The organism is Allomuricauda sp. ANG21 (genome assembly GCF_040705235.1).
Lineage (GTDB): Bacteria > Bacteroidota > Bacteroidia > Flavobacteriales > Flavobacteriaceae > Flagellimonas > Flagellimonas marina.
On record NZ_JBFCVT010000015.1, the window covers coordinates 1 to 49,083 of the forward strand.

General features: G+C 43.2%; 45 protein-coding genes and 1 tRNA gene. 20 read left to right on the plus strand and 26 right to left on the minus strand.

The annotated features are described in order from the left end of the window. The coding region (locus tag AB1A65_RS15910) for a DUF4136 domain-containing protein (RefSeq protein WP_366590921.1) at positions 1 to 245 on the plus strand (245 nt) is incomplete at its 5' end. A gap of 100 nt (positions 246 to 345) precedes the next feature. After that, a complete protein-coding gene (locus tag AB1A65_RS15915) occupies positions 346 to 2,103 on the plus strand; it encodes an aromatic amino acid hydroxylase (RefSeq protein ID WP_366590922.1) in 1,758 nt (585 codons plus the stop codon). Here AB1A65_RS15915 and AB1A65_RS15920 read toward each other — a convergent pair. Genes AB1A65_RS15920 through alaS form a run of 4 tightly spaced genes read right to left on the minus strand, consistent with a single transcriptional unit; the run spans position 2,071 to position 6,942 of the window. Then, the gene (locus AB1A65_RS15920) at positions 2,071 to 2,697 is read right to left on the minus strand and encodes a DUF4230 domain-containing protein (protein ID WP_366590923.1); all 627 of its coding nucleotides are present in this window, start codon (positions 2,695 to 2,697) and stop codon (positions 2,071 to 2,073) included. The two genes, AB1A65_RS15915 and AB1A65_RS15920, sit on opposite strands and share 33 nt — an antisense overlap. Positions 2,698 to 2,700: 3 nt before the next feature. Further along, positions 2,701 to 3,645 carry a GSCFA domain-containing protein gene (locus tag AB1A65_RS15925; RefSeq protein ID WP_366590924.1) on the minus strand — a complete coding sequence of 315 codons (945 nt, stop codon included), beginning with the start codon at positions 3,643 to 3,645 and terminating at the stop codon, positions 2,701 to 2,703. Positions 3,646 to 3,660: 15 nt separating this feature from the next. Next, positions 3,661 to 4,317, minus strand: a complete 657-nt coding sequence (locus AB1A65_RS15930) for a hypothetical protein (RefSeq protein WP_366590925.1) — start codon at positions 4,315 to 4,317, stop codon at positions 3,661 to 3,663. A 3-nt stretch (positions 4,318 to 4,320) separates the two neighbouring features. After that, positions 4,321 to 6,942, minus strand: a complete 2,622-nt coding sequence (alaS, locus tag AB1A65_RS15935; protein WP_366590926.1) for an alanine--tRNA ligase — start codon at positions 6,940 to 6,942, stop codon at positions 4,321 to 4,323. A 123-nt stretch (positions 6,943 to 7,065) separates the two neighbouring features. On the opposite strand from alaS, the gene AB1A65_RS15940 reads away from it, so the two are divergent. The 5 genes from AB1A65_RS15940 to AB1A65_RS15960 are packed head-to-tail and all read left to right on the plus strand — an operon-like array spanning position 7,066 to position 10,210. Next, positions 7,066 to 8,043, plus strand: a complete 978-nt coding sequence (locus tag AB1A65_RS15940) for a M23 family metallopeptidase (protein ID WP_366590927.1) — start codon at positions 7,066 to 7,068, stop codon at positions 8,041 to 8,043. Continuing rightward, positions 8,043 to 8,372, plus strand: coding sequence for a MerR family transcriptional regulator (locus AB1A65_RS15945; protein WP_366590928.1), 330 nt, complete (start codon positions 8,043 to 8,045; stop codon positions 8,370 to 8,372). The genes AB1A65_RS15940 and AB1A65_RS15945 overlap by 1 nt, the downstream gene beginning before the upstream one ends. 26 nt (positions 8,373 to 8,398) lie before the next feature. Next, complete coding sequence (locus AB1A65_RS15950; protein ID WP_366590929.1) at positions 8,399 to 8,998, plus strand: LemA family protein; 600 nt, start codon at positions 8,399 to 8,401, stop codon at positions 8,996 to 8,998. A gap of 2 nt (positions 8,999 to 9,000) precedes the next feature. Next, positions 9,001 to 9,438, plus strand: a complete 438-nt coding sequence (locus tag AB1A65_RS15955) for a TPM domain-containing protein (RefSeq protein ID WP_366590930.1) — start codon at positions 9,001 to 9,003, stop codon at positions 9,436 to 9,438. Then, positions 9,419 to 10,210, plus strand: coding sequence for a TPM domain-containing protein (locus AB1A65_RS15960; RefSeq protein WP_366590931.1), 792 nt, complete (start codon positions 9,419 to 9,421; stop codon positions 10,208 to 10,210). Before AB1A65_RS15955 ends, AB1A65_RS15960 begins: the two co-directional genes overlap by 20 nt. 3 nt (positions 10,211 to 10,213) lie before the next feature. On the opposite strand, the gene AB1A65_RS15965 is transcribed toward AB1A65_RS15960, so the two are convergent. Next, entirely contained in the window at positions 10,214 to 10,627 is a 414-nt protein-coding gene (locus AB1A65_RS15965) for a nuclear transport factor 2 family protein (RefSeq protein ID WP_366590932.1), read from the minus strand. A gap of 220 nt (positions 10,628 to 10,847) precedes the next feature. Here AB1A65_RS15965 and AB1A65_RS15970 point away from each other — a divergent pair, with 220 nt between their 5' ends. Next, the gene (locus AB1A65_RS15970; RefSeq protein ID WP_366590933.1) at positions 10,848 to 16,406 is read left to right on the plus strand and encodes an MG2 domain-containing protein; all 5,559 of its coding nucleotides are present in this window, start codon (positions 10,848 to 10,850) and stop codon (positions 16,404 to 16,406) included. Positions 16,407 to 16,416: 10 nt separating this feature from the next. Further along, positions 16,417 to 18,789, plus strand: coding sequence for a penicillin-binding protein 1C (gene pbpC, locus AB1A65_RS15975; RefSeq protein WP_366590934.1), 2,373 nt, complete (start codon positions 16,417 to 16,419; stop codon positions 18,787 to 18,789). Between the two features lie 3 nt (positions 18,790 to 18,792). Here the strand turns inward: pbpC and der are convergent, their stop codons facing one another. Beyond that, on the minus strand, positions 18,793 to 20,094 hold the full coding sequence (gene der, locus AB1A65_RS15980; protein ID WP_366590935.1) for a ribosome biogenesis GTPase Der: 1,302 nt from the start codon (positions 20,092 to 20,094) through the stop codon (positions 18,793 to 18,795). A 76-nt stretch (positions 20,095 to 20,170) separates the two neighbouring features. Here der and AB1A65_RS15985 point away from each other — a divergent pair, with 76 nt between their 5' ends. Next, the gene (locus tag AB1A65_RS15985) at positions 20,171 to 20,344 is read left to right on the plus strand and encodes a hypothetical protein (RefSeq protein ID WP_366590936.1); all 174 of its coding nucleotides are present in this window, start codon (positions 20,171 to 20,173) and stop codon (positions 20,342 to 20,344) included. Between the two features lie 79 nt (positions 20,345 to 20,423). Here AB1A65_RS15985 and era read toward each other — a convergent pair whose 3' ends face one another. Both era and AB1A65_RS15995 read right to left on the minus strand, forming a co-directional pair. Further along, positions 20,424 to 21,305 (minus strand): GTPase Era, encoded by an 882-nt coding sequence (gene era / locus AB1A65_RS15990; RefSeq protein WP_366590937.1) that lies wholly within the window; start codon positions 21,303 to 21,305, stop codon positions 20,424 to 20,426. Beyond that, positions 21,295 to 22,659: an amino acid carrier protein gene (locus tag AB1A65_RS15995; RefSeq protein ID WP_366590938.1), complete on the minus strand. Its 1,365-nt coding sequence runs from the start codon at positions 22,657 to 22,659 to the stop codon at positions 21,295 to 21,297. The genes era and AB1A65_RS15995 overlap by 11 nt, the downstream gene beginning before the upstream one ends. A 114-nt stretch (positions 22,660 to 22,773) precedes the next feature. Here AB1A65_RS15995 and AB1A65_RS16000 point away from each other — a divergent pair. Continuing rightward, a tRNA-Met gene (locus tag AB1A65_RS16000) sits at positions 22,774 to 22,846 on the plus strand. A 43-nt stretch (positions 22,847 to 22,889) separates the two neighbouring features. Beyond that, positions 22,890 to 24,170, plus strand: a complete 1,281-nt coding sequence (locus tag AB1A65_RS16005) for a site-specific integrase (protein ID WP_366590939.1) — start codon at positions 22,890 to 22,892, stop codon at positions 24,168 to 24,170. A 223-nt stretch (positions 24,171 to 24,393) separates the two neighbouring features. On the opposite strand, the gene AB1A65_RS16010 is transcribed toward AB1A65_RS16005, so the two are convergent. The 3 genes from AB1A65_RS16010 to AB1A65_RS16020 are packed head-to-tail and all read right to left on the minus strand — an operon-like array spanning position 24,394 to position 26,718. Continuing rightward, a complete protein-coding gene (locus AB1A65_RS16010) occupies positions 24,394 to 25,881 on the minus strand; it encodes a ThiF family adenylyltransferase (protein ID WP_366590940.1) in 1,488 nt (495 codons plus the stop codon). Next, on the minus strand, positions 25,812 to 26,168 hold the full coding sequence (locus AB1A65_RS16015; RefSeq protein WP_366590941.1) for a hypothetical protein: 357 nt from the start codon (positions 26,166 to 26,168) through the stop codon (positions 25,812 to 25,814). The genes AB1A65_RS16010 and AB1A65_RS16015 overlap by 70 nt, the downstream gene beginning before the upstream one ends. Positions 26,169 to 26,172: 4 nt before the next feature. Then, entirely contained in the window at positions 26,173 to 26,718 is a 546-nt protein-coding gene (locus tag AB1A65_RS16020) for a multiubiquitin domain-containing protein (RefSeq protein ID WP_366590942.1), read from the minus strand. 126 nt (positions 26,719 to 26,844) lie between these two features. On the opposite strand from AB1A65_RS16020, the gene AB1A65_RS16025 reads away from it, so the two are divergent. Genes AB1A65_RS16025 through AB1A65_RS16035 form a run of 3 tightly spaced genes read left to right on the plus strand, consistent with a single transcriptional unit; the run spans position 26,845 to position 28,614 of the window. Further along, positions 26,845 to 27,483, plus strand: coding sequence for a hypothetical protein (locus tag AB1A65_RS16025; protein WP_366590943.1), 639 nt, complete (start codon positions 26,845 to 26,847; stop codon positions 27,481 to 27,483). Positions 27,484 to 27,494: 11 nt separating this feature from the next. Beyond that, the gene (locus AB1A65_RS16030; RefSeq protein ID WP_366590944.1) at positions 27,495 to 27,821 is read left to right on the plus strand and encodes a hypothetical protein; all 327 of its coding nucleotides are present in this window, start codon (positions 27,495 to 27,497) and stop codon (positions 27,819 to 27,821) included. Then, positions 27,802 to 28,614 (plus strand): ImmA/IrrE family metallo-endopeptidase, encoded by an 813-nt coding sequence (locus AB1A65_RS16035; protein ID WP_366590945.1) that lies wholly within the window; start codon positions 27,802 to 27,804, stop codon positions 28,612 to 28,614. The genes AB1A65_RS16030 and AB1A65_RS16035 overlap by 20 nt, the downstream gene beginning before the upstream one ends. Positions 28,615 to 28,689: 75 nt before the next feature. Here AB1A65_RS16035 and AB1A65_RS16040 read toward each other — a convergent pair whose 3' ends face one another. From AB1A65_RS16040 to mobC, 3 genes are read right to left on the minus strand one after another with little or no spacing between them, the layout of a single operon-like run. Next, a complete protein-coding gene (locus AB1A65_RS16040; RefSeq protein WP_366590946.1) occupies positions 28,690 to 28,893 on the minus strand; it encodes a hypothetical protein in 204 nt (67 codons plus the stop codon). Between the two features lie 7 nt (positions 28,894 to 28,900). Beyond that, positions 28,901 to 29,935 carry a relaxase/mobilization nuclease domain-containing protein gene (locus AB1A65_RS16045; protein ID WP_366590947.1) on the minus strand — a complete coding sequence of 345 codons (1,035 nt, stop codon included), beginning with the start codon at positions 29,933 to 29,935 and terminating at the stop codon, positions 28,901 to 28,903. Then, the gene (gene mobC / locus AB1A65_RS16050; RefSeq protein ID WP_366590948.1) at positions 29,932 to 30,273 is read right to left on the minus strand and encodes a plasmid mobilization relaxosome protein MobC; all 342 of its coding nucleotides are present in this window, start codon (positions 30,271 to 30,273) and stop codon (positions 29,932 to 29,934) included. Before mobC ends, AB1A65_RS16045 begins: the two co-directional genes overlap by 4 nt. A gap of 418 nt (positions 30,274 to 30,691) precedes the next feature. Here mobC and AB1A65_RS16055 point away from each other — a divergent pair, with 418 nt between their 5' ends. From AB1A65_RS16055 to AB1A65_RS16075, 5 genes are read left to right on the plus strand one after another with little or no spacing between them, the layout of a single operon-like run. After that, entirely contained in the window at positions 30,692 to 32,593 is a 1,902-nt protein-coding gene (locus tag AB1A65_RS16055; RefSeq protein ID WP_366590949.1) for a hypothetical protein, read from the plus strand. After that, the gene (locus AB1A65_RS16060) at positions 32,590 to 33,681 is read left to right on the plus strand and encodes a hypothetical protein (protein ID WP_366590950.1); all 1,092 of its coding nucleotides are present in this window, start codon (positions 32,590 to 32,592) and stop codon (positions 33,679 to 33,681) included. The genes AB1A65_RS16055 and AB1A65_RS16060 overlap by 4 nt, the downstream gene beginning before the upstream one ends. Before the next feature lies 1 nt (position 33,682). Beyond that, positions 33,683 to 35,575, plus strand: a complete 1,893-nt coding sequence (locus AB1A65_RS16065; protein ID WP_366590951.1) for a hypothetical protein — start codon at positions 33,683 to 33,685, stop codon at positions 35,573 to 35,575. Then, entirely contained in the window at positions 35,572 to 36,729 is a 1,158-nt protein-coding gene (locus AB1A65_RS16070; RefSeq protein ID WP_366590952.1) for a hypothetical protein, read from the plus strand. The genes AB1A65_RS16065 and AB1A65_RS16070 overlap by 4 nt, the downstream gene beginning before the upstream one ends. Positions 36,730 to 36,734: 5 nt before the next feature. Then, a complete protein-coding gene (locus tag AB1A65_RS16075; protein WP_366590953.1) occupies positions 36,735 to 37,751 on the plus strand; it encodes a PfkB family carbohydrate kinase in 1,017 nt (338 codons plus the stop codon). Between the two features lie 91 nt (positions 37,752 to 37,842). Here AB1A65_RS16075 and AB1A65_RS16080 read toward each other — a convergent pair whose 3' ends face one another. From AB1A65_RS16080 to AB1A65_RS16135, 12 genes are all read right to left on the minus strand, one after another. Beyond that, positions 37,843 to 38,328 carry a hypothetical protein gene (locus AB1A65_RS16080; RefSeq protein WP_366590954.1) on the minus strand — a complete coding sequence of 162 codons (486 nt, stop codon included), beginning with the start codon at positions 38,326 to 38,328 and terminating at the stop codon, positions 37,843 to 37,845. Next, a complete protein-coding gene (locus tag AB1A65_RS16085) occupies positions 38,325 to 39,089 on the minus strand; it encodes a hypothetical protein (protein WP_366590955.1) in 765 nt (254 codons plus the stop codon). The genes AB1A65_RS16080 and AB1A65_RS16085 overlap by 4 nt, the downstream gene beginning before the upstream one ends. A 433-nt stretch (positions 39,090 to 39,522) precedes the next feature. Beyond that, the gene (locus AB1A65_RS16090) at positions 39,523 to 39,810 is read right to left on the minus strand and encodes a hypothetical protein (RefSeq protein ID WP_366590956.1); all 288 of its coding nucleotides are present in this window, start codon (positions 39,808 to 39,810) and stop codon (positions 39,523 to 39,525) included. Next, positions 39,807 to 40,103 (minus strand): hypothetical protein, encoded by a 297-nt coding sequence (locus AB1A65_RS16095; RefSeq protein WP_366590957.1) that lies wholly within the window; start codon positions 40,101 to 40,103, stop codon positions 39,807 to 39,809. Before AB1A65_RS16095 ends, AB1A65_RS16090 begins: the two co-directional genes overlap by 4 nt. Before the next feature lie 6 nt (positions 40,104 to 40,109). Next, on the minus strand, positions 40,110 to 40,889 hold the full coding sequence (locus AB1A65_RS16100; protein WP_366590958.1) for a PRTRC system ThiF family protein: 780 nt from the start codon (positions 40,887 to 40,889) through the stop codon (positions 40,110 to 40,112). Then, positions 40,879 to 41,586: a hypothetical protein gene (locus tag AB1A65_RS16105; protein WP_366590959.1), complete on the minus strand. Its 708-nt coding sequence runs from the start codon at positions 41,584 to 41,586 to the stop codon at positions 40,879 to 40,881. Before AB1A65_RS16105 ends, AB1A65_RS16100 begins: the two co-directional genes overlap by 11 nt. 1 nt (position 41,587) lies before the next feature. Beyond that, positions 41,588 to 42,643, minus strand: coding sequence for a hypothetical protein (locus AB1A65_RS16110; RefSeq protein WP_366590960.1), 1,056 nt, complete (start codon positions 42,641 to 42,643; stop codon positions 41,588 to 41,590). A 36-nt stretch (positions 42,644 to 42,679) separates the two neighbouring features. Next, the gene (locus AB1A65_RS16115) at positions 42,680 to 42,898 is read right to left on the minus strand and encodes a PRTRC system protein C (RefSeq protein ID WP_366590961.1); all 219 of its coding nucleotides are present in this window, start codon (positions 42,896 to 42,898) and stop codon (positions 42,680 to 42,682) included. Then, the gene (locus AB1A65_RS16120; protein ID WP_366590962.1) at positions 42,885 to 43,385 is read right to left on the minus strand and encodes a PRTRC system protein E; all 501 of its coding nucleotides are present in this window, start codon (positions 43,383 to 43,385) and stop codon (positions 42,885 to 42,887) included. The genes AB1A65_RS16115 and AB1A65_RS16120 overlap by 14 nt, the downstream gene beginning before the upstream one ends. A 383-nt stretch (positions 43,386 to 43,768) precedes the next feature. After that, the gene (locus AB1A65_RS16125; protein WP_366590963.1) at positions 43,769 to 44,806 is read right to left on the minus strand and encodes a nucleotidyl transferase AbiEii/AbiGii toxin family protein; all 1,038 of its coding nucleotides are present in this window, start codon (positions 44,804 to 44,806) and stop codon (positions 43,769 to 43,771) included. Further along, positions 44,799 to 45,419: a DUF6088 family protein gene (locus tag AB1A65_RS16130; protein ID WP_366590964.1), complete on the minus strand. Its 621-nt coding sequence runs from the start codon at positions 45,417 to 45,419 to the stop codon at positions 44,799 to 44,801. Before AB1A65_RS16130 ends, AB1A65_RS16125 begins: the two co-directional genes overlap by 8 nt. A gap of 102 nt (positions 45,420 to 45,521) precedes the next feature. Beyond that, positions 45,522 to 48,884 carry an SNF2-related protein gene (locus tag AB1A65_RS16135; RefSeq protein ID WP_366590965.1) on the minus strand — a complete coding sequence of 1,121 codons (3,363 nt, stop codon included), beginning with the start codon at positions 48,882 to 48,884 and terminating at the stop codon, positions 45,522 to 45,524. Positions 48,885 to 49,083 lie beyond the last annotated feature (199 nt).

Sequence of the window (49,083 nt, forward strand, 5' to 3'; positions counted from 1 at the left end):
ACCCTTGGGTCTGGGGTCCTGGTTGGGGCTGGGGCTGGGGTGGCAACAATGTAAGCACCCGCACCGAAGGTTCCCTTTATATTGATGTCATCGATGCGAACAAAAAAGAATTGGTTTGGCAGGGTCGTGGTGTAGGCACTTTAAACAACACTAAGAACATAGAAAGAAAAGAGGAACGTATCCGGGAGTTTGTCTCTCAAATTCTACAGGAGTATCCCCCTACAACGGCCGTCGCCTCGAATTAACATACAAACCGCTCGTTGAGCGGTTTTTTGTTTCCCACGCCTTGGGTTTTAGGATAGACCCATTTCGATTTTGTACCTTTAAAAAAAGGAAAACACGTTTATGAGCTACGAATCGAATCCCATATTGGACAAGTTGCCCAAACACCTCAAGCAGTTTATAAAACCACAGCATTATGAGGCCTATTCGCCTATTGATCAAGCCGTTTGGCGCTATGTGATGCGGAAAAATGTAGACTATTTGAGCCGGGTGGCGCATAGTTCTTATGTGGATGGGTTGAAGAAAACCGGTATTTCCATTGACCATATTCCCAATATGTACGGCATGAACCGGATTTTGAAGGAAATCGGTTGGGCCGCTGTGGCCGTGGATGGTTTCATCCCACCTTCGGCCTTTATGGAATTCCAGGCGTACAATGTGTTGGTGATTGCTTCGGATATCCGCCAGTTAGAAAATATTGAGTACACCCCGGCACCAGATATCATTCATGAAGGGGCAGGACATGCTCCGATTATTGCCAATCCGGAGTATGCTGAATATCTGCGGCGATTTGGGGAAATTGGTTGCAAGGCGATTTCAAGCGCAAAGGATTACGAGCTCTACCATGCTGTGCGGCATTTGTCTATCATCAAAGAAGCGGCCGGTACACCACAGGAAGAAATTGATGAAGCTGAGAAGCATATTGAGCACCTTCAAAAGAATATGGGCACCCCCAGTGAAATGGCCCTCATCCGAAATTTGCATTGGTGGACCGTGGAATATGGCCTTATCGGCACCGTGGAAAACCCAAAAATTTATGGCGCTGGTCTTTTGTCCTCCATCGGGGAAAGTGCATGGTGCATGACGGACAAAGTGAAAAAGCTTCCGTATTCCTTAGAAGCTGCACATACTGAGTTTGATATTACCAAACCGCAGCCGCAACTCTTCGTTACTCCTGATTTTGCCTTTTTGAGCCAGGTGTTGGAAGACTTTGCCAATACCATGGCCTTGCGTAAAGGCGGCCTTTCCGGGGTTCTAAAACTGATTAATTCCAAAGAACTGGGAACTATCGAGCTCAGCACCGGATTGCAGATATCTGGGAATTTTAACAAAGTCATGGAACACGAGGGCAAACCCATCTATATACAAACCAAAGGGCCAACGGCCTTGGCGTATCGTGAAAAAGAATTGGTGGGCCATAGCATTGCACAGCACCCTGAAGGTTTTGGAACGCCCATCGGTAAACTGAAAGGCATAAACATTGCCATTGAGGATATGGGTCCGCGGGATCTAAAAGCCTATAAAATTTATGAAGGGGAACAAATAATCCTGGAATTTGAAGGTGGGGTGACCGTAGAAGGTACCATCATCACCGGAACGCGAAATCTTAAGGGTAAAATTATTTTGGTGACCTTTCAAGATTGTACAGTGACCTACAACGGGGAAATCATCTTTAAACCGGAATGGGGATTGTACCACATGGCCGTGGGACAACAGGTGGTCTCCGCCTTTAATGGCCCTGCGGATTTAAACAGTTTTGACCTCATCACGCATGAGATTACCGAAACCACTATCAAACACAAGAAAAGTGCAGAGCGCCAACAGCTGGAGCAATACTATTTACAGGTAAGGGAGTTTAGGGAAGGAAAAAACACCACCATTTCCCGAAATAAGGTTTTTAAAGCACTAACAGAAAACCATCCCAACGATTGGTTATTGCCCGTAGAATTGTACGAATTGGCCAAAAAAGGAAATGATGAAGCCTTTCAGCAAGAAATTTTGGAGCATTTGGAGTCCATCAAACAAAACAATCCCAAAGTGGGGCATTTGATTGATGATGGTATTGAACTAATCGACCATAGCTTTACGGAGGTCAAGTAATTCTTCCGTGGAATTGATAGGTTCTTCCCCATACACCAAGGTCCAACCCAAGGTATTGGTCAATACATAAATTCGCGAAAGTTCACTGAGCAGTCGGTTTTCTGCATTTGAGACCAAGGTAGAGGCTTCAATCTTTTTCAATAACGACTGGTTGACATTTTTTTTAATCAAATTGTAATCCGCAGCCTTGAAGGGATTCAAATAATCCGCCGTAACATCATAATATTCAAAATCTGGGTTTATCTTGATTTCCGCCTCTGGAATTTGGGTAATCGTGATGGTTTTATTGGCCTCATCCACATCATAGGTAATTTTGGAAAGATCATATGCGATAGTGACCTCTGCATTGGCCACCACCAAGGCCTTTTTATCCGCCGTGACCAAAGAACCGAACAACTCACGCGAGTCTTTGTAGTTATAGACTTCCGTAAAATGACCTTCGGTAACAATGAGCTTGGAAACGTTCTTCAATTCCTGTTGAATAAGCATGGAACTTTCTTGGAGCAACGTCCTTTGTTCGCGCTCATCGGCACAGGATTTATAGATTAAAACCGAAGCTAGAGCAATGATGGCCCCAACGAGTACTTTCTTCATTTTTTAAAATTTCATGAAAGGATACCTCTCTTGAAGATACGTAATTTTTGACCGAAGAGATGTTTCAAACTTTTGGTGGGCCTCAGAATCTGGGTTAAATGGTAGGTGTAAAAGCCCTTTTTGGATACTATCGACTTCCTCCATTATGGAGTAACAACCCTCATCAATCCAAACGGATTTGAACTTTTCCCAAATATACGCTACCGCTAATGCGTTGGGATGCACTAAATCCTTTCCGTAAAAGCGATAATCACGCAGTTCATCCATCATGATTTCGTAGGCTGGAAAGTAGGACACATCGTGTCCTTTTAGTACTTTATGAACTGCTGAAATGAGATGGGACTTGCTCTGCTGATTTTCCACAAAACCATCCTTGAGGTGTCGTACGGGGGAAATGGTAAAAATCAATTGCGCTTCAGGATTTACTTCCGCAACCTTTTCTACCATATTTTGAAGACTGGTCGCTATTACCTCAATGGGCAATAATTCTTTGGTAAATTCCTTCTGGGGAACTTTATGGCAATTGGCCACCATATTATTTGTTGCTTTATGCCAATAGACCCATGCGGTTCCCAAAGTTATGATGACATGTGAGGCATTTGTTAGAGCGGCCTTGGTTTCATTCAACCTTTGATTGAGCAATTGCAACAAAACTTCCGGGTTTTTTGATCTTAAATCGGAATGGGCATCAAAACAATGCCAAATGCCATCACTTTCAAAAACTTCAGCTTCCTTATAATGACAATTTTCCAATGACCGTGCTACCAAGTTTTCAATAGCAACCGGATGAAATAGAATCCCAAAAGGGTTCTGTAGTTGTTGGAACTTGAAATAATCCAGTTTCCCTCCCATATTTTCCACAAAACAGGAGCCCATCAGCAGCAATTTACTCTTATAATCAACGGGATTCTCCGTCTTTTTTAAGGGAACTGTGGTTTGGAGTTTCATGAAACGTAAGATACGTTATTTACAGTCATCAATGCTTTCTAGCATATCCTTGTACTGCGTTTCCAACTGCTCTTCCAATTGTTTCATGATAGCCAAGGTGTTCATCAAATCCGGCATGGATTTATTTCGCAATGCTTCTGTAGCTTTGTTGAGTTCATTTTTCACCAAATCTTGGGTATTGTATAACTTCTGAAGGTCGTACAGACAATCGTACCCAAATTCATGGAAAATTCCTGTGGATTTGGATACATCCCAAGCAATACTGCTCAAGTCCGTGATTTCTAGATTGATGAAAGAATCGAGATTGTAATGGTAAAGTCCATTTCCAACAGAGATGGAATCTAATTTTCTGACAAATTCAGGATACTTTTTAACGAAGTAGTGCATAGCTTCGGGAGAAGCTATTATCGTTCCTTCTTCACTTTTGATACTGTCCATCTCGGCAAAAAAGGCAGGTATTTTTTGGTTGGATTCATGGTCTTTTACCAATTGCTCCAAGTTGTTTTCGATTTCCCCTTCAATTTTTTCCAGAGCGATTTCCTTGTTTTTCTGAATGGTTTTAGAGGCGTTCCAATCGTTGAACCAAATGGCCAAATTGATGCCCACAAACAACAGAAAAATCTCTCCGAAGATATACTTCCAGTTGAACTCTCTTATTTTGAAGAATCTCATACCTTATCTTGTTGCCCGAACTAGCTCCTCGGCATTGGCCAAGGCGGCTGGAATACCGCTGGGATTTTTACCTCCCGCAGTGGCAAAGAAGGGCTGTCCGCCCCCACCACCTTGAATGTGCTTGCCCAGTTCCCGTACAATGTTTCCAGCGTTTAGTCCCTTGTTGGACGCCAAATCTTTTGAAATGTAACAGGACAATATGGCTTTTCCATCATTTTCTGAGGCCAACAGCAAGAATAAATTAGTGACCTGACCTCCCATTTCAAAGGCCAAATCCTTTATGCCACCTGCATCCAAATCCACTTTTTTGCCCAAGAATTGAATCCCGTTGATGTCCTTCAACTCGGCAATCAAGTCATTTTTGAGCCCTTTGGCTTTGTCCTTCAACAATTGCTCCACTTGTTTTCTTAGACTAGCGTTCTCTTCTTGCAAACTGACAACAGCTTTCACAGGATCTTGGGAAGTATTCAATACATCCTTTATCTCGAACAACATCTGGTTGTTTTTAAAGAAGAACTCCTTGGCCGCTTCTGAGGTGATAGCCTCAATCCTCCGAATTCCGGCGGCAACAGCTCCTTCAGAAACAATTTTAAAATGCCAAATATCGGCTGTGTTCTTTACATGCGTTCCCCCGCATAGTTCAATGGATTGCCCAAAGCGGACCGTGCGCACCGTATCACCATATTTTTCACCAAAAAGGGCCATAGCACCTTGCTCCATGGCATCTTTTATGGGAATACTTCTATTTTCCTCAAAGGGGAGTTGACCCGCAATACGGGCATTGACAAAGTTTTCCACATCACGGAGTTCTACCGGGGTCATCTTGGAGAAATGTGAAAAATCGAATCGTAGATATTTGGAATGCACCGCTGAACCTTTTTGCTCCACATGGGTTCCCAAAATTTCCCGAAGGGCTTGGTGCAGCAAGTGTGTTGCGGTATGGTTGCAAGCGGTATGAAAGCGTTGTTCTTTATCTACCACCGCTTTAAAAGTTCCCGAAACATCCTTGGGAAGATCTTCAGCAAAATGCACAATCTCGTTGTTCTCTTTTTTGGTGTCCACGATGTAAACCACATCACCATTTGGGGCTTCCAAGTAACCTTTATCGCCCACCTGTCCACCGCCTTCCGCATAAAAGGGGGTCAGGTTGAACACCAATTGGTATTGGTCACCTTCTTTTTTACTGCTGACTTTTCTGTATTTCACCAGTTTCACGTTGGATTCCAAGGTGTCGTAGCCCACAAACTCCTGCTCAGCATCTTGCTGTAGCACTGTCCAATCGTCTTTGGACACTTCCGATGCAGCTCGGGAACGGTCTTTTTGCGCTTTCAAGGCTTTTTCAAAACCTTCAACATCCAGTTGGTATCCTTTTTCTTGAAGAATGAGCGAGGTTAGGTCAATAGGAAACCCGAAGGTGTCATAGAGCTCAAAAGCCTTTTCGCCATCAATGGTTTTGCTTTTTGATGAAGCAATCACAGAATCCAACAGCACCAATCCCTGTTCCAAAGTACTCAAAAACGAGTTTTCCTCTTCCTTAATAACATTTTCTATCAATTGATGATTTTTCGGAAGTTCCGGAAAAGCTTTCCCCATACGTTCACTCAATACGTTCACCAACCGATAAATAAAAGGTTGTTTAGTTTCCAAAAATGTAAATCCGTAGCGAATGGCGCGGCGCAATATCCTACGGATAACGTAACCTGCACCCGTATTGCTCGGCAACTGGCCATCGGCAATGGCAAAGGCCACGGCACGGATATGGTCGGCCACTACACGAATCGCAATATTGGTTTCTTCCTTTTTACCATATTTATGGCCAGTGATGGTTTCAATCTCGCGAATCAATGGAGTAAACACATCGGTATCGTAGTTCGATTTTACATTTTGAAGTACCATACACAAGCGCTCAAATCCCATTCCTGTGTCGATATGCTTTTCTGGAAGGTCCTCTAAGGATCCGTTGGCTTTTCGGTTGTATTGTATAAAGACCAAATTCCAGATTTCCACCACAAGCGGATCATCTTGGTTTACCAAAGACGCTCCAGGTACCTTGGCCTTCTCTTCTTTGGAACGGAGATCCACATGGATTTCGGAACAAGGACCACAGGGACCTTGGTCACCCATCTCCCAAAAATTGTCCTTTTTGTTCCCCATAATGATTCGGTCTTCGGGAACAATGGCTTTCCACAGATCATACGCTTCCTGATCCAGCTCCAAATTGTCGTCATCGCTTCCTTCAAACACCGAAACGTATAGACTATCCTTATCTATTTTATATACTTCAGTGAGCAATTCCCACGCCCATTGAATGGCCTCTTTCTTAAAATAATCCCCAAAACTCCAGTTGCCCAACATCTCAAACATGGTATGGTGATAAGTATCTTTCCCAACTTCTTCCAAATCGTTGTGCTTCCCACTCACCCGAAGACATTTTTGGGTATCGGTCACCCGTTTTGACTTTGGAATGGAATTTCCCAAGAAAAACTCTTTGAACTGGTTCATTCCTGCATTGGTGAACATCAAAGTGGGGTCATCCTTCATCACCATAGGCGCTGATGGGACTATTTTATGGTTTTTCTCCTTAAAAAAGTTCAAAAATTGCAATCTAACTTCTTGGGATGTCATTGAATTCCTAGGGTTTTCTTAAATTTAACACTTTAAGCAAAACAATTTTTATATTTGCTTGTTTTGATAAAAAGAGCCTGTCTTTTGGTAGACAGGTGAGCAAAAATAGGATAAAATCCCTTCATGTCTAAAGTTAAGTACTATTACGACCCGGATACACTTTCCTATAGGAAGATTGAGCCGAAGAAATCCAAAAGATACCGGAATCTCTTCTTATTTCTGGTAGGTTCGGCCTTGTTCGGTTTCCTCGGACTTATCATATTATTGAATACAAGATGGGTCAATACGCCAAAGGAACTTTCGCTGGAGCGTGAAGTTCGCAACTATGAACTCCAATACGACATCCTAAACCGAAAAATGGAGCAGATGGAGCAGGTTTTGGCCAATATAGAAGAGCGTGACAATAATATCTATCGCCTATATTTTGAGGCCAATCCCATTCCGGAAGAGCAACGTAGAGCAGGTTTTGGGGGAATCAACCGATATAAATCCCTGGAAGGATTCAACAATTCAGAAATCATCATAAATGCCACGAAGCGGTTGGACATCATTCAAAAGCAAATGGTGATACAGTCGAAATCGTTGGATGAAATTGCCAAATTGGCCGAAGAAAAAGAGAAGCTATTGGCTTCCATTCCGGCCATTCAACCCATTAGTAATGAAGACCTCACACGAATGGCCTCTGGTTATGGTTGGCGGTCCGACCCATTTACCAAAGCCCGTAAAATGCACTGGGGAATGGACTTTACCGCTCCCCGGGGAACGCCCATTTATGCCACAGGGGATGGAAAGGTTACACGTGCTGATAACAGATCATCAGGATATGGAAAACACGTCCGGATAGACCATGGCTATGGTTACCTTTCACTGTATGGACACATGAGCAAGTACAATGTTACCGTGGGCCAAAAGGTAAAAAGAGGAGATCTTATTGGCTTTGTGGGAAGCACCGGTCGTTCCGAGGCACCCCACGTCCACTACGAGGTATTCAAGGACGGCGAACGCATTAACCCCATTAACTTTTACTATGGAAGTTTAACGGCGGAAGAGTTTGACAATATGCTCAAATTGGCCAACCAAGAGAACCAATCCCTCGATTAATGTACGTAGAGCTTCCCGAAAAACGGTATTATGGCATTGGCGAAGTGGCCAAGGCCTTTGGGGTGAATACGTCCCTGATTCGTTTTTGGGAAAAGGAGTTTGATGTACTCCAACCTAAAAAAAATGCCAAGGGCAACCGGAAATTTACCCCGCAGGACATTCAAAATTTGCAACTGATCTATCATTTGGTGAAGGAAAGGGGATTTACGTTGGAAGGTGCCAAAATCCACCTGAAGGAAGAAAAACAGAAAACACTTTCCACCTTCGAGGTCGTTCAGAAACTTCAAAAAGTGCGAGCCGAACTGTTAAAAATAAAAGATCAACTTTAGTCAATAAACACTAAAACCATACGAAAATGAAAAAGTGGTTAATTCCCTTAATTATTGTTGTCGTTATCGTCTTTGGCCTATACCAATGGGCTGTAGGATTTAACAACAAAGCAGTTGAATATCAAGCTGACGCCAAAACGGCATGGGCCAATGTGGAAAGTACCTATCAACGTAGGAACGATCTTATCGGAAATCTGGTCAAAACTGTACAAGGGGCCGCCGATTTTGAAAGAGGCACATTAACTGATGTCATTGAAGCACGGGCCAAGGCTACCTCAACCACTATAGATGCAAACAATCTCAATGCTGAACAACTGGCAGAATTCCAGCAGGCACAGACCGGACTTTCATCGGCATTATCTAGACTTTTGGTAACAGTTGAGCGGTATCCCGAGCTAAAGGCCAACCAAAACTTTTTGGAACTACAATCCCAATTGGAAGGTACCGAAAACCGAATCAATGTGGCGCGGGACCGTTACAATGAAAAAGTAAACCTTTATGACATCCACACTACAAAATTTCCTGGAAAAATATTGGCTGGATGGTTCGGTTTTGAGGAAATGCCACGTTACCAAGCCGACGCTGGTGCAGAGAACGCACCGGAGGTTAACTTTGAGTTCGATTAGGTATGCCACACGTAGAGGAATTTTTAACGGCCGATGAAGAACAGGAAATCATCAATGCCATTTTGGAGGCCGAGAAGAACACATCGGGAGAAATCCGTGTGCACATCGAGGGAACCTCAAAAATAGATCATTTCAGCAGGGCCCAACAGCTATTCCATTTTTTGAAAATGGACAATACTAAGGAAGGCAACGGCGTGTTGATCTATGTTGCAGTGGATGACAAAAAATTTGTGATCTATGGCGATACGGGCATTGACCGCGCCGTTCCGAAAGGATTTTGGGACACCACCAAGGATGTCATGTCGGCCCACTTTAAAAAAGGGCAGTTTAAACAGGGTATTGTGGAAGGCATCTTGATGGCCGGAAAAGAACTGGAATCCCATTTTCCTTGGGACCATAACGACACCAATGAGTTGAGCGATGCTATATCCAAAGGCTAGCCTTTTTCTACTTGCTTTTTTATGTATTTCCATAAGTTGGGGGCAGCTCACCATACCAGAAAAGCCCCAAAAACAGACCAGTGTTTACGATTATGTAAACCTATTGTCCCCTTCGCAAAGCAATGCCCTGGAGCAAAAATTGATTCGGTATTCGGATAGCACCTCTACCCAAATTGTTGTGGCAATCATCAGTTCTACCGAAGGTGAAAACATTAACTATTTAGGAGCGCAATGGGGTCAGAAATGGGGCATTGGGCAAGCGGATAAAGACAATGGCGTGCTCGTCCTGCTGGCAAGGGACGATAGGCGGATTGCCATCAATACCGGCTATGGAACGGAAGGCACCCTTACCGATTTTATGTCAAAACGCATCATTGAATACATAATCATTCCTGAATTTAAAAAAGGGGATTATTATGCCGGACTAGACAAAGGCGCCGATGCCATTTTTCAAGTTCTGAATGGAGAATTTAAGGAAGAACGCAGCTTTGGCAGTGAGCAAAGATTTCCGCTTAGAGCACTACTGCCTTTCATCATTTTTATTGTCATCATGATCATTCTTTGGAGCCGCAAAAACAAGGGTGGTGGCAAAGGTGGTGGACGCCGAGGCAGCGGTTTGGACATTTGGGACATGATCATACTCAGCAACATGGGCCGTAGTTCCGGTTCCTCTGGCGGTTTTGGCAGTGGAGGATTCGGGGGCGGCGGTGGATTTAGCGGTGGCTTCGGCGGTGGTGGTTTTGGAGGCGGTGGTGCCTCTGGAGGTTGGTAGCCCTTACTCCACTTTTCTATAAAAAATCTTGCTCACAATTTTCCATTCCCCGTCAACTTTCAACAGGTTCATGAAATCAATAAAAGTAAAATCGGGATAGTCGATCTCCAAACGGGCATTGGCCGCATTCCCCGCAATGGTGATGTCCGCTATCCGGGTTTTCCTATTCTGTTTGGGGCCAGGCTTCATTCCTTTTTGAAAAAATTCTATGGCGTTCACCTCGGTGTAGCCTTCTTTTCCAATGAATTTCATGGTAGCCTTTTCATGGAATGCCTTTTTCAGGGTTTCAAAATCATTGTTGGTCCCTCCATCCAGGTAATAATTTACCGTCTGTTCAACCAGTTGGTAATCGGATTGGGCCTGAGCTGTTCCAAAAGCTAATACGGATACAAAAAGTAGAATGTGTTTTGAAATCATGACGTGATTGTTTTTTGATGGTTGTTGATGGAATGAATATATTTCTTTTATCATTTCATACTTCTTAGAGAAATCATAAATGTTTCACAATGAGACATCTTTACCAAAACATCCATCCGTAAATCCTAATGTACCATTCGTAAATCAGAATAAGCCCCCTACCTATTTTTAGCTATCTTGGCTATGGCGAATTTTATTGTCTAATTAATTTCAATCCGGCATGTCAAGGCTTTTCAGATTATCTATTGCTTTCTTATTGATTTTTGCTGTCTCCTGTAAAAACAAGACAGATCAAAACGATACGGACAATCTCTTTAAATTCAAAGATTACATCAGTTACCACACCCATGGAAACCAAAGCATCTCAACCCCCATTAAAATTGTTCTGGCGCAACAATTGACGCAATATGAGTTGAATCAAGAACTACCTTCGGAATACCTTAAAATTTCTCCAAATATTGAGGGAACCCTGATGATTGAAAATGGAAGGGAACTTACGTTTCAACCCTCGGAATATCTAAAACCGAATACGGAGTATGTGGTCACCCTCTCCTTGAACAGGCTCATGGAGGACATCGAAAGTGATTTTAAAAAATACACCTTCAGTTTTAAGACCATCATGCCCAATTTTAAAATCAACTTGGGTAACCTTCAATCCTACAGCCGTGAGTGGCAATATTTGACCGGGACCTTGGATGCCTCCGATGTTTTGGATGCCTCCAAAATAAATAACGTTCTTTCTGTACAGCAAGGCAACAAAACAATTCCAGTAAAGTGGGACAACACTTCTGATAATGCCCAATATTTCAGTTTCAGGATAGACAGTATTGCCCGGGCAACCGATGATAGCGAACTTACCATCAATTGGACAGGAGATGCATTGGGTATCGATAATGAAGGTTCAGAAACCTATCCCATTCCCGGGCTCAACAAATTTGTAATTGTGGATGCAACCAGCACGTCTGCACCCAATGCCGTTTTAAAGCTCAACTTTTCTGAACCCCTAAAGCAAGACCAAAACCTGAATGGATTGGTGACCATTGAGAATGCCGAGAGCCTCAGATATGAAATTGATGGAAATGTACTCAAAGTCTACCCTTCCAACCGCATTTTGGGTGAGGTACGGGTCAATGCCTTTGAAGGCATTAAAAGTGAATATGGTTTCACCTTGAGCAAAACCTTTTCAGAACTCGTCTCTTTTGAACAATTAAAACCCAATGTCCGGTTAATTTCCAAAGGGACCATTTTGCCCAATGCAGCTTCCACACCCATTTATTTTGAAACCGTAAACCTATCCGCTGTGGAAGTTCGGGTCATTCAGGTGTATGAAAACAACATGTTGCAGTACCTTCAAAACAATAATTTAGCCAACGAATATTTATCCGATTTAAGGCCCGTGGGTCGTAGAGTGGCCTATAAAGTCATTCCGCTGTCTGAAACCGGGGCAGAAAATTCCAGCTATTGGAAAGCCCACGCTTTGAACCTTTCCGAATTGATCAAGGTACACCCAGGATCTATGTACCGGGTGGAATTCAGCTTTAAAAAAGAACATACTACGTATGCCTGTGAAGCTGGGGATAGTGCTGAAGAAACCACTGTTGACTACGCCTCACAAAATTCTAGTGATGAGGCCTTGGAAGAGCAGTATTGGGACAATGAAATCTATTATTGGCGTAATTACGACTACAATTGGGAAGAACGTGACAATCCCTGCCACCAAGCCTACTACAATGATACCCGAATTGCCTTTACCAATCTATTGGGCAGTGACCTGGGCCTTATCGTAAAAAAAGGAAATAACCGCTCCTACCATTTTACGGCCACCAATTTATTGACCACCAAACCAGAGGCCGGTACTATAATAAAGCTGTACAACTACCAACAGCAATTATTGGGAGAGGTAACCACAGGCGCCTCTGGGTTTGCCATTTATGACGGAGACAAGACTGTTGCCTTTGCTGTGGCCAAAAAGGACAATAATTTTGCCTATGCCAAATTGATGGATGGAAATGCCCTTTCCTTGAGTCAATTTGATGTTTCTGGAGAAGAGTTGCAGAGCGGCCTTCAAGGTTTTATCTATACCGAAAGGGGAGTGCATCGCCCCGGTGATGTGGCTCACCTTACCTTTGTTCTGGACGATGCCGCCAACCCACTTCCAAAAGGTCATCCTGTAACGCTTGAAGTTACCGATGCACGAGGCAAATTGGTGCAGCGCAATGTACTAACGGAAGGCACTACTCCCGTGTCTGATGGCTTGTACGCCAAAAAAGAGGAAAAATTCTATTATTTTCCAGTTCCCACCCAAGCCAATGCCCCAACCGGAACATGGAATGCCAAAATTGTGGTGGGTGGAGCGCAGTTCAATAAAAGTCTAAAAGTCGCCACCGTAAAACCCAATCGCTTAAAGGTCGATTTTGCCTTTGATGATGACGTACTGACCGCCAATTCCAATAACCGAGGGAAAGCCACGGTGCAATGGTTGCATGGTGCACCCGCTCGAAATCTTAAAATCGATATTAATGCTACCTTAAGGCAAACCAATACCGCTTTCCCAAAATTTAAAGACTACGTCTTTCAAGATCCTGTGCGCAGTTTCAATGAGACTGAATTGCAGTGGATTTCTTCCAAATTGGATGCCAATGGGATTTTGCCTATAAATGAGAAAATAAATGTGAATGGCAATGCACCTGGCATGCTGCAAGCCACCTTCACCACCAAAGTTTTTGAAGGAGGCGGAGATTTTTCCATTGATGTATTTTCCAAGAATTTGGCCCCATTTTCCCATTTTGCGGGATTAAAATCGCCCGAAGCCAAGCAATATGGCTCCTTCTTGACCGATGAAAACACCTCATTTAATGTGGTCAGTGTGGATGCGCAAGGAAATGCATCCAGCAACCGAAAACTAAAAGTACAAGTGTTTAAAATTGAATGGCGCTGGTGGTGGAACCGGGGGTATGATAACCTCTCCCGTTATGAAAATGCCACCGTTCACCGTCCATTCAAGGAAATGAACATCACCACAGATGCCAATGGAAAAGCCAACTTCAACATCAATATTCCCGATGATGACGGAGGTAGATTCTTGATTCGGGTTATCGATGAAGTTTCTGGTCACGCTACGGGGCGTACCGCTTATTTCTACAGAAACTGGTGGCGAAGACCTGCTTCCAACGATGCAGAAAGTTCCAAAATCTTGGTTTTCTCGGCGGACAAAGAAGAATATAACCTAGGGGAAGAGGCCATCGTCACCTTCCCTTCAAATAGAGGGGGCCGTGCCCTTATCAGCATAGAAAACGGCACCGAAGTACTGTCCCAGCAATGGATAGAAACTTCGGCCAAAGAAACGAAAGCAACCATTCCCATCACGGCGGAAATGGCCCCGAATGCCTATATCAATATTTCATTATTGCAACCCCACGGGCAAGTAGCCAACGATTTACCCATTCGATTGTACGGAGTGGTTCCCCTTTTGGTGAATGACCCATCCACGTTCTTGGAACCCCAACTTTCCATGCCCGATGTGTTGGAACCTGAAAAATCCTTTAAAGTGACGGTTTCCGAAACCAATAAAAAACCCATGACCTATTCTTTGGCCGTGGTGGATGAAGGTCTATTGGATTTGACCCGATTTCAAACCCCAGACATCCACAGCTCATTTTATGCAAGACAGGCTCTTGGTGTAAAAACCTTCGATATTTTTGATGATGTCATGGGCGCTTACTCCATCAGTGTGGACAACATTTACGCAATTGGCGGTGGTGGCATTGGAGCTGGTGCCAAAAACCGAAAAGCACAACGATTTAAGCCTGTCGTCACCTATTTGGGACCATTTACGTTAAAACCCGGTGAAAAAGCTTCACACACCATCAACATGCCCAATTATGTGGGCTCGGTACGCACCATGGTGGTGGCTGGAAATACCAACAGTGCCTACGGCAATACCGAAAAAACCACGCCCGTGCGCAAACCGTTGATGGTGTTGACCTCAATTCCGAGGAAATTGTCTCCCGGAGAAACCGTAACCATTCCCGTAACGGTCTTTGCTATGGAGCCCAAAGTAAAGAATGTCAAAGTTTCGATCAATGCAGGAAAGGCTTTGGAACCCATCGGAGAAACCACCCAAAACATCACATTCAATTCGGTTGGGGAGCAGATTGTGAATTTTGATTTTAAAGTCAACCCTGCGGCGGCATTCCAAACCATAAAAGTGACCGCTTCGGGTGCTGGTGAAAGTGCCAGCAGTGAAACCGAAATTGATGTGGAAAACCCCAATCCCATCACCACAAGAAGCGAGTTGTATACTATTGATGCCAATGGTTTGCAGACCATTTCCATTGAAACTTTTGGTACTTCGGGCACTAACGAGGCCTTTATCGAATTTTCGACTTTGCCGCCCATGGATTTTTCAAAACGGATGGATTACCTGCTTCGCTATCCTCATGGATGTGTGGAACAAACCACATCAGCAGCATTTCCGCAATTGTTCTTGGCCGATGTGTTGGACATCACTTTTGAACGAAAAAAGGATATTGAGAAAAATATAAAGGTGGCCATCAACAGATTGGGGGATTTTCAAACACCAAATGGCGGGTTAAGTTATTGGCCCGGATATGGCAGTGCCGATGATTGGGGTACCTCCTACGCTGGTCATTTTATGTTGGAGGCCAAGCAACAGGGCTACCAATTGCCCCTGACTTTCTTGAGCAACTGGCTGCGCTACCAGAAAAACGCGGCCCGGCAATGGAGCAATGCCGCTACCAACTACAATAATGATATTGCACAGGCCTACCGTTTATACACTTTGGCGCTGGCGCAACAACCTGAATTGGCGTCCATGAACCGACTTCGGGAATCCAAAAACTTGAGCAATGAGGCCAAATGGCGACTGGCGGCAGCCTACGCTTTGGTTGGCAAGAAAGAAGTGGCACAAGCCATTGCGCAAAAAGCAAACATCAACTTTACACCCAACAATTACGATTATAGAACCTACGGTTCTGTGTTCAGAAATAGGTCCATGGCCTTGGAAACCATGGTTATTCTTGGGGATTCCAAACAAAGAGAACTGGCTGTCTCGTTGGCGAAGAACCTCTCGTCCCAAAGCTGGTATAGCACCCAGGAAACCGCTTTTGCCCTCTTGTCCATGGCTAAAATGGTGCAAAAAAATGGGGGTAAATCCATCGATTTAACATTTACCAACAATGGCAAGGAAGTTTCTGTAAAAACCGATAGGGCCATTGCGCAACGAGGTATTACCATTTCATCTTTTAAGGAGGATATTCAGGTGAAAAATAGGCAAGGAAACACCATTTACGCCACCGTAACACAGACTGGGAAATTGCCTGTAGGCGAAGAATTGGCCCAGCAGCAAAATCTGAACCTTTCTATTGCGTATTTGGATGCCATTGGAAATTCCATCAATGTGAATGAATTACGGCAAGGTACCGAATTGCAAGCGCAGATTACGGTTTTTAATAGTTCCAACGATTATGTGGATAACTTGGCCTTGACCCATATTGTACCTAGTGGATGGGAGATTGTGGATACTTCCTACGCCGATGGTAATAATCCAAATGCAACAAAAGCAGATTATGTGGATACCCGTGATGACCGTACCCATCTGTATTTTGATTTAGGGGCCAGAAAATCCAAAACCTTTACTATTAAATTGAATGCCTCTTTCTTGGGCGATTATTATTTGCCCGGAGCCCAAGCTGAAGCGATGTACGACAACAACTACCAAGCACGGAACAAAGGAAATTGGATTAAAGTGGTTCAGTGATGCGATGTGAATGAAGGATTTTTGGTCGCCAGTAATACAAAAAGCAGCTAAACACAAAATCAAGCTGGGGGTGTTGGGCACCCTTTTGATTTTGTGGTTGTTTTGCTTGCCCAAAAATCTGTTTGACACCCCTACCTCAACCTTGGTCAATGCCTCAGATGGCAGCCTGATAGGGGCACGCATTGCCGATGATGGGCAATGGCGATTTCCACAATTGGATTCCATCCCAACCCGCTTTGAGCAATGCATTTTATTGTTCGAGGATGAATATTTTTACAAGCATCCCGGCTTCAATCCTATTTCCATCATCAAGGCCATTGGGCATAATCTCACCAAAAAGACCCGAAGAGGTGGGAGCACCATTACGCAACAGGTCATTCGGCTCAGCCGAAAGAATAAAAGCAGGACCTATTGGGAAAAGTGCATTGAGATTTTTATGGCTACGCGTTTGGAATTTCGCCATTCAAAAGAAGAAATTTTGAATCTGTACGCTTCGCATACGCCTTACGGCGGAAACGTAGTGGGATTGGAAACCGCAGCATGGCGGTATTTCGGGATTCCGGCCCATGAATTGAGTTGGGGGCAGTCGGCAGCTTTGGCAGTTCTGCCCAATGCGCCCGCCTTGATTTTCCCCGGACGAAACGAACAAGAATTCCTCGAAAAACGAAACCGTTTGCTGGAAAAATTACAGGACAAAGGTATCCTAGATCAAACAACCTACGAATTGGCGGTGGCCGAACCACTACCCCAAAAACCCTTTCCACTGCCTGATGTAGCCCCGCATCTCACAGAACGTATTCGGATTGAACATCCAGGCGAACGTGTCACCACTTCCATCCAAAGACCGTTGCAGCAACAACTCAATCTGTTGACGGAACGCCATTATCAGCAATTAAAAAGTAACGAAATCCACAACTTGGCCATTTTGGTGATGGAGGTAGAATCCCGAAAAGTGTTGGGGTATGTGGGAAATTCCCCTTCGGGGAAAGCGCACGGCAATTACGTGGATATCGTCACCAAGAATCGGAGTACGGGCAGCACGTTGAAGCCCTTTTTGTTTGCCTCCTTGTTGGATGAAGGCCACGTATTGCCCCATAGTTTGGTGGAGGATGTTCCCACCGTCATCAATGGGTATAATCCACAAAATTTTGATAGAAAACATGTGGGTGCGGTTCCTGTGAGTAGGGCACTTTCCCGCTCGTTGAATGTTCCTGCAGTTCGATTGCTCCGGGAATACGGCCTACAAAAATTCTATAACAAGCTCCACAAAATGCAATTGGAATCCTTGGATAAGCCATCCTCCTATTATGGACTCTCTTTAATTCTTGGAGGAGCGGAAAGTTCCCTTTGGGAAATCACCCAGACCTACGCATCACTTGCCTCTACCTTGAACCATTTTGTAGGCAATAGCAGTACCTATTACCCAAATGAGTTTGTTCAGCCAACCTATTTAGTCAACCAAGTCCCAGATTTTAGCGAGCAACAGTTTGACCCTCCCATTTTGGGGGCGGGTGCCATTTTCAGCACCTTTCAAGCCATGTATGAGGTCAACCGCCCTGAAGGAGACGAGAATTGGCACTTTTTTGATTCTTCCCAACCCATTGCGTGGAAAACAGGGACCAGTTTCGGCTTTAAGGATGCTTGGGCGGTAGGGGTCACCCCAAAATACGCCATTGGGGTTTGGGCCGGAAATGCGGATGGTGAAGGAAGACCTGGATTGACAGGGATTACCGCTGCGGCTCCTCTCCTTTTTGATGTTCTGGATGCGTTGCCTCACAGTGGTTGGTTCCCAGAACCGTTTGATGATTTGGTGGAAGTAGAGGTGTGTTCCGAAAGTGGATATCATGCCTCCGTCTATTGTGATGAAACGAAAAAAGAGCTCGTCCCTACCCATGGCACCCGGAGCGGGCCTTGTCCCTATCATCAGCAATTGTTTTTGGATGCTACGGAACGGTTTCGGGTGAATTCAGATTGCTATCCCTTGGAAAATATGGTAGCGAAAAACTGGTTTGTGCTTCCTCCTGTTTTGGAATATTATTATGCATCTTCCAATCCCAATTACAAACCCTTACCACCCTATTTGCAAGGATGTTTCTCGTTGGAAAACCAACGTATGGAATTCATCTATCCGAAGAAAAATGAAACCGTACTACTTCCTAAGGATTTGGGCACTACTACTTCCGATGTTATCTTGAAATTGGCCCACCAACAATCTGATGCGATTGTATATTGGTATTTGGATGAAACCTATGTGGGCAAAACCGAAAATTTTCATGAACTGCTTTTGGACATTCTACCTGGGGAATACACATTAACGGTAGTAGATAGCGAAGGAAACCGTATTCAACAACAGATGGAGGTGCGGCGGGCTTCGGATAATTAGTTGCTATTTCTTCCGCATAAAAATCGTGATCGGCACTCCGGTAAAATCAAAATTTTCCCTGAGTTTGTTCTCCAAGAAACGTTTGTACGGGTCACGCACATATTGGGGCAAATTGCAGAAAAAGGCAAACTGTGGATAGGGTGTTGGCAGTTGGGTACAAAACTTGATTTTTACATATTTACCCTTGTAGGCGGGTGGCGGTGTATGCTCAATAATGGGCAGCATGATATCGTTCAGCTTTCGCGTCACGATTTTCTTTGAACGGTTTTTGTAGACCTCCACAGCAGTTTCAATGGCCTTGAAAATCCGTTGCTTGTTCAATACCGAAATAAAAAGAATGGGCACATCCTCAAAAGGGGAAATGGCTTCTTTGATCTTGGCAGTATACTCTTTCACGGAATTGGTTTCCTTTTCCACCAAATCCCATTTGTTGACGAGAATCACGATACCTTTGTTGTTTCGCTGGGCGAGCCAAAAAATGTTCTCCACCTGTCCGTCAAAGCCTCGATTGGCATCCAACATCAAAATACAGACATCGCAATGCTCAATGGCCCGAACGGAACGCATTACGGAGTAAAACTCCAAATCCTCCTTGACCTTGGATTTCCGTCGGATACCTGCGGTATCCACTAAATTGAACTCAAACCCAAACTGATTGTATTTGGTATCGATACTATCCCGAGTCGTTCCTGCAATATCGGTGACAATGTACCGGTCCTTCCCAATTAAGGCATTGATAAAAGAAGATTTTCCCGCGTTGGGTCGTCCCACCACAGCAAAACGGGGCAATTCACTATCTTCTTCAGGCTTTTCAGGAAGCACCTTGACCAAGGCATCCAACAGTTCGCCGGTTCCACTGCCATTAATACTGGAGAGGGTATAGTATTCGCCCAATCCCAAGGCATAAAATTCAACCGCATCGGCCATACGTTGGGCATTGTCAACCTTGTTCACGGTCAAAAAAACAGGTTTGTCCACCTTTCGTAACAGCTTGGCCACATCCTCATCCATTCCAGTTACACCAGACTCCACATCCACCATAAAAATAATGGCATCGGCCTCATCAATGGCCAGTTCTACCTGCTTATCGATTTCTTTTTCAAAAACATCATCGCTACCCAAGACATAGCCACCAGTATCAATCAAAGAAAATTCTTTGCCGTTCCAGTCGCTTTTTCCATAGTGACGATCACGGGTAACACCACTCACGGCGTCCACGATGGCCTCCCGGCGCTGAATCAATCGATTAAAAAATGTAGACTTTCCTACATTGGGTCTCCCCACAATGGCCACAATAGCTCCCATCTGCCTTTATTTTTGGCAAAAGTACCATTTATTATGAAGAAAAAATGATACCTTTTTTCATCTATTTCAATCTGTTATGAGCGATTTCGCCAATGAAATTGTATTGCGTCCCCGATTTCAGGTCGCCTTAAAAACCGATATCGACAAATTAAAAGCCGTTTTTGACCAATCGGAAGAAGAATCTTTTGTGGTTAAACGGTTGGACGATCACATTTATATTAAGTTCAAGAGCTTGAAAATTATATTTTGATTGCATAAGTAGGGGCCAAATGTAGCAGCTCAAAATGTTTATCCGACAAAAAATTTCAGGATTTCAGCAAGAATAGTTTTTAGCCGTTGTACCCAAATCGTCGAAGCTGCTGGGAGTTGCTACGCCAGTTTTTGTTGACCTTCACGTAGAGTTCGATATGGACTTGTTTGTCAAAGAATTTTTCCAAATCTTTTCGAGCCTCAACTCCTACTCTTTTTAAGGCACTGCCCTTGTGCCCAATGATAATCCCCTTTTGGGTATCGCGCTCCACCATGATCACCGAACGAATTCGGATAATGTCGTCATCTTCCATAAATTCCTCAGTCTCCACCTCAACGGAATAGGGAATTTCCTTTTTATAGTGCAGCAATATTTTCTCGCGAATGGTCTCATTGACAAAAAAGCGTTCCGGCTTATCTGTGAGTTGGTCTTTCGGATAGTAGGGAGGTGCTTCGGGCAACAACTCCAGAATACGATTGAACACTTCTTTTACATTAAAGTTTTCCAAGGCCGATATCGGATGAATTTCAGCCTTGGGCAATAAGTCTTGCCAATGTTGCATTTGTGCTTCCAAGGTTTCTTGGTCCGAAGTATCAATCTTATTCAACAACAACAAAACAGGAATCTTGCTGTTCTGTATTTTTTTGAAAAATGCCTCATCTTTCAAGGCCTTTTCCCCAATTTCCACCATGTAGAGCAGTACATCAGCATCCTCAAAAGCGGATTTCACAAAATCCATCATGGAAGTTTGGAGTTCATAGGCCGGTTTTATGATTCCAGGGGTATCGGAAAGTATCACCTGAAAATCATCCCCATTGACAATCCCCAAAATACGATGACGGGTGGTCTGCGCCTTGGAGGTGATAATGGACAGTTTTTCGCCCACAAAGGCGTTCATCAAGGTGGATTTACCCACATTTGGATTTCCAATAATATTTACAAAACCTGCTTTATGCGCCACCTTGTTTTAGTTTTTGAAGGTATTTTTTAGATGCTTCGTTCACCTTTGGTGATAAATATAATACGGCTATCATGTTGGGAATCACCATGAGGGCGTATGAAAGATCTATTAAGTTCTTTACCAATTGCAGCGAGGCCACCGCAGCAAAAATAATCATGATTACGAAGAAAACATTGTACCATTTGCCAATTTTTGGTGTGGTCAAAAAAGAAAGACTCTTTACCCCGTAATACGAATATGTAAACAGTGTGGACAGTGCAAAGGCCGTGACTATCACCATTAAAAGCGAATCTCCAAAACCAAACAGGGTCTTCTCAAAAGCGGACATGGTCATGGTGATACCACTACCTTCTTCTAGATAAGCACCACTCAAAATAATGACGACTGCGGTAAAGGTGCAGACCATGATAGTGTCGATAAAAGGTCCCAACATGGCCACCAGTCCTTCCTTGGTGGGTTCATCATTCTTGGATTGACCGTGGTACATGGGCGCACTCCCCAGACCCGCTTCATTGGAAAACATGGCCCGTCGCACTCCAATAATCACAAGTCCCCAAAATCCGCCCGTGACTATGGTATCAAAATTCCAAGCCTCAACTAATATCATTTTTAGAGCTGGGAGCACTTCGGAAGCGTTGTTGACCATCACAAACAATACAGCAAGCAGATAAACCCCTACCATAAAGGGTACTATGGCCGAAGCCACTTTGGCTATTTTTGAGAGTCCTCCAAAAATCACAACAGAGGTAACAATCGCCAAAAAGAAACCAATACCCAATTTCCAGTTGAACTCACTGGTTGCGAAAAGTGTTTCATGAGGTTGCACCACACCCATAAAGGCCTCCGTGAATTGATTGGCGGTAAAAACCCCTAAAAATCCGAAAAGTCCACAAATACTAAAAAAAATGGCCATGGGTTTGGCCCATTTTCCCATGCCTTGGGTGATATAAAACATGGGGCCTCCTTGAAGTTTTCCTTCGGAATCGGTTGTGCGAAACATAATAGCCAAACTCCCCGAATAAAATTTAATGCCCATGCCCAAAAGTGCGGTCATCCAAATCCAAAATACCACTCCTGGTCCACCATCATGAATGGCAATGGCCACACCTGAAATATTTCCCAACCCCACCGTTGCCGCCACAGCTGCGGAAAGTGCTTGAAAGGAACTCACATCTCCCTTGGCGTTTTTATCGTCATATTTTCCCGAAACCACGGCTAAGGCATGGCCAAAATAACGGAAGGGAACAAATTTGGAGTAAAATGCAAGAAAGAGTCCGCCCCCAATGAGCAAAATAAACATGGGCCACTCCGTGTAGGGCAGCATGGAGGATATAAATTTGTTGATGGCTTCCATACAGTCAAAATGCCGAATTTATGGATTTTAGGCTGGATTGTCTCCCATGATATTAGGAATATTGATTTTCGTTTGGAAATGACCTAAAAATCGTTGTATATTTGCCGACCACATCGCGGGGTAGAGCAGTAGGTAGCTCGTCGGGCTCATAACCCGAAGGTCACTGGTTCGAGTCCAGTTCCCGCTACAAGGATAACCCATTGACTGACAGTGTTTTAAAACTGTTGCCAATGGGTTCTTTTTTTGATATATTGCAAAGCGCATACGCTACCGCATACAAAAACGGATTGGATAAAAAAAAGTACACGGAACCGAAGATCTATCATGGAGGTGAAAATTTCGACCTCTCCAAGAGATGGTATGTCTATTACTCGTATGCCCATCCCGAATTGAAGGACAAGTATGGAAATCCCGTAATGGTCCGCCAGTCCCCTATTACGATGAACATCAATAGGAAGTGCAGGACAAAGACGGAAAGATTGATGCAGTTGGGAGTGGTAAAGGAAGTTCTTGTGGAAATGCTCAAGGAAGGTTACTCGCCCTTCAAGGATAAGTTGAAACTCGCCGCCGATTCCTTGGAATATACTTCCGAGGCGGCTTTGGACTATGCCTATGCCATAAAGATCACCAAACTTTCCGAAACATCCATAAAGGATTATAGCAGTCGGTACAATAGGTTCAAACTTTATTTGGACAAAAGGAACCTGCTGGACAAGAGCATACTGGGCATAACCAAACAGGTGGTCAACGAATATCTCCACGGAATAGCTAAGACCAGCAGTGCCAGGAACCGTAACAATACCCGTATCGTATTGAGCGCAATCTTTGGCGAACTGGAGGACAATGAGATCATCCCACGGAATTTTATCGAGAACATCAAGGTACTGGATACCAAGTCGGTGAGTCATAAGACGTATTCTCTGGAAGTTTTGGAAGGCCTATTTACCTATATGGAGAAAACCGACCCCCTTCTGTTGCTCTTCGTCAAGTTCGTTTCCTATAATTTTCTACGGCCCATAGAAGTGTGCAGGTTAAAGGTCAAGGATGTCTTTATCACACAAAAACTGCTACGCTTCCAGGCAAAGAACAAACCTGAAAAGGTCAAGATCATACCGGATATTGTCCTAAAGGAAATTGAGGGCCTTGACCTTTCGGAACAAGAGCATTTTTTGTTCACGCCAGATGGTATCGGGGAATGGGATGCTACGGAAACCAGTAGAAGGGATTATTTCACAAAACGTTTTTGGAGGCTCAAAAAGAAATACAATGAACATCTCCTGGCGCAAGGTGAAACACTTCAATTGGGGAGTGAATATACTATCTATTCCTTTAGACATACCTTTATCACGCTCCTGTTCAGGAAATTCAGAAAGGAATTCTCATATACACAAACTTGTGACAAACTGATGCTCATTACAGGCCATTCTACCTTGGATGCGCTAAAGTCTTATTTGAGGGATGTTGATGCGGAACTCCCTGAGGATTATAGTGGATTATTGACCTTGAACTAAAATTCTCCCGGATCTAAACCAACAAATTGGGATGGTCGACCCTTAGGACTAGATTAAATCAAAATATATCCATAACATGCAACAGCAATTGGACTTGTCTACAAATAGGATTCTTACCCAAAAAGGAACTCCTACTTCTAGTAATTAAGGTAATTGCTGATTTGCTATTCCTCTTCATTTTGAAATGTTATTTTACCTTTTCCATTTCAATCAAACTGCTGATTTAGTGCCTTTTTCTAGCTATTTCTGCCTTTTTATGGGTTCCTACTATGACAAGATCCAATGTATCACCTTTTGAGATTATTGAAGGAAAAAAGCAATTGTTGTGGCATTTCATTCTTTCTGTATCAATGGTTCCAGTGACAAAATGATATATTTTCTCACCTAAATTTGATATGCCGGACGGGGAAATAATCATGCCCAGACTATGAAGAACTTCCATTGCGGCAAGATGAGCGCTAAAAGGAAACACATTTTCATGAAACTCTGATGGCAGTTTTATACTTGACCCCTCAATGTATTCTGGGTCATCCAAGAAACCTTCGCTTTCTAGCTTTGCCATTTCCGAAGAATACTGTCCCATACATTCCAAACAGACCCTCCCTGGGCCTATAATATGGGATCTCCAATCGGCACCAATCAATTTGGAATTAGATGAATTGGTTCGGATTTTTATTCCTCCATCAATGACAGGAATCAAATATGCATAGGATAAGAAATTTAGCACCTGTCTCGGCCATGGTCTATCTACACATGAAAAAATCAAGTCACAATCCAAAGCATTTCTGAATCCTATTTCTTCACATATGCTGTATTCAGATTTTTTGATAGTGATTTTGGGAGATGTTGCACTTTTTTTGATTGCCTTTGCAATAGCATCAACCTTTGATTTGCCAACATCTTTTTCGAAAACTCCTGCCGTCCTGTCCAGGTTCTTTTTTTCAATGGTATCAAAATCTATTAACACAAAATAAGAAATTCCCGTTCTTGCAAGTATCTCAGCGACAATGCTTCCAACACTTCCGAGGCCTACGATTCCAATTTTTAGCCTTGATAGATCCTCTTGTGTATCTCTTCCCCAGGCGGAGATTGTCCTTAATTGTTTTTCGGAATCAAAATTTGGTTTAAGAATGTCGTCATTAAAACTTATATTTAAGCCATGTCCGACTACTCTAACCGAACTGCACCATTTTCTCGTATATCTTCTCTTCCTTTTATGGTTCTTAACCCAAAATCTTGCACTCCAAGCACCATCATTCCCAGTGGTCATTCCCAGTAAAGGAAATCCTGTTGCTCCATAAATGGATGGTGCAATCCTTTTTTCAGCAATAATATCCGTTGGACTCATCCCTTGCCATCCAGGGAATGGATGAGAATGAAGGAAGACCAGTCCTTCTTTCTTTTTTGATGCAATTGAAATTGCACGTCTTAAGTAAGATGGATAGAATTCTGCATTACCGTGAACTTTCCTATCTCCTTCATTTGGGTAGATCATCTCTGTCAGAGTGCCAAAAATCCGATTTGTTCCTTTGCTTAAGGAGTATGTTGCAAATATCAAATCTTCTTGGCCATCACTTCTTACCAAGTGATTTAATAGTTCTGTATTCAAAGTTTCTTCCAAAGCAACCGAAAAATCCCTTCTCATATAATCAGTAATAAATTCTTGATATGTGCCAAATATTCTTTTACCGTCTTTTTTGTCCTGTTCCATTGCTGAAATGGCCTGCTCCAATGAACCCAACCCTGACCAAAATTACTATTGTGTACGCCAGCCCTTGGCCCTGATGGGTTTATCCATCCCTCATCTATAGGTCTAAAATGCGGGCCATGAGGAGCATTCAAGGGAAAATCATGTAAATTTTCAAAGCCCATCAACACTCTTTTCCCTTGATTAACACCAATATCCACCAGATATTCGAAATACAGTCCGTTATTGGCAGTTTCGATAGGATGATATCCCATTTCAACTAGCTGATTAAAAAATTCCTGTCTTCCCATGTTACTATGCTACAGGCGTTGAACTTCGGTATACCGAAATAAATTTCAATCCAGGGCATTCCATTTTGATAGGTTTGTTGGGGGAATCCTTGTACTCTATCTGTTGTTGGTCCTGAGTGATTTGAACGACATAGTAGTCCGATACAGGCGTGATACCCCCTCTTTCCAATATTTGATTTGGTGTCAGGTATTCTTCGTCTGTGGTCTCTGGTTCTCCATCAATAGTATAATTGAAGACTTCAGGGGGCTTTATGATAAACCTTTCTATTCCGGGTTTTGTAAAATCAACCTTTTCATTTGAACTGATTTTTTCGAAATCACATCCTTTGAACTTTTGATAAAGGGAATAACAATCAATTGGGGTATACCCTGCTTTTTCTAAAATTTCGGACCCTGAGGCCGAACCTTTGTCAAATAGGTACGATTTGTCTTCTACTCTAACTAGATATTTTTTTCCTTTTGGAGGTTTTTTTCCTATTTTAGTGTATTCCTCCACATTAATGATGTCTTGATTGTCTTTGGATTCGGGCATTTTTTCAGAATTTTTCATAGAATGTAATTTTTAATTTAAAACTTGTCTCTATAATGATTACCTAGAGCGTTTCACTTTCCCCTCAAACTATGTTGAAACGCTCGGTGTAATACTTATAGGTGCCAATCAAATTTTCATGAAACAATGGATAAGACCTATGAAGATCGACTAATAGAGATAGCCTGGAGGGATACGGAGAAAGATTTGCTTCAGGCAGAAAAATCTTTTAATCAATTTATTGCCAAGTATGGAAGTTTTTGCCGAAAACTTGCATTTGCCCGTTCGCGATATGACCCCAACAGGTATGAAGACCTATATAGGTTACTGATTTTAGACATTTGGGAGCACGCCCATCAATATGATGATACCAGATCTCCAGATGATATATCTGATATTCGTATCAAAAAATGGTTGTCCTCACGAATGAAGGCCGTGGAAAGAACATATTGGAAAGAACTGTTCAAGGACAATAATACTTCGAGCTTAGAAGAATTAACTGCTGAAACGTTTGAGCCAGAACAAGAGGACGATGAAATTTTGGGAGATGATGAAATAGATATCAAAAGACTCAAAATAGCAATGGTAAAAGGCAAACTATTAACAGATAGAGAATTGGATATTCTAAGAACATCATACCAATACAAAGGTGAAATCCCTAAAGAAATAAAAGCTTCGATATGCAAGCAGTACTTAATTACCGATAATACAATCCGTGTAATTAAATTTAGGGCTCTAAAGAAAATAAAAGAATTCATTGCCCAAAAGCCTCTTTCAACAAAGTAAATAGAAGTATTATGTCAAGTAAATTCAATAATAAGTTTAGGACTGCATTATTCAAAATTGGCCACATCCTTCCTGAAACCACCCAAGAAATAGAGGAGTTTGATAAAATCATTAGTGATAAAGATTTGCCAAACTTGCCCAATATCTTTGACAACCCATCACAAATCGTCAAACAAGGGAAATCCATACTTAAAAGTAACCCTGAACCATTAGAAATGAACCAAGAAGAAACCAATAAACTTATGGCGCAGGCTGCTAGGGAGGGAAAGAAGGAAGTTTCCCAAGAAATCAAGGATAAAATGGCCAAGGATAGGCGTGATGCAAAGAAAAAAAACTAACCATTTTGATGAAAGGGTAGATAAAGATGGTTTGATAACAGACCTAGCCAGTGGAATTTCTAAGTATTTTATCAAAAGTTACGGAGAAATTGATCCTGAAGTAATCGCTGTTGAAAATGGCATTACATATAGTTATGGTGATTATGGTGATAGTTGCGATGGAATGCTTGAGTTTTTAGATGGGGAGTTTCATATATTCATAAATACAAGGGGAAAGACCATCAGTAATAGAGCAAGGTTTACATTTGCACATGAACTGGGACATTTTTACATACATGAGCATGCCAATGCATTGATTAATGGGAGTGCTCCTGCACATTCCTCTTTCACGGGATTCAAATCTGAGCAAATTATCGAAAGACAAGCTGATCACTTTGCGGCAAATCTCTTGATGCCGGAAGAACTCGTGATTAAGGCATATCGCCGTAATAGGAAATTTGAATTCGAAACAATCGTTACCATCTCTAAGGAATTCCAAGTAAGTCTCACTGCAGCTCTTTACAGAGTTTTTATGTTGGATTTGCACCCAATGATGATTGTTAAATCCAAAAACGGAAAAATCATTGGAAATCCGGCTCGGAGCAATGATTTTTATTATAAACTTAATGATAAAAGAAATTTACCCGAGGATTCACTAGCAATGAGTTTCTTCTCAAAAGGGCTAAAGAGTAAGAATTCAAGGGAACTTTGGGCCATGGACTGGTTTGATACAGATGGTACCAACAAAATATATGAACACTGTATTTATTATGAGAACCAGAACATGGTTATAAGCGTTATTTGGAAGTCTTAATTAATTCCAAAGTGTAATTAACCTGTTCCTAGTAGAAAGATTAACATGGTCTAGCCCCACAAATGGCACGTAGCACTATTTGTTCAGGTGGAGTTTCCCCATGGAAATAAAGAGGTTTCTATAGTATTTCTTTAATTTCTCCCTTTCAGTCATTGGTTTTGGTTTATGGTCAGGACATTCCTTTGCCTTTTTCTGGGATAGAATGGCCTCCAAATCCTCAACGGACAAGCTATCCAGCAGGGCATTTAGCAATTTATCACTGACCAAGCTACCTTCCATGATATATTTACAACCTTTTTCCTTTGCCTTTTCTTTTCGCTCTTTTCTTTCTGTCCTCAAGTTCCAATTTGAACGGAGTCCAAGGAATCTCCTCGATTTGGTCCGACACTACGGTTTGAGCCTTTCCCAGATAATCTTTTGGTTGCCCAAAAGTTTGGACTGGCCCTCCCGGAGCATTTGTTGTTTTTCCTGGAGTACCCGTTGCCCTTCCAGTGATTTCTCCATAAGTTCTTTCAGCTCTTCGTTCTGCAATATTATTTTCGAGAATAATTGAACGATCTCTGTCTTGCCCATAATCAATTCGTTTTATAATGTTGTTCCATGAGTATTTTCTTCCCAAGGTGCTTCCCTTATATATTACGTTCCCATACCTGAATGAAATCCCGGTCACCCTACCTGTGGTCTTGCTGATATTGAACTTTGGAAAGATGTTCCTTTGTTTCAATCCATCAATGAATATGGCCACATCCTTGGATTCACTCATTACATTCTCAAGATGTTGTTGGAGTATCAGTTTTATGGGTGGTTTCGATGTCCTTATCGCCTTTTCCACCTCTTTTTGGGTCAAGGAAGCTTTGCTTTTGAGTTCCCTATCCAGTAGTTGTGTCAGATTGTATTTCCTTTCCAGTTCCCTTACAAGTTGCTTGCTACGGAAAAGGTCCCTGCTGTCATCCACCACTTCCCCTGACAATTTTACCCTATTGGCCACGATATGGATATGGTGGTGTTCCTGATCGGTATGCCTATAAATGATATACTGGTTGTCATCAAAGCCCATTTCCTTCAGATAATCAAATCCAAGTGAGGCAAACTCACTATCATTCAAATTATCGGTATGGGGAAGGTTCAGGGAAACATGACAGACCACTTTGGTCAATCTTGGACGTAACTGTCTGATAAGGTTGAATTCCTTGGTCTTATCGATTGTACTTCCATGGGAAATATTGGCATCAATCACACTTCCCTGCCCCTGCTCCACCTTCTTTTCATTATAGGCCAATACACCATAGAAATCCTTCCCCTTTATGATCTTTGCTATCATTTGCCCAGAATGTTTGATTTTATGGCATCCTGTACACCTTTCAGTTCCATCAACTCCTTCTGGAGTCCTTGGGCATCGTACATTCCCAAATGGGTTTTCTTGACAAGTTGGTTGATGTTGTTCCCGATTCGGCTCAGTTCAACAAAAAGCTTTCTGTTCTCCGGCAATACCTTAACCCTTGGCAGCGACTTGCCCGTGGACTTCCTTCGTACATAATCTGGGATTCCGATTCCCAAGGTGCCCGCATTGTTCGATAATATCAGATATTCGTCCACCGACATCCTGACATTTACCTGAATGGGTCTGATAGATCTTATGTCCTTTTTTGGTCTTGCCATATCTTAGGGGTTTGGGGAGGATCCCCAACAAGCTTGCGAACACAGTGAGCAGTTTTTGTTAGCAAAAACATAGCTTGCTTCGTGACCTCCGATCAATTACATAGCAAACATATTGACTGCAGATTACTCGCAAAGGCTTTACCGTACATGGCATTTTGTACAATAAATAGAGGGCTTATATATTTATTAGACGAACCATACCCCTTTGGATTGACATGTATCATGAGCTCATACTATGGGCTGTATAAAGGATATTTAGCTTTTTAAAAAAGACGTTTTAAATTTAAAATTCAGATTATTGTTTTTATGAATTACCATGTTCACCGTAATTGGAAATTAGAAGAGGGTACTAGTTTTTTTTACATATTTGTAATATTCTGTTTTCAGAAACAAGTAATCATGATTGAAATATTTTTTTATGGGAAAACCTTTTGGAGGTGAATTGAGTTTACTGGAAAAAACTGTCGATTGGACCAACAAACTGGATTTAGATCATCTTAAAACCTATCTGGGGAAACTTTCATCTCCAATTTATGTCGTAGGCTCGGGTGGATCATTGAGTGCATGCCATTATGCCGTTTCTCTTTTCAATGACCATGGGAAATTTGCACGGGCGGTCACCCCCTTGGAATTGTTCTTTTCCGAAAAGACCATCCGAAATTCTTCCATTCTCTTTATCACTGCCAGTGGTAAAAATTATGACATTAAGTTTTCCTTTAAAAGAGCCCTTGAATATGAACCAAAAGCTATTGGAGCAATAACTATGAAGGAGAACAATCCCTTGTCCTTACTTACTCAAAAACACGGTATTGCCGAAACATTTGACTTTACCATTCCATCTGGTAAAGATGGATTTCTCGCGACAAACTCCTTAATTGCTTTTTTTTCCATCTTGAACAAAACCTTGGGGGTTCCAAGCTTTAAGATCCAGAATACCACGAAAGATTTGACCGTTAGAATTTCCAGATTTTTGGATGAAATTGCCAACGATTGTACTCTAGTGATATTACACGGGGGTTGGAACAAAGCGGTCGCTGTAGATATTGAATCCAAGTGTACAGAAGCCGGTTTGACGACGACCTTGATTGCGGACTACAGAAATTTTGGTCATGGTAGGCACCATTGGTTTGATAAAAATCCCAACTCGGCCATTATCGCACTTGCAAACAAAATAGAAATAAATCTATGTCATAAAACCTTGAAAACGCTTCCCAATAGTATCCCTAAGCTAGTTTTAGAATCAGCATCGGAAAACTCGGATAGTGCACTTTACATCTTAATCCAATCTTTTGAATTTATCAAAGAACTGGGACTAAAAGTAGGTATAGACCCTGGCAGACCAGGGGTGCCCAGTTATGGGAGAAAATTATACCATTTGCCTTACTCAAATCTTATAAAACCTTCAAAAAAAACCGCCCTTACCAAACGGGCTGAGCTTTCCATAAAAAGAAAACTGAACATAGATGACCTCCAATCCATCGATAAAAAAGAGTTGGAAATTTGGAGAAAGTCCTATTCAAAGTTCATGGGCAATCTTTTGCGGACCTCCTTCGGAATGGTACTTTTTGATTATGATGGTACCATTTGCTCTTCCAAGGAAAGGTTTACAGGCCCATCGAATGAAATGGCAGAAAAACTTCTTTCAATCTTAGAAAACGGCTTTATGTTCGGGGTAGTTACCGGTAGGGGCAAATCGATCAGAAATGACTTGCAGAAAATCATCCCCAAAAAATATTGGGAACAGGTATTGGTTGGGTATTACAACGGCTCCGAATTTGGCGCTCTTTCTGATGATTCCTTACCGGATAAAGGCCAGGAACTCCATCCATCCCTCCAACCGATCATCCCCCTATTATCAGAAATTGAAACCCTGTATGGTATTAAGGTTACCAAACGACCCAATCAATTGACCATAGAAATAGATGATAACAAAAGATGGGGCTTTATCCGAAATCTGGTCATCCAGACCATAAAGACCTGTGGCTTGAATGAAATACAGATTCTTGAATCCAGTCATTCCATGGACATTATCCCAAATTCGATATCCAAAGTAGATATGGTTCCCTCGGCCAAAGAAAAATTGAAGGAAAGGAACCTACCCGAACAAATTTTGTACATTGGCGATAAGGGCCAATGGTCTGGAAATGATTTCATGCTACTGGACAATGAATTTGGATTAAGTGTGGATGAAGTATCCTCAAAATTGGATGCCTGTTGGAACATTGCCTCACTTTCCAACAGGAACTCTTCTGCAACCTTGGAGTATCTTGATTGCTTAGTCTTTTCTGGAAATGGAATCGGTTTTAAAATATCTAAATGAGAAGAGCTCTTGCGGAAAAACTGCTAATTGAAATTATGGGATGGTCTACTGAGGAAGTCAGTTTAGAAAGACCTCTGCTTCAGGCACTCTCCAATTTTAAATACAATGAGTACCAACAGTTCTCCATTGGGACCCTTTTTATTGAAAGCCTGGTCAAATGGCTCAATAAGTTTGAGGATAGCAAAGAACGCAAAATCGCCTATGAGTTTATCAAAAATCAATTGATTTTCTTTTCCAATAACCAGATCCTTCATTTGGTAAACACCGCCTTTAATACGGTCATACAACCAATTCTTATTGAGAAGGCTGCTACCATTTTGGACATCAGCAAATATCAGGTATCCACCATCATCAATAGCTCTGGGTTCAAAAGTGTTTCAAGGAGGGCATTGTACATCGGATTAAGTGATGGTGCCCGCATCGACCAACTCCGTAGAAGTAGCCATTTGAACAATGAGCAAGTTATCCCAACCTATGAAGTGGGGCCCGATAAGGTCACAGACATGCTCAACGAATTGGCAGATTCCGGAGAAACTGAAAAATTCGACACTATTTTTTTAGTTGATGATTTTACCGCCAGCGGAACCAGTTACTTCCGTCAAGAAGGGGACAAATTAAAGGGTAAGATTTTTAAGACTATAGATCGTTTTTTTGATAAGGAAAAGTCGCTTTTTGGATTGGTCGATTCCAACAAGCAAATCGATATCCACCTGATATTCTATATGGCCACAGAAGAGGCCATCACAAAAATTTCGGGAATCCAAGATCTTCTTAAGAAAAATCCTGAGTACAAAAACCTTAATTTCAAAATCCATGTGCTTCAAGAAATTGGTGTTTCACTAAAGGACCAAATCCTGGAAAACCAAAAGGATTTCATTGAATTGTCAAAAAAATATATTGACAAATCCATTATTGACCGACATTGGGAAAAGGCAAAACACGAGAAGTATTATTTGGGGTACAACGAATGTGGGCTGCCCATTGTGTTGGCTCACAACACTCCAAATAATTCCCTTCCCCTTTTATGGTGGACCTCGAAGGATAATACGTTTGCGGGTTTATTTCCAAGAATTACCAGACACAGTTAAGATGAGTGATGCCTTCCGAAATCCATTCAAACTAAGAAATTCCGAAAAAATCGACTCGGAGATAGGTTTCCTTCGTCTATTCAGTCCGTTGGCATTGGAGGCCTTGGTCCAAAAGCACAGGTCAGGAACCTTGTGGGAAAATGTACTGTTGATCCATAGTTCCCCAGGAGGCGGTAAAACTTCATTATTGCGTGCATTTGAACCCGGTTCCCTTACCACATTATGGAATAGCAAATCTGCCTCCGATTATCGCGATTTGTTCAATACCCTAAAGGGAATTGACGCCATCAGCAAATCGGAAGTAAAACTCTTGGGCGTTTCGTTGCCATGTACCAGAAATTATCAAATACTTGAAGAGCTCAATATTTCCGAAGCGCAAAAAAAACGCCTGTTCTTCTCCCTTCTGAATTCCAGGGTCATTCTTTCAACCTTACGGGCCGCGTGTAGATTGAAAAACCGTAAATTCCCTGAAGGTCTTGAGGATATCGAGTTTCGATACGACAACAGCGACAACTATTTTAAATCCCTTGAGGTCCCTTGTAATGGGAAACAATTGTTTGACTGGGCATCGAACATAGAAAAGGACATTTACAAAACCATTGACAGTTTCATTCCTGAGACAGAAATCTCCGTGGAAGGCCATGACGAGCTCATTTCCCTATTGGTACTCAACCCCCAAAACCTATATTTCCGCGGAAAGCCATTGTGTTCAAGGATTCTGTTTATGTTCGATGATGCACACAAGTTATCGGACTCTCAAAGGTTATTGTTCAAACAATATATTTTTGAAAAAAGGAGTGGGGCAAATATTTGGATTTCCGAAAGGTTGGAGGCCCTCGCTCCCGATGAGCAACTCAAATCGTTCGAAGGAAGGGATTTTGAGGAATTGAACCTGGAGAATTATTGGAATAAAAACCAAAAGAAATTGAAAGAGGTCCTTCGAAATATTTCCGATAAACGGGCAGCCTTGTCTTCCGAGGAAGTCACTTCCTTTCAGGAATATTTGATCGCAAACCTTTCAGAAACCGATGCCAATGAGAAATTGTCCCTGGCCGTCAAAGAAACCACGGACAAAATCCATGAATTATCCAAAGTTACCAATAAGTTTGACGAGTGGATCGGTGCCCTTGATGACCTTGAAAATGAAACTCTCCTGAACAGGGCCATTAGATTGAAGGAAATCGAAATATTGATTCACCGAAATCTGGGAAAAAATCAATTGAGTTTTGATTTTCCGATGCCTATCGAGGAATTGGACAAAAAGACAGGTAGCGAAGTAACTAAGGCTGCAGCTCTATTCCTTTCCTCTGTTCATGACATGCCTTATTATTTCGGGTTTGAGGATTTGGTCAAATTATCGTCGTTCAACATCGAACAGTTCCTTTCCTTCAGTTCCGAAATGTTCGAGGCCATGATCTCCAATAAAATCAAAGGGGATCAAATTATTCTATCCGACAGGGAACAACATGATATTATCGTAAAGGTTGCCAAGCATAATTGGAAAAAACTGAGAACTGAAATTCCCTTTGGACAAAGCATCCGTCGGTTCTTGACAGGTCTGGGAGAATTTTCCAAAACTCAGACCTTTAAACCAAATGCCCCTTATGCCCCAGGGGTCAATGGTTTTGCCATAACACCTTCTGTCCAGGACAAATTGTATCCAGAAGAACAATGGATCAACAACTCGATATATCAACCTTTGGTCAATGTTGTTTCCACTTGTGTAGCCTATAATCTTTTGGAAAGACACACTCTCCTCCAGGGCAAAAAAGGCCAAAGTCACACAGTTTATTACATGAATCGGTGGCTGTGTGTGTTTTTTGGATTGCCCTTATCCTATGGAGGGTGGAGGCACCAGACTCCAGACCAACTAATTAAATGGATTAAAAAATGAACGAGTTAAGATGGAGCCCCAATGTATTGATCAAGGACGATGCAGTTGACTCCTTTTGGAAGGAACACTTTCGGGAAGAAGGTCGAAGGTTATTGTTTGTTCTTGGAAAAGGTTTTGATGTTCGAATGAACTTTGCCTTATCCAGATTATTGGATTCATGTCCTGGCATCAACTTGGAATGCCTCCTGATCGAGTTTGACGAAGGGGCAGGCTCATCTTCTCTAAACTACAATTCTTTCGTCACGGACAACATAACGGAGTATGAAAAGATCATGCAGGGCAGGACCACCCATCTCAAAAAAATTAAAATGAAGAACAAATCCGGCAAAAGGGGCCGGATAGTTGGGGATAGAAATGCTGCCGATCTAATAAAGAGCCATTCCGAAATAGAGGATTTTACGGATATAATCGTGGACATCAGTTCCTTGCCAAGAGGACTATATTTTTCACTGATTGGCAAAATCCTAAAACTTGTTGACCAAAAACAAGAAGACCAACAAAATTTGTTTTTGACCGTTGCTGAAAACGTCAAGATCGATTCACTTATACAAGAGAACGAAATTGAAGAAGACCTCACCTATCTTCATGGCTTTGGAGGACAAATCGAACTTGAAGCTGAAAAGGAACAGCCATTGATCTGGTTTCCCATTTTGGGAGAGGAAAAAATTGCGCATATCAGCAAAGGCGCGGATAAGATTATGGAGGATAAGGCACGTTTGTATGAAATCTGTCCCGTGTTGCCCTTTCCTTCCAAGGATCCCCGTCGTTCAGATGCCCTTTTAATAGAATATCATAAATTATTGTTTGATTCCTTGGACATCGAGCCCCAGAACATAATGTACACTACGGAGCGCGACCCTTTTCAGACATATATCCAGTTAAGCGATGCCATAGCCAATTATAGGGAGTCCTTAAATGTACTGAATGGTTGTAAAATTGCGTTGTCCACTTTTTCGAGCAAATTGATTTCCATTGGAACCCTGTTAGTGGCTTATGAAAAGTCCGAATTCGTTGGGATTTTGAACGTGAATTCAGGAGGCTACGATATTCTGGACGAATCCAAAATAAAAAACTTGAAACAAGAAAGCGAACTTTTTGTAACTTGGCTCACTGGAAGTCCATACCATCAACAATCACCAAAAAACTCAAATTAGGCGCTTTGAACAGTATCATAGGAACAGGTTTTCTCGCATTGGATATTATTGTCAACGGTAGTACCAAAACCCCACCAAAACTACAAGCTGGCGGATCATTTGGGAACGTACTGACCATCCTTTCCTACCTGGATTTCCAAACCTATCCCATATCAAGGTTGGCCGATAATAAATTCACGGATCTACTCCTTGATGACATTACCCATTGGAACGTCAACACCAGCTTGATCTTTAAGGATGAAAAGGCCAGCACCCCAGTAATCATCCATCGCATCCTCAAAAACTCCCATGGAGAACCTGTACATCGATTCGAATTTAGAAATCCCACCACCGGTAAACGGCTTCCCAGCTATCGCCCTTTCCGATCAGATAAAGTGAGTGTCATTGAAAATTTGATCCCAAAGTCCGATGTCTATTATTTTGACAGGGCCAACAGAGGTTCCATTGAATTAGCCAAAATAGCAAAGGACCGTGGAGCTTTTGTTTTCTTTGAACCTTCAGGTTATGGCGACCCTAAACACTTTATGGAAAGTATCGAGATTGCCGATATTATAAAATTTTCCAATCAACGGCTGTCCAACTATCGTAAACTCTATCCCAGTTCCAATGCTCTTTTGGAAATTGAGACCAAAGGATCTCAAGGCCTTAGTTACAGGCTGAACTCAGATTCTTGGGTAGATTTGAATCCAAAGACCATCCATGATGTTGTGGATACCGCAGGTGCGGGAGATTGGTGTTCTGCCGGTATCATCAAAATAATTTCATCCAACGGCCCATTACAAGATCAGACCCAAGGACAGATCGAAGATGCCCTCCAGATGGGACAGGCCTTCGGTGCCGTAAACTGTTTGTTTGATGGAGCAAGGGGAGCCATGTACCAATTGGCCCCCAAGGAATTTTTGGCTCTGGCCCAACAAATTCTGGACAATGATGTCAATATTGGAGATAATATTGGAAAAAAAACCACACCAAGCACCTACACCCACAGCTACCTTAAAGAATTATTTGAATTGGAACTTTAAATTCAGACATATACCTTTTCACTCCTGTTTATTTATTTTGGTTTAACAAGGACTCACTTTCTCAACCTTATAAACCCTAAAATAAATACTGTCAACAAAGTTTTATTTCATTGGATTTGTTCTTGAGCGTAAATTCAGCATTAGGTTCTTTAAAATACCTATCAAATTCATTTACCAAATATTCCAATGCAACTCTATATCTAGCCTTTCCATGTGCATTGTCCTCATAATACGTGCATGGGTCTTTGGGGTGCACTTCAGTAGGAGTCTTAAACGCTTTGATATTGCGGTTCATATACTCAAACCGTAGTGAAGCCCTTCTATGAATATTCCCAAGGGTAAGTTCACTTGGATATTCAGGTACGTCATAGTAGAGTTCTTCTAATATGACAATGAATGCCCTTCTACGGGAGAGTTTGGGTTTTATTGAAGCCTTTTCCAAGTCATCTCGTAGGTCTTGGACAATTCTTTCGGCCATCCTGATCTGGGATTGGGTGTATTGCTTGCCCCCTATCAAAGAGGTCTCCTCTTCTCCCAATTTTTGGAGATGTCTGAGCAATGCATCTGAACCCGTCATAAATTTGGCCCTTCCTTGCCTTTTTGTCTTGATATTTCCTTTTGGATGGCTCTTTCCAATATCTTGGACAATTCCTTTATCCTTACTGAAAGCTTCATCATGTGTTCTTGAACATAAGAACCAATGAGCAAAAATTCCGCCATATTGGTTTTTTGAGGCACTAACATTCCCTTGGACATCATTTGCAAAAACTGTTTTTCTTGGGAATCTATCTTTCCATTCTGTTTGTCCAATTGCTCCCCCAATTTTTGAAGGCAACTCTTTTTATCCAAAATCTTATCCCATTTGATATGGCCAAACACCTTTTGGCCCAAATAGGCCATCGCATAACGTCCGTATTCCCATTTTCGAAAAGAAGTGGTAGGATCCAGTAATTCCATTTCCACAAAATCCAACAACCTTTCATTGGAAAGAATTTCCTGAATGTTGTATTCCATTTGCAGGAGATTTTGGATCTCAGCCTCGGCTCCTTGGTTCAAATTGTTCAACAAGTGTCCGGCAAATGTTTTGGACATTTGAAACAATGGGAGTTTTTCCTCTATGAGGGTATTTAAAAAACGGCGACGTTTTTCCTCTGTCAATTCGTCATAGTGGAGGCCATAAGCGAATAAGATGACCACAAGTGAGTTCAGCTGCTCTTTGGATAGAACTGTTTTTAATGTGTTGGAGTCTTTGCCCTCCAGCTCATTTAACGTGTCCCGAAAAGACTTTTCGCCAATAGGTTTATCAAAATTCAATATGTCGTAAATAATTTCTGCCATATGAATACTTTAGTGCGGTTCCATGCATAAAACTGTCGTCTTCAAACCAAATCCAAACCCACAATTATTCCTTCCGGATTTGGAATTTTCTAATTGGATGGCAGATTTATCTTAATCCTCTACGGAAAGGCAAATATGTTTCCATCAAATCGACCAACCCCTTGTTTCGTTCAAACTGTTCTCAAAATACATAATACTTGGCCCAAAAATCAGTGTTGGATATTATTTTTTCAAACAAAGACAATTGATTTAGCGGTAAAAGACCCATATTGACCTTTTTGTCGTCAAGAATTCACAGCATGGTCATTGATCGCTTTTTGGGCAGAGGGGATGCCCTAGAGAAAAAAGAAAGGTCGCAAAGGGTAGCGGCCTTTACATGGAAGTTCATATTAGCCTGAAATAAATAAACACCCTCATGATCTGCATGGTCAGTTCAAAAATGGCAAATACTGGAAGTACAAACCAGATGCCTGGGATAAGCCCGATAAGGATCATCACCAATAAGAATGGCAACCTCAACAATCTTTTGATGCGCAGGATTCCCAAATAAGTGTATAGAACCACCCAAAGAAAACCCACCAAGGGAAGATGATTGTAAAGTTCCGAAAATGTCATAATCCTTGATTTTAAGTTCGATTTCTGTTATGTGAAAAAATCGGCTCGCAAAAACCCAATAAATGACCGATAGGACAACTTCGATACCGAGTCTTTTTCCGTTCATTTTTTCACCAGTTCCTGTAGGCTTACCACATGGAGTTTGCAAGGAAAAAAAGTTTCTGCTTTGTAAGCGATACGGATAAAGCCGATGTAGCACCCATCCCCATATTCCAGTACCTTTATCCCTTTATATTTAATGTCATGAGGGCCCTCCAAGACCTTACCCCTGCGCTGTACAAGATGGTAAAGTGCCTGTAGTTTTGTTCCCTGTACCCTGCTCCAGTTTCCCAACAGGGCGACATCATGGATCGCCCAATAATTGGATGCCTTTATGAACACTTTTTTATTGTCCTCCATAGTTCCCTAGACTTTTATGGGGTTGACCATTCCGCTTTTGAGGTTCACAAATCCCCCGTGGACGGATAATTGTCTATGCGACAACAACCTGAACAGGCAGTCCGATGCGTGAGCCACCAAGACATCGTTGATATAAAGGGATTGTTCCATCAACCGATCGGCATAAGCACATCCCCTTCCCTGTTGGGATTCAGTATCATGGTCTTCCAAATTCGGGAAAAGGTCGGTTATCTTCTTCAGTCTGCTTATGCACTCCAAAGAACCATCGTCCAATTTTCTATCTTCCTCGAACAGGCTACCAAGAACGAACTGTCCCGTGTCCCTGCTATTGCCTATGTCGAGCCAGTAGAACATTGTCCTATGTTCAGAACCCCTATGTGGATGCTGCAAGGCCAAAGAAAGTGCCTTCCTATATTTGGCATTGTCCACACAGGTCACGATGATGTTCGACCTGATGTCATCGCCAAAGGCCATGGCATTCATCGGTATTCCTTCCCATTGCAGCCCAAAGGCACGGTTGATCTTGGTCAGGGCATTGACCACCTTGTTCTGTCCAAGGTCATGTGGGGTAAACAATTGCCTACCGATGTTCATGGGTTCGACAACATCCCCGTCAAATGCCCTGACGTGCAGTCCGGGATGTCCCGTTTGGCGAAGGGCATGATCCATCCTTGCCAACCTTGCGAGCATAAGGGAGCCATTACCACCTACTCCTATCAATGAGATCGTGATCGGGTGTGTGGGGTCAAAGAAATAATTGGGGGCAATATGTATCCTATCTTTCATAGAGTTGTTTTATGGTCATGTTGTTCGCAATAAGTAGGGTATCGTCGAAACGCTGCTTTCCATGGAGACGTTTCATCGTTTGCACAAGGTTTCCCTTGATCAGGTCGTTATGGTGGGTTTCCGTGAACACCGAGGAAAAGAACTGTTTTTCCATAAATCCCATGATGTCCTCATAATGCTCGAATCCGTCATAGTCCATGGAAACATTGCCCATGCAGACCCTGCCCCGTGCATTGACGTTGGGCAAGGGGGCATGGTACAGTACAGTATCCCCGTCAAGGACATCGCTCCGTTTTAGGGCGAATACATTCAGAGTGTTCCCTTTCAACGAAAAGACCAGTTTGGGGAGGGGGTACTGCCCTATTGGGATGCCCATCCTTTCATCAAAATAAAGGGTGCGCCGTTTTGGGTGGACAATCCATACCAAATGCAAATCGCCCTTAAAACCGAAGTGGACAAGGTTTTTGGGCAACAATCCCTTAAAGGAGAATTTTATCAGTTCCCCTTCCAAGCACCTGAACAGGTTACGTGCGGTGTCCTTGGTCAAGGGCATCCCCGCTGTAAGACATTCTCCGACTATCCTATGGTAGGCAAAATAATGCTCCGTATTGTAATAACTTGGTGTACTTGCATAGCCTATCAATGCAAATTTTGGCACCAAATGATCGTCCATGTCCAATTCCATGATCTTTTCCATATCAAATCTGTTCTATCAGTTCGTTAAATTCACAAATAAAGTTTTCCACTTCCTTTAGTTTTTCCTCCAGTCCTTCCTCAAAGACCTCCATCCCATTATTGCTCACGGTCGCATGGGCATAGGTGGAGAGCAGGTCGTACTCGTTGGAGCAATCATTTAGCATGTTGATGTACGATCGGGTAAATTCGCTCTCGTCATCATCGGTTATCAAGAACGTATGGTAAAAATCGAACATGCTCTCATATCCATCACGGACGGATACCCGTTGTACCACCTGAAAATCCAACTTTTCCGAAGCCAAAAGGAGTTCTTTTAGCTTCCTATATACATCCTTTTGGGGGCGGTAGCCTTCCAATCGGGATTTCCAGTCCATAATTTGAAAGTCGTTGTATTTCCTTTCGTAGCGACTCAGGAAATCAACTGAACCTTTCAATCTCTCCCCATAATCCTCATTGGGGGCTTCCCTACAATATGCCATTTCCTCGATCAAAAAAGTCCATATCCAATCGATCCTGTCCTCACACGTATCGAAGATCGAATCAAAGGGAAGTCCCTTGATAAAGGATAGGAGTATATCGAACAATTTTCTGTTCTTGCACTTCATCCCGTACAATGGCTTTAGGTTGATACAGTAGATATTGCCCTTGTCCCCGATGTACCGTTTCAGGTCAAGTTCCAACTCCCCATCGCAATTGCGATATACATCGATAAGATCGACCCTTGCCCTGTCCCTGAGCCTGTTCGCACATCTGAGAATAAGGTCTTGCAGACTGTCCCTTTCATCGAACCTCCAAGAATCGATGCTCCCCGTGAACTTTCGGGTAACCTCCACCATCAGCCCTGCCAATTGGCGAAGTCTGTCCCCTGAATACTTTTCCGATATATCGTTCATGGCAATGGGCCATACATTCACGTCAGGAAGCAGTCCGTTCTTTTTGACAATGCCTTCATCCGCCTTGTCCCTGTACGGTGGCTGTCCTGTTGGAACGCCCTGAACAGGTCGTTGTGGAACTCCGTGAGTTCCCGTGAGGTGATGGTCTTTGATGGTGTTGTACATTTTCCCTTGTTTAAAAATTCATCCACGTTCATATCATCAACCTTTGGTTCCCGCCAATGATTGGAAGTGCACCTCATGGAACCCATCAATAATGCCCTTGTCCATGACATTGGCATTGGTCAGTTCGGGATATAGTGCGGAATAATGCTCCATGATCCGTTCATGTCCCATTTCGGGGTCGATGTCCTCCAGTTCGATCTTTTCCCTGTTACCGTTCAGGAAAAGGTACTTTCTCGTTATGTTAGCGATCTGCATCTTGGAAAAGGTTTGGTGATTCATATTGGGACATCTGCTCCAAGACCTTTTTGGCCTCTTTGTGATCGGGGTCAATGGCCAAGATTTCCTTGGCGGCTTTGATCGCCCTCTCATGGTCTTTCATCGGGTTGAAATCCTTTTCCTTGATAAGGTTCTGCAAAGCAGTGGTCTTCTTGCCCACGGATTCCTTTTGTTTCTTGGCCTTCGCCGTCCTGCCCTCTGAAACCTTTAGTGATGCTTCATAGGCCTCCACGCTGTCGAACATGGTCTTTGTACGCTCCAACGGGCTTTGGATAGCCTCGAAGAACTTGCTGTCCATTTCCTCAACGTTTGCCCGTAGGCTCAATGGTCTTAGCGATTTCAGTCCCTTGTCATTGGCATGGCTTTTGGGCAGTACGGACACCAACACCTCTCCATCGGTATAGGTGATGCTCAGCCCCAACTGTCGTATCCCCGTTTTTTCAAGGGATGAAAAAAATTGGTTCATAAACAATGTATTTATCTGTTTTACAATTGATTAACTATTGTAAATATACGATCGGCGGGCGGTCAAGGCAGGGTAATCCGAGGAAATATCCACCCTTTTCTTCTTCCTCCCTCTCCACAAAAAAAGCACCCGTCAGGGTGCCATGTCCCATGACAGCATCCATGGGTCGATAGGGGTGGTAGTCCCATTTTATGGGTAGGGAAAAGAATGATTCGAGTGGCGGGAAGATAAAAGCAAGTGGGCGTTTTTTCGCCCGCTTGCTTTTATGCGCGGTTCCGAGGGGGTTGAACGCCCGGACCGAAGGGAAGGGTCTTCAACTTCCGCAGGAACAGGGGTGACAGCATAAAAAATACCTCATTATGATAATCCTGCCCATTCTGTTCTTATTTTTTGGGAGGGGAAAATTCCATTTTCATTTTCCAATCCAAGGCATTCATCTTTTCCAAAAAACCTTGGATTCCTTGTATCAGATCTGTGTACGTCGGGGAATCCCCATAAATCATCTGTTCCTGCATTGTCCTATAATCGGCCTGCCAAGCTTCTTCGAGATCCGATGGCGGGATGGGTCGTATAGTCTGGGGTTGGTGCAGGTTATAATCCACTCCGCCAAGTCTTGTGAGCACATATCTGTGGCTGACAATGGTTTCATATAATCCTTTGTCATGGATGGCATTGGTCGCAAATTCCGTTTTTGCTAATTGATAGATATCATAAAGGTGGCGGCTAAGCCTATCCACCCTTATCTTTTCCTTGGGACGTTGGAATTCCTCGTGCAATAGGAACAGTTTTTCCAAAAAAGTCCTTTCGGGCGTTACGGATGGGACCATCACCGTAGGCTCCATGAATTCGGCATCGGGATATTGTTCATCCACGAAGGAACTTATCGGTTTTGGGCTAAAAGGTTCCCTTAGGGAACGGCAACCGATCTCGACCTGGACCCTTGGCTGTATGTATCCGGGCGATTTGGTGATATGGGGATAGTAGATTTCTATGATACGTGGATCTTGGTCGCTTGATTCGGCGGGAACGATATTGAAACCGACATCATTGAATCCGTTCTCCTTGAACCGTTCTTGTAGTTCTGGGTAGAATTCCCCTGAAATGTAGGAACTTGTTTCTTTCCTGAGTTTCGTGAGCTGTTTTTTTGATAGTTCCCCGGAATACCCAAAAAAACTACGGTCAACGGCGAGGTCAATATCCTCGCTGAACCGTTCTATCAGTTTCCATGCCTTGCTCAAGGATGTCCCGCCCTTGAACACCAAATGTTCACCTATTCCCATTTCAAAGATCGTCCTCAATGTATGGACGACCCACCAGTCCTTTTCAACTGCAAAATCGGGCACTCCCGTTCTGTTCCCTACATTTTGATAGATGGCCAGTTTATCCTCTTTGGGGATGTTGTAAAATGTGGTTTTATCCATTGTCCAAGCTCTTTTCCATAATTTTCTGTATCCATACCGGTGCCAGTTCTATATCATGGAGCAGGTCCTTTTGGTCTTCTTTTTTCAGAAGGGCCATGATTTTTGCTTCCTCCTCTTCCGTTAATCTGTCCTTTCCAATCTCACGGAGGGCCTGTATCACCAATCTGCTTATCCCGCCCTTGGCCGATAGATTCTTGGGGGTGGTCTTCTTCAGTTTTATGCTTCGTTTGCCCAGTTTTATTTCCCTGGGGGCTCCATCGGTAAGAAAGACAAGTTTCATGGGTACTTGTGTACTGAGCCCCAACGCACTTAGGGCATATGCCCCGGTGGGCACCAACCTTATCTTGTCCCTTTTGGCTATGGCCATTGCGATTTCCTCCGCCGTTGGCAATACCTCCCCTGCATATTTGCTTATTTTGGGACGCGCATAGATTCCCTGGGCCACCCTTTGTACATAACCTTCCTTTTCCAATCTATGGAGGGCCAAACGCACCGCTTCGGATGAACCCAGCCCCCGAAAGTCGTCAGGGAACAATAGCTCTCCCCGTTTCTTCCTGGAAATACTTTTCTTTATTTTGGACTCGATACTCTCCACAGGCTTATTTTGTAACAAATTTAGCAAATATTTGTTACAATAACTTTTCCATGAAAGCTTTTTTATCATTTGGTATTGTACCCGAGGGTATAAAATTGGAACCATGGCCTTGGCAACGGTTCATAATGATCGGCCCGTCCCTACATCCAAGGACTCCGTATTGGAGATCACAGCCCTTTCCGGTTCTTTTTCCTTATCCGTAATATCCACATCGAACTTTTTGTCCAGTTCCTCATTGATCTGTTCCATTCTCGTTTCCATCTCCTTGAGCTCGTCCAATTTATCAAAATCAAGGTCCAAGATCTTTTGGTTGGCGGTAATGTGGTGTCCATGGTCAAGGGCCAGTTCCTTTTGGTCCTTGATCGACCGGGGAATCTTGGAAAGGGCATTGTACATATAATCGGCAACACTCTTGGGGTTCTCAACGATCCGTCTGGCCCCATGTCCATAGGTCGCATTGTCCGTCCGGACAAATAGGGAATGGGTCTCCATATCCTCTATCCTGATGCAGAGGCTTGCCCCATCCATCTTTAGGACCTGGTGTTCCGAAACCATGCCCTTGCGCTTTTCAAAAAGATCGATAATGGCCTGTCCAATATCCGTATCCTGGGCGTTGGACGGAAGCCCCATAGCATTTCTGATAATACCGTAATAGGTTTCCTTACTTTCCATCAATTGCCATATCGGCAGGTCATTTTCGAGCTTTTCAATGTTCTTCGATACTTTTTCCCTCTCCCGGGAATGGAACCGGATGTTGTTCTCCGCTTCAAGCCTGTTACGCTTGAAGATGGATCGTTCCAGTTGCAGCTCTTCCAGCCTCTTGCCCAGTTGTTCCTTTTCCAGAAAGAGCGGGTCGTTCTTGGCCACGGCCAACAGGGTCTTGTAATCGATGGAGCCGTTGTCATCGACCGGGCCCATGTCCAGTCTGTTGAACTGGATGGTGCCATTGGTGATCTGCTCGATAAAGTTCTTTTTGGTATTGACATTGTTGAGCATCAGGGCATCGGTGGAGTTCTCGACGATATAAAAGGAGATGATGACCTTATTGTCCCAATATTTTTTGGCCATTTCATTCCCTTTCCTTGCGCCCCTTCCGTTACGCTGGTCCACGTCCGTGGGTCGGTGGGGAATATCGACATGGTGGATCCTGACCATCCTACGTTGGATATTGGTCCCGGTTCCCAATTTTTCCGTGGAGCCAATGATGATACGGTACTTGCCGGAGTTCAGGTCATCAAAGCATTGGAGCCTTTTTCCATCGGTCTTGAAATCGTGGATGAACACCACCTCTTCGGACGGGACATCGTATTCCTCGGTCAAGATCCGCTTGATCTCCGAATAAACGTTAAAGGTGTCCTTTGGGGTGCCCAGATCGGAAAAAATTGCTTGGGTCCCCTTAAAATCGTTGCTCTCGGTATAGGTCCGATAGACCTCACGGGCAATAATGCGCAGTTTGGCCTCCCCGGGATCCTCCAGGTCGGGGTTGAGCAACCTGGGGTCGATGGAGGCATGCCGCATATGGTGCAACGCGATCAAGGACAGCGCCCCCTTTTGGTCCTCGGTATAGGTCTTGTTGCCATACAGATAATCGCTGTTCCCTGTCCCAAGAAAAGTTTTTATTTGTTCAAAATAGGCCAACTGGCCCTCCGTGGGCCTGATGGTATGGACATCCATCACCGCTTTGGGCCGATCGATATGGTGGGTCCGTGCATTGACGATGATGGATATTTCATTGTACAGGGTGGACAGCAATTTCATTTTCTTGAAGGAGCGGAACCGCTCACGGACCCTATAGTCCCCTGAGACCGTGGGCTCGAACTCATAGGATTTATTGGCGAAAACCTGGGCCCATTGATCAAAGGAGGCTATGTTCATTTCCTTGAGCCTATCGGGAATGAGGTATTTGAACAAGACGTACACTTCAGTTATGGAATTGGAGATGGGCGTACCCGATAGAAAAGTCGCCTGAAAGTCCTTGCCCTTGGATCTTTGGAGGGTCCTGATCGCCGTGTACAGGTTTTTGCTCCTTTCAGATCCGGTATTGGTGTTCAAGCCTGCCACCCTGGAATGCCTGGTGGTGTACATCAGGTTCTTGAACTTATGGGATTCGTCGACCATGATATGCTCAAATCCCAATTGGTCAAAGGTCAATATCCTGTCCTTTCCTTTTTCGATCTGGTGATAAATATTCTGGAGCTGTGCCTCCAGGTTTTCCTTTCGGATCTCCAGCCCCTTCAGCACCCTTTTATTGATATCGTACTTGTTCTCATAGATCACTCCCAGGTCCTTTTCCAGATTGTCCAGTTCCTCTTGGATGATTTCCTTGATGATCTCGGGGGACTGGGGTATGAACTTGAAGGTATCGTGGCTCATCAATACCACATCGGGCCGTTGGGAGACGACCTTGGCAAAAAAGGCGTTCCTTTTTTGAAGTCCCGCCACCTCCCGGTCATTGGCCACCAGCAGTTTCATTTGGGGAAAAGCATTACGGAACTCCTTTTCCAACTGCACCACGGTCGATCTCAGACCGATGATCACCGTCCTTTTGGACAGGCCAAGTTCACGGAGTTTTTCGGTGGAAAGTGCCATATCCAGAGTCTTTCCGAAACCGACCTCCTTATTGACCAACAGTCCTTGGTTGATGATGATCCCGGCCACAGTGTCCTTTTGGCTTTGGTAGGGTTCAAAATGCCTTAATCCTTGGAATTCCAGATAGCTTCCATCGTACTTGGGCATGATCTTGGCATCGTAGATGGAGTAAAATTGGAACTCCAACGACTTTTTGAGTTCACTGTTCCCGATTACATATTCGTTGAATTCCCTGTATAGGATCTCGAACTTTATGTTCACCTCCTGCATCTTGGTCTTATCGGTCCGTTTAAAATCCCCGGACCCTTTTGATATATAGGGTATAGTGGAGTTCAAGGCACCTTCTAGGATATCCTTGAAACCATAGTATCGGTGTTCGGAACTGACGTAAAACTTTTTGACGCTCGCATAGTCGTATTTTTCGATCTTGACCATGTATTTTGACGTGGTCTCATTGTAACTTATGTGTGCCAATGTCCCATAGGTGTCAAAAATAAAGGATTGGGTCACCTCAATGGGAAACCAGGGCTCATGGATCTTGACATCGAGATCCTCGAACGGGGTGATCGGCGGGTTGACCTTTTCCAGTTCCAAAATGGACCGGGAGAGGATGTCCCTGTCCACAAAGGAACGGAACTCCCCAAAGTCGTGGTTCCGGTACCATTGTATCTTTTTATGGATCACACCGGACAAAAACAGGTATTTTGGAACAAGCCTGCACCCATCTTCGGTCGGGTCGATGAACAATAGACCCTTGGAAAGGGATTCCCCGATCACGGATTCATTCGGCTTGTCCGTAAGCCTGGCAATGGCATCGATATCGATCCGATTGTACCGGTTCAGGGAAAAATAGATGGCATCCTGTAGGGACAACCGTTCAGGGCTTTCTTTCACTTGTGGGGCCCAAGGGCTAAGCAGAAATTGTCCCTTGGTGGATAGGGCGGTTACGGTACACCACTCACAGCGGATTCAAGTGAGCAGGGCAAACGAAGTGTTTAAAATCGATTCATCCGTGGATTAAAATTAGCTATTATTTCTCAGTTTTTTTCTCATTGACTCCCCTTTGATGTCTATTCTATGGGCGGTGTGCACC

Bases quoted from the DNA above. Each gene is read 5' to 3' on its own strand.
- AB1A65_RS15915 (WP_366590922.1), top strand. From the start codon at position 346: ATGAGCTACGAATCGAATCCCATATTGGACAAGTTGCCCAAACACCTC.
- AB1A65_RS15920 (WP_366590923.1), bottom strand. From the start codon at position 2,697: ATGAAGAAAGTACTCGTTGGGGCCATCATTGCTCTAGCTTCGGTTTTA.
- AB1A65_RS15925 (WP_366590924.1), bottom strand. From the start codon at position 3,645: ATGAAACTCCAAACCACAGTTCCCTTAAAAAAGACGGAGAATCCCGTT.
- AB1A65_RS15930 (WP_366590925.1), bottom strand. From the start codon at position 4,317: ATGAGATTCTTCAAAATAAGAGAGTTCAACTGGAAGTATATCTTCGGA.
- alaS (WP_366590926.1), bottom strand. From the start codon at position 6,942: ATGACATCCCAAGAAGTTAGATTGCAATTTTTGAACTTTTTTAAGGAG.
- AB1A65_RS15940 (WP_366590927.1), top strand. From the start codon at position 7,066: ATGTCTAAAGTTAAGTACTATTACGACCCGGATACACTTTCCTATAGG.
- AB1A65_RS15945 (WP_366590928.1), top strand. From the start codon at position 8,043: ATGTACGTAGAGCTTCCCGAAAAACGGTATTATGGCATTGGCGAAGTG.
- AB1A65_RS15950 (WP_366590929.1), top strand. From the start codon at position 8,399: ATGAAAAAGTGGTTAATTCCCTTAATTATTGTTGTCGTTATCGTCTTT.
- AB1A65_RS15955 (WP_366590930.1), top strand. From the start codon at position 9,001: ATGCCACACGTAGAGGAATTTTTAACGGCCGATGAAGAACAGGAAATC.
- AB1A65_RS15960 (WP_366590931.1), top strand. From the start codon at position 9,419: ATGCTATATCCAAAGGCTAGCCTTTTTCTACTTGCTTTTTTATGTATT.
- AB1A65_RS15965 (WP_366590932.1), bottom strand. From the start codon at position 10,627: ATGATTTCAAAACACATTCTACTTTTTGTATCCGTATTAGCTTTTGGA.
- AB1A65_RS15970 (WP_366590933.1), top strand. From the start codon at position 10,848: ATGTCAAGGCTTTTCAGATTATCTATTGCTTTCTTATTGATTTTTGCT.
- pbpC (WP_366590934.1), top strand. From the start codon at position 16,417: ATGAAGGATTTTTGGTCGCCAGTAATACAAAAAGCAGCTAAACACAAA.
- der (WP_366590935.1), bottom strand. From the start codon at position 20,094: ATGGGAGCTATTGTGGCCATTGTGGGGAGACCCAATGTAGGAAAGTCT.
- AB1A65_RS15985 (WP_366590936.1), top strand. From the start codon at position 20,171: ATGAGCGATTTCGCCAATGAAATTGTATTGCGTCCCCGATTTCAGGTC.
- AB1A65_RS15995 (WP_366590938.1), bottom strand. From the start codon at position 22,659: ATGGAAGCCATCAACAAATTTATATCCTCCATGCTGCCCTACACGGAG.
- AB1A65_RS16005 (WP_366590939.1), top strand. From the start codon at position 22,890: ATGGGTTCTTTTTTTGATATATTGCAAAGCGCATACGCTACCGCATAC.
- AB1A65_RS16010 (WP_366590940.1), bottom strand. From the start codon at position 25,881: ATGGAACAGGACAAAAAAGACGGTAAAAGAATATTTGGCACATATCAA.
- AB1A65_RS16015 (WP_366590941.1), bottom strand. From the start codon at position 26,168: ATGGGAAGACAGGAATTTTTTAATCAGCTAGTTGAAATGGGATATCAT.
- AB1A65_RS16020 (WP_366590942.1), bottom strand. From the start codon at position 26,718: ATGAAAAATTCTGAAAAAATGCCCGAATCCAAAGACAATCAAGACATC.
- AB1A65_RS16025 (WP_366590943.1), top strand. From the start codon at position 26,845: ATGGATAAGACCTATGAAGATCGACTAATAGAGATAGCCTGGAGGGAT.
- AB1A65_RS16030 (WP_366590944.1), top strand. From the start codon at position 27,495: ATGTCAAGTAAATTCAATAATAAGTTTAGGACTGCATTATTCAAAATT.
- AB1A65_RS16035 (WP_366590945.1), top strand. From the start codon at position 27,802: ATGCAAAGAAAAAAAACTAACCATTTTGATGAAAGGGTAGATAAAGAT.
- AB1A65_RS16040 (WP_366590946.1), bottom strand. From the start codon at position 28,893: ATGGAAGGTAGCTTGGTCAGTGATAAATTGCTAAATGCCCTGCTGGAT.
- AB1A65_RS16045 (WP_366590947.1), bottom strand. From the start codon at position 29,935: ATGATAGCAAAGATCATAAAGGGGAAGGATTTCTATGGTGTATTGGCC.
- mobC (WP_366590948.1), bottom strand. From the start codon at position 30,273: ATGGCAAGACCAAAAAAGGACATAAGATCTATCAGACCCATTCAGGTA.
- AB1A65_RS16055 (WP_366590949.1), top strand. From the start codon at position 30,692: ATGGGAAAACCTTTTGGAGGTGAATTGAGTTTACTGGAAAAAACTGTC.
- AB1A65_RS16060 (WP_366590950.1), top strand. From the start codon at position 32,590: ATGAGAAGAGCTCTTGCGGAAAAACTGCTAATTGAAATTATGGGATGG.
- AB1A65_RS16065 (WP_366590951.1), top strand. From the start codon at position 33,683: ATGAGTGATGCCTTCCGAAATCCATTCAAACTAAGAAATTCCGAAAAA.
- AB1A65_RS16070 (WP_366590952.1), top strand. From the start codon at position 35,572: ATGAACGAGTTAAGATGGAGCCCCAATGTATTGATCAAGGACGATGCA.
- AB1A65_RS16080 (WP_366590954.1), bottom strand. From the start codon at position 38,328: ATGACGGGTTCAGATGCATTGCTCAGACATCTCCAAAAATTGGGAGAA.
- AB1A65_RS16085 (WP_366590955.1), bottom strand. From the start codon at position 39,089: ATGGCAGAAATTATTTACGACATATTGAATTTTGATAAACCTATTGGC.
- AB1A65_RS16090 (WP_366590956.1), bottom strand. From the start codon at position 39,810: ATGAACGGAAAAAGACTCGGTATCGAAGTTGTCCTATCGGTCATTTAT.
- AB1A65_RS16095 (WP_366590957.1), bottom strand. From the start codon at position 40,103: ATGGAGGACAATAAAAAAGTGTTCATAAAGGCATCCAATTATTGGGCG.
- AB1A65_RS16100 (WP_366590958.1), bottom strand. From the start codon at position 40,889: ATGAAAGATAGGATACATATTGCCCCCAATTATTTCTTTGACCCCACA.
- AB1A65_RS16105 (WP_366590959.1), bottom strand. From the start codon at position 41,586: ATGGAAAAGATCATGGAATTGGACATGGACGATCATTTGGTGCCAAAA.
- AB1A65_RS16110 (WP_366590960.1), bottom strand. From the start codon at position 42,643: ATGTACAACACCATCAAAGACCATCACCTCACGGGAACTCACGGAGTT.
- AB1A65_RS16115 (WP_366590961.1), bottom strand. From the start codon at position 42,898: ATGCAGATCGCTAACATAACGAGAAAGTACCTTTTCCTGAACGGTAAC.
- AB1A65_RS16120 (WP_366590962.1), bottom strand. From the start codon at position 43,385: ATGAACCAATTTTTTTCATCCCTTGAAAAAACGGGGATACGACAGTTG.
- AB1A65_RS16125 (WP_366590963.1), bottom strand. From the start codon at position 44,806: ATGGATAAAACCACATTTTACAACATCCCCAAAGAGGATAAACTGGCC.